Below are 57,671 nucleotides of genomic sequence, written 5' to 3'. Positions count from 1 at the left end.
TATTATGATTTTGAATTTACGTATGATGTTGGGTCAACTGAATACTCGTTACCGACGCCACCTTGCATACGTTGGAAGTGTAGGTGAGGTGCAGTAGAATTACCTGTGCTACCTGAAAGGCCAATTTGTTGTCCTTCTTTCACCTGTTGCCCTTTTTGAACATTTAAGGAATTCATGTGCATATACCATTGATAGTTATCACTGTTTTTCTCTTGGATTGTAACTTGGTTACCACCACCATAGTTACTCCAACCACTTTGGATTACAGTGCCATCAGCCAATGAATAAACGGGTGTATTTTCAGACATAGCATAGTCAACACCGTAGTGTGCGCCTCCGCCATGATAGCTACCGTATGGTTGTAATTGGCGATGCTTAGTTAACCAATTTGCTGAGTGCGTCTCGTTATTGCTCGTACTGTTAGAAGTCGTTGATTGACTTGTAGTGTTTTGTTGTGGTGCGTTTGTAGTGCTTTGTTGCGATGAATCTTGTTGTTGTGATGTGTTTTGTTGCGGTGCAGCTTGTTCTTGTTGTTGCGGTGCAGCTTGTTGTTGCGGTGTAACATCATTACTTGATGTAGCATTTTGTTTCACATCATTATGACCATTATTTTGTGTATAGCTGCTTTCATAATTGTCTGCTGATGTATGATTTTGTGTATTATCTACACTGTCATTTGAATTATTTTGAGTTGCTTGAGCAGTTTGATTCGTTCTTTCATCGTTGGCAATTTCGTTATTTTCTGGCGCTTCATTTATGTCATAACCTTCAGATTGAACTTCTGAGTGGCTTTGATTGCCAGTGTAATTATTATCATCTGAAACATTTACATCATTAGTATTTGTAACATTAGAACCTTGATCGTTCATTGGGAAATAATAATAGTGATATTGTCCTTCATTATCGATTAAATAAAAGTAATATTGCTGTTGATCAAACATAGATTGGTCCCAGTTACCATCTAATGTGTGATGATAGTTCCCATTATCATCTTGATCAATATAACCGTAATTAAAAATATCATTATAAGATTGATTACTTGTATATTGTGCGTTAGATTGATTGTTTTCTGAAGCCTGTGCTTCTCCTTGTGCAACGCCAATTGCTCCTAAAGATAACGTAGCAATTGTGGCTGTAACCATTTTTTTCATAATTAATAAATCCTCCCAAAAATTTTACTTACATCATCGTACCAAAGAATCTGTATAAAGAGAATAGTAGAAACTGTTTTTTAATTTTCTAGTAATTTATTTGAGATGTGATGTAAATTTTTTGAAAATTCCTTATATAACAATAGATAGCGCTTTCGCAAATTTAAGTTAAGCACAATCTTTAGTTAGTACAGTTACTTTCGAACAAGTACAACAGTTTACTTTTTACTTATTTTTTGTAAATTATTTTTGTTATTTTTCTAAATTATTACAAATCATCTTTTATAATTGCTTTTAAATTTAAAAACAGTGTTTTTTTGATATGGTGCATTACATGCTAATATGGAATTATTAAATAAAAGTGGGGTATGCAATATGGATGGTTTACCAAATAATTATGTAACAAAAGGGTCAAAAACTTATATTAAAATAATCGTTGCGCTTTTTATCTCTGGGTTTACAATATTTTCTATACTTTATAGCGTCCAACCCTTAATACCCCATTTTACAAAATCTTTTAATGTAAGCGAAACTATGGCTAGCTTAGCTTTATCCTCTGCAACATTAACCCTTGCGTTTGCAATGTTGTTTTTTGGCGCTATTTCGGAAGTTCTTGGACGAAAACCTATTATGATTTTTTCAGTGCTTTCTGTGTCCATACTCGCTTTAATTCAACCTTTTTTGGCAGATTTCAATACTTTTTTAATTGTACGGCTGATACAAGGTATATGTTTAGCAGGACTACCTTCTATAGCTATGGCTTATATTGGTGAAGAAATCTCACCTCACAATTTACCTGAAGCGATGGGCATTTATATAAGTGGCAACGCATTCGGAGGCGCTTTTGGTCGTATTTTCACAGGATTTATCTCTAGTATTTACGGTTATCAAGTTGGTTTAATCACTATCGGCATAATTAGTGTCATTGCTGCTATTGTATTTACTTTTTTACTACCAAACTCACAGCATTTTGAAAAACAACGATTTTCAGTAAAAGCATTATTAATAAGCTATGCCCAACATTTGAAAAATGTCAGACTATTAAAACCTTTTATGGTCGGCTTTTTATTATTAGGATGTAATATTGCAGCGTTCAATTATATTGGCTTTGTTTTAGCAGATGAACCATATCGATTACATGATAGTCTTATTAGTTTTATTTATTTACTCTTTTTAATAGGTATGATTTCTTCCATACTTAATGCAAAACTTCGCTCAAAGTTAGGCACTTTAAACGCTTTGAAATTTAGCATTTTGTTATTAATAGTTGGTATATGTATTACATTATTACCACCATTGTCATTCAAAATACTTGGTCTCGCATTTAGTGTATACGCGTTTTTTAGCGGTCATGCTATCGCAAGTGCTGTTGTTGCCGGAAGAGCTGAACATCATAAAGCACAAGCTTCTAGTTTGTATTTATTATTTTATTATATGGGGTCTTCTGTAGGTGGCACATTAGCAGGTTATTTTTACAGCCTCTTACAATGGCCTGGCGTTGTAATAATGATTACGAGTTTTATGATAATTGCATTCATTATTTCACTTACCATTAGACAAAAATAGAGAGCAAGAGAGAAATCACATTTTTAAATGGTCTCCTTATCTTGCTCCCTATCAAAGATACCTAAAAAGGTTATAAAAGCTTAATACAATTTTTATACTAGGCGTCAATTGCTTATATCCAGTTTATGGTTAAGGTATATGTGTTCATCACTTAATCTCAGTTTCCTTATTGTTTCAGTATTTTCGTTTTAAACGCTTAAATTAACTGGTCTGTTCCATTTGCACTTCAAATTTATCGAGTAGCGCGCGAGCCTCGTCTGTCGTATTCGTGCTCATCAATTGATGTCTTAATTCACTCGCGCCTCTGATGCCCCGTACGTAAATTTTAAAGAATCTACGTAATGGTTTAAACAAACGTGATTCTTCTTTTGAATATTTGTCAAATAGTTCAAGATGTAATCTCAACAAGTCTAAAAGTTCTTTGCTGGAATGTTCTCTTGGTTCTTTTTCGAACGCATATGGATTATGAAAAATACCTCGACCAATCATGACACCATCAATGCCATACTTCTCAGCTAGTTCAAGTCCTGTTTTTCTGTCTGGGATATCTCCATTAATCGTTAACAAAGTTTCCGGGGCTATTTCATCACGCAGCTTTTTAATCTCTCCAATTAGTTCCCAGTGTGCATCCACTTTACTCATCTCTTTACGCGTGCGAAGATGAATGGACAGGTTTGCAATATCTTGCTCGAAAATATGCTTCAACCACGCTCTCCACTCATCAATTTCAGAATAGCCAAGTCGCGTTTTAACACTCACTGGCAGTCCACCCGCTTTAGCTGCTTGAATAATTTCAGCTGCGATTTCAGGTCGCTGAATTAGACCTGAACCTTTACCTTTTGTTGCAACGTTCGCCACTGGACACCCCATATTTAAGTCTATTCCTTTAAAGCCCATCTCTGCCATCCCGATACTCATTTCACGGAAGTGATCTGGCTTATCTCCCCAAATATGAGCAACAATAGGTTGTTCGTCTTCAGTAAATGTTAAGCGCCCGCGCACACTGTGTACACCTTCAGGGTGGCAAAAGCTTTCTGTATTTGTAAACTCAGTGAAGAATACATCAGGTCTGCCCGCTTCACTAACAACATGACGAAAGACAACATCTGTAACATCTTCCATCGGTGCTAAAACAAAAAATGGACGCGGCAATTCACGCCAAAAATTTTCTTTCATATATATTTAAACCTTCTTATCTATTAATATCTCGAATTTTTATCCATGACGATATTACCACAAAATGTCAACTTACACAAAAGGAAGATATCTAATGAAAAGCCTATCCAGACAAATCGCACTAGCAATATATTACAATAAGATAAGAAACTCTGTTATCATTCATAAACCATATTTGACATAAAATAATATTCTATCTCGTTTGAAATTTGATAATGTTCCAAAAATTATAAGTAAAATTAAAACAGGCTAATATATCACTCTAACTTTTTCAATAAATTACTTGGAAACAACAGAATGATTTAACTTCCATTGTTCCCCTGATAGCTATATATACTACTTAACAAACCTACACATAATATGAAAGCAGCAAAAATTAGCGATGCATTGTAATCCCCTGATTCACCAATTAATATACCTGAAAGTGCTGGCGCAATCATTTGTCCTAAACTGTAAATCATTGTTAATAAAGCTACCAAGTTCACTTTATGATTACCTTGAAACATAAGTGTTTGTGCTTTAGACATGAATAATGTTGTTAACCCAAGGAATGTTGCTCCAAAGAACAGAGAACTAATTATTAAGCTCACTACATGCCCTGAAAAAACAGGTAGTATCACAGCAATGATTTGTAGTACAAATGCAAAATATATTGCTTTCGCATGCCCTACCTTATTTGCCATCATAGACCATAAAATCGTAGAAGGCACAGCACCTAAACCTACAAACATCCAACTTAACGCTGCGTAATCGGCTAATCCAGGTATTGATTTAACGATGGCTACTAAGAATGTCCCTGTGATAATATAACCAGCGCCTTCACAAAAATAGGCGATTGAAAACCCCCAAATAAATTTTTTCTTCACTTTAATTGTTTCGGTATATTCAATATTTTTTGATTTGAAATTTTTATTTTCGATATTGTGATTTTCGCGCATACCAAATATAACAAAAATCCCTATCATTAAAGAAAAAATGCCTAGTGATATCCAAGTAAGTTTCCATGTGCTCGCTGTAGTAAATAAGAAAATAAAGATACTACTTGTAAAAATACCTAAACCTACGCCACTATATAACAGACCTGAGATGCCATCTTTTTTCGCTATTCTTAAAGCTTCAAGCGTTACATTCGATGCTAAAACAAAAACTGTACCGCTTGTTATTCCAGAAACCAAACGCACAATACACCATAGTAGAAAATTATCAGAAAGTCCCATCATTAAAGTCGAAATAATATTTATAAATAAATAAATTTTCAAATCCGTAACCTTACTAAACATAACAATCCATATAGGAACAATGGCTCCTATCAAATAACCTAGATAATTAATCGTAGCTAGTAAACCAGCACTTCGGTCATCTAAACCTCTTGTTTGCTGCATAAATGGCAAAATAGGTGTATATGCAAAACGTCCAATCGCCATTACTATAAATAAACAAATCATCCCTAATAAAAGTTGCCGATAAGCATGTTGCATCTTCTCCACACCTTTCGATTGTAGTGGGTCCATTATACGCTTAAATTCCATATTTACACTTACCAAATTTCTAAAATTTATAAATCATATTGATACCCTTTTCATTTTGAAATATTAAGTATAGAATAGATTTTATTCGTATTTAGAATTTTCGGAATATTTTAACTAGGAGGGATTGATATGAAACAACAAAATACACTTTGGAAAGATTGGAGATTACATGGCATTGTATTAATTATTATGATTATTTCCGAAGTCATTGGTGCGCATAAAATACCTTTAGGCATAACTTCAATCCTTTTGTTGCCAGTTGTTTATGCAGTGTTACTCGGATTAGGGGTTTATTTCACGCCCATCATCGGTAAAAAACAAGCTAAAAATTCCGAACCAATGGTATTTATTTCAGTAGCACTACTCATAGCAAAATTTGGTGTAGAAGCAGGGCCCGCATTACCTAAAATCATTGCAGCTGGGCCTGCTTTAATATTACAGGAAGCTGGCAATTTAGCTACGATTATCATTTCATTACCATTAGCTATATTATTAGGTTTACGACGTGAGTCTATAGGGATGACTCATTCAATAGGTAGAGAACCCAATTTAGCGCTGATCACCGAAAAATATGGTATCTCTTCCCCAGAGTGGAGAGGCGTGATGTCTATGTACATATTTGGAACCATTTTTGGGGCGATATTTTTTAGTATCTTTTCTGGTATTTTGGTTTCCATTTTACCATTTAGTCCGATTGCTTTTGCCATGGCTACAGGAGTAGGAAGTGGCGTAATGACTGCAGCTGCTCTGGGGCCTTTAGTCGAAATGTATCCTGACCAAGCTAACACAATTACCGCATTTTCTGGCGTAAGTAATCTTCTGACGTCAGTGACGGGACTTTATATTGGTATTTTAATTGCTCTACCTTTAACCCGAAAATATTATAGCTTGATTATGCATGTTAAATCAAAATTCACAAAAGATAAGGAGTGACTGTGATGTCTTCAAAAATTATAAATTGGATTCTCACCTTATGTATAGTAGGAATTATTTCAATTTTTAGTAATTGGATTGGGTATAATGTCATGCCTTTGGAGGCATTACCCGGCATCCTTGCATTAATGGGTGTCGCCTTATTAGGATTGGTTTTACGTGATATCGTGCCTTTAAACATACCAAGTATTGCTTATATTGGTATAATAGGTTTAATCATTACTATACCTGGGGTTCCTGGATCTTCTCACATCGTTGAATGGACTGAACAAGTAGATTTGCTGTCATTAGCCACGCCAGTTGTTGCCTATGCAGGCGTTTCAATAGGGAATTCCTGGGCTGACTTCGCCAAGTTAGGGTGGAAAACCATTGTTATTGGTATTGTTATTTTGCTCAGTACATATATCGGTTCTGCGCTCGTAGCAGAAATTGTATTAAAAATTCAAGGTCTAGCTTAATCAACTACAAATAACCCCCAGCTTAAAATAAGTTAACTGGGGGCTTTAATATTAAAAATAACAACGTATCTAAATATAATAGATAAACACGCCAAAATTTAATAAAAATAATATGATGGCTGGTATTGCTTTTTTAATTGGGTCTTTACCTAAGAAAATCAGCGATAAGGCCCCAACAAACATAGTCACACCTAGTAATACACTAGATAGTAGTGCAATCACGTTATATAAAACGCCTATAAGCATACCAAGACCGCCTACAAATTCGAATATACCTGTAATTTGATTAAAGATAGGTGGGTAGCCGAGACGGGCAAAATCTTTTTTCATTGCGCCAGACAATATTTTAGAACCTGTCATGATAAAAAATATACCTAATATAATTTGCAATATAATCATAATGATCCCCATTTTAAAAACCCCATTTCAATTCAATTTTTAGTTGCTTCACAAGATACAAAACCAGAAATAATATAAGGTGTGACACGTTTAATATAAGTTTCAGCAGAAATATCACTAAAGTTTTGACACCATTTTTCAGAAGCGCTGTAGATACTCGCACTTAACATACTTGCTGCTAATTGACGCGTACTATCATCCTCAAAATGAATGTCAATCAATAATTTATAAAGTATACTCTCCATATGCGCTTGAACAATATTACTTATCGTTTCCGGATAACTTCTGTGACACTTCCTATTTAAAGACAATTGGAATTCTGCTACCGCTTTAAAAATATTAGCAATGGTTGTTTCGTCCAATTGACACTGTTCAAAATATTCGTAATTTAAATTAATTAATAGCTCTTCAGAAAGCGATTTATCCAATAAATCATAGATGTCACTAAAATGATAATAGAAAGTGGCTCTATTGATAAGCGCCTCTTGGGTAATATCTTTTATGGTTATGTTTTTAAAATCTTTTTCATCTGAAAGCTTAATAAAAGCTTGCATAATAGATTTTCTAGTTTTAATAACTCGCAAGTCTGATTTTGATTGTAGCATTCGACTCCCTCATTTTCTCCCAACATTAATTTATAAATGTTGGATATTCAACATTTATTACAATCTGTTGGTACTTATTATTCATATTACTACTTATTATAAGTGTATATCAATTTAATCAAACTTAGGAGGACAAAAATATGGTTAACAATATGGTATGTGATATCTATTCAGGCGTTTGTAAACCTAACGAGGAAAGTGAAATAGAAGCAATTAACCTAAACATAGATAGCCCTAACTTAACTTTATATTACGTAACTGACCCTATGTGTTCACACTGTTGGGCATTCGAACCTACTTTAAATAAATTTTTAGTACAATATGGGCATTTATTTAATTTCCAAATGGTAATGGGGGGTCTATTAGAGGAATGGGGAGATGGGCCAATCGACCCAGCTAATGGCATTTATAAACCTGCCGATGTAACACCACACTGGCAAGAGGTAGGAAAGTATTCACGTATGCCTATCGATGGTACCATTATGGAAATCGCCCCTGTGCAATCTTCATACCCAGCATCACGTTTATATAAAGCAATCCAGCAAATAGATTCACCTACTACCGCTATTGAATTCATTAGACTCGTCAGGGAAGCAGTATTTGTATTCAATCAAAATATTTCGAATCCTAAAGTACTTAAATCGATTGTACAGGATTTATATAAAAATAACGAAACGATAAACACTGCAACTATTTTAGATTTAGCAAATAGTAAAAAAGGTCAAGAACTACTTCAAGATGATTTTAACTTAGTAAGACAATTAGGTGTTAGAGGTTTCCCTACTATTGTAATAGTAAATAGTGATAATCAAGGCACTAAAATTGTAGGCGGCAGAGATTTAAATGTGTATATTAGTGCAATCGAAACATTAAACAACAATGATAAATCAGCACCAAAACCCCTACCAGACTTAGGGTTGTATTTAAAAGCACAGCATAGATTGTTTTCAAAAGAAATTGAGTTTATGTATAACATCCAACAAGGTGAAGTCGCACAATTTATCACACATCATTTAGACCCATCTACCTATGTCGCTAAAAATATGCTTGGCGAAGATTACTATGAAACCACATTAGATTAATGTGTAATATGTACCTAAAATATATGACTATTGGAACCAATCACTACCCTTTGGTTTCATAGTCACTCTATTATATGGACAACTATTTTATAAAGACTTAGTGGAATAAAATTTACTATTCAGCTATTATACTAAGTCAAATAAATTTATGATTATAATGTAAAAATCAAATTACTTTAATTATCTTTCTTTCCTTTTTAAATACTCCTTATACTTAAATGTTTCTATATTATTAGTTACGATAATATTTTTATGAAGTTGCATTTTAAGGTAACTACTCACTTCACAAACTGCATCCACTTCTAATGACTTAAAATCATTCATTTTAAGTAATAGAAAATCTAAATCTTTAACTTTATTATTCGTTTGAGAAAGTAAATTATAAATATTTCTTAAAAGACTCTGTTTATAATTCTTTTTTGAAATTGTTACTACTCTTGAATTTATAGGTTCTTGTTTCCTATTGCGTAAATAAAAAAGTATATTACCCTTGCTATATTGAATAATAACAAACATATATTAACCCCATTTTATTTTTATAAAGTCTATTAAATTTATACACATCAATCACAATTTATAAACGTATTTATTTAATTTAACTCAGTTTATTAGTTTATTAAAAAAATAACATTAATTAGCTATTGGGCATAATAAATTTGAGGCCGAAACATTATTTTTTTATGTCTCGGCCTCACTCATACTTATATTAATTTTCTGTTTGTAAACTGATGTTATTTATCTTCTTCTTTTTTTCTACGACGCTTAATAAATAATAATAATGCGCCCATACCAGCAAATAATGAACCGAATAGAGTAGCATTGTTTTCTTCATGCTCCCCTGTTTTAGGTAATTCGGATTTATTAATATTATTTTTATTAGCTACGTTATCTTTTTCTTTTTTATTAGAATTGCTAGTCGCACTTCCTGAATTATTATATTCCGCATTACTGTTTTGATCTACCTTAGAAGTTTGCCCCGTATTTGAAGATTGATTTACGCCTGATGTTTCACTTGTATTTTGTTTTTCTTCTGGGATCGCTCCTTCATTTGTACTTGTTGCTTCACCTTTATCTGATGTTTCATCTGTATCTTGCGCTTCTCCTGTATCTGGTACTTTATCTGCGCCTGGCACAACTGTATTTGTGTTTTCAGAAGTATTTCCACTTTGATCTGTAGCTTTAACTATGATGTTTTCTCCACCATTTAAGTTAATATTTGTTGGAATTTCAATCGTATAATTACCTTCTTCATCAGCTGTATCAGTCACTGTTGTGCCATCTGGAAAGGTTACTGTTACCGTTGATCCTGCTTCTGCTGTTCCTCTGATTGTCTTGTCTTCACTTGTTACTTCATTCACCGTTGGTGCCTCTGGTGCTGTCGTATCAGTAACCGTTGTTGTCGCTGACTCTGATGGGTTACCCGCTTTATCTTTCGCAGTAACTATGATATCCTCTCCACCATTTAAGTCTACATTAGATGGAATTTCAATCGTGTAGTTGCCTTCATCGTCTGCTGTACCTGTTGCTGTTGTTCCGTCTGGGAACATCACTGTTACCGTTGATCCTGGTTCAGATGTTCCGCTTACCGTTGTGTCTTCACTTGTTACTTCATTCACCGTTGGTGCCTCTGGTGCTGTCGTATCAGTAACTGTTGTTGTGACAGAATCTGATGGGTTACCCGCTTTATCTTTCGCAGTAACTATGATATCCTCTCCACCATTTAAGTCTACATTAGTTGGAATTTCAATCGTATAATTACCTTCTTCATCAGCTGTATCAGTCACTGTTGTGCCATCTGGGAAGGTTACTGTTACTGTTGATCCTGCTTCTGCTGTTCCTCTGATTGTCTTGTCTTCACTTGTTACTTCATTCACCGTTGGTGCCTCTGGTGCTGTCGTATCAGTAACCGTTGTTGTCGCTGACTCTGATGGGTTACCCGCTTTATCTTTCGCAGTAATTGTGATGTTTTCTCCACCACCTAAGTTAATATCTGTTGGAATTTCAATCGTGTAGTTGCCTTCTTCATCAGCTGTACCTGTTGCTGTTGTTCCGTCTGGGAACATCACTGTTACCGTTGATCCTGGTTCAGATGTTCCGCTTACCGTTGTGCCTTCACTTGTTACTTCATTCACTGTTGGTACCTCTGGCGCTGTCGTATCAGTAACTGTTGTTGTGACAGAATCTGAGATATTTCCATTACTATCCATAGCAGCTACTAATAATTCTTCTCCACCTGTTAATTCCACATTTTCCGGTATAGCAATTGAATACTCACTTTGCGCATTAGCTTTTCCATCTGCAGTCTTACCGTCTGGGAAGGTTATAGTTACCGTTGAACCTGGTTCTGCTGTTCCTCTAATTGTCTTGTCTTCACTTGTTACTTCGTTCACCGTTGGTGCCTCTGGTGCTGTCGCATCCACAACCGTTGTTGATGCTTAAGTTGATTTATTATCGGATTTATCTTGGGCACTGGCTTGAATTTCTTCTCCACCTGTCAAGTCCATATTTTCTGGTATATCAACTATAAAGTTACCTTGTTCGTCAGTTTCTACATCGACTGTAGCACCTCCAGGGAATGTTACGGTCACTGTTGAATTTGGTTCTGAAGTTCCAGCAATTTGAGTATCTTCACTAGAGACTTCATTTATCTTTGGTGCATCTGGCGCTGTTGTGTCTGCTACTGTTGTCATTGTCGGTGCTGAAATATTATCGTTTTTATCTGTTGCAACGACTTGTAACGCTTCACCACCATCTAAGTTAATATCTGATGGAATTTCAATTGAATAATTGCCATCTTGGTCTGCTCTACCTGTCGCAGTGCTATTATCTGGAAATGTTACAGTCACTGTTGATCCTGGTTCTGCCGTTCCACTGATTGTCTTGTCTTCACTTGTTACGTTATTTACCTTAGGCGCGTATGGCGCTGTTTCATCTTTAACAATGGTTTTCACTGGATCGGTTTCATTACCAGCGTCATCAGTGGATTTTACTTCTAACTCTTCTCCGCCTTTTAAGTCTATTTCATTAGGTATTGTAACAACATATTTCCCATCTGCGTCAGTTTCACCAGTGGCTGTTTCACCGTTAGGGAATTTAATTGTCACGGTTGTATTAGGTTCTGCTTCACCAGTGATTTGCGCATCTTCACTTGTCACGCTATTCACTATTGGCGGTGCAGGCGCTGTTTCGTCTGTTACTGTAGTTGAACTTGGTTGTGAAACATTACCTGTTGTGTCTGTTGCTGTAGCACTAATTGTTTCTTTGCCTTGTAGATTTTCGCTTTCTGGGATAGCTACTGTGAAGTTACCATCTTCATCTGCTATTGTTTCAGCAATTGCACCACTTGGAAATGTTATTTTGACTGTTGCGTTTGCTTCTACTTTACCTGTTACTTCAGTACTTACACTTGTTACGTGACTTATTTGTGGTGTATCTGGTGCTGTTTTATCTATCACATCCGTACTACCAGATTCTGAAACATTACCTGCCACATCTGTTGCTGTAGCTTCAATCGTTTCTCCACCTTTCAATCCTTCGTTTTCTGGAATAGCTACTGTGTAAACTCCATTTTGGTCTGCTGTTGTTTCAACAATTGCGCCACTCGGGAACGTTACTTTAACTGTTGCGTTTGCTTCTGCTTGCCCTGTCACTTGATTACTATTACTTGTTACATTTTCTAATGTAGGTGCATCAGGTGCTGTTTTATCTGCAACTGTTGTTGTTGCTACAATTGATTCATTACCTGCTTCATCTATTGAAACTGCTTTGAACACTTCTCCGCCCTTAAGAATGACACCACTTGGTATATCAGCTGTATAATCACCTTGATTATCAGCTTTCACTGAAATTTTACCCCCACCTGGGAAACCAATTGTCACTGTTGAGTTAGGTTCTGCTGTACCTGTTACTTGCGTATCGTTACTTGCTACTAGATTTATTACTGGTGCATCTGGCGCGGTTTCGTCTGTTACTATAATTTGGCCAGACTTTTCACTTATTTTGCTGTCTTTACTAGCTATTGCTGTTAAAACTGTGCCAGCTGGCAGTGGTTGGTTTAAAGTGATAGTTGCTGATGAACCATCGTCAGGAATTTGAACTGAGCCAATTTCATTATTATTATTGTCTCGAACAGTAACAGTAGCACCTGCTGTCCCGTTGACGTGAATTTCTGTATCATTATCATCAACTGGGTTGATTGACGGTACAGGAACTTTAGAAAGATCTATAATATTGAACGTGTTAACTTCATCGTTTTCATAGTTAGGCGAATCAATGGCAATAGTATAAGTACCTTCTGGTGATTGTGGAATTGATACATTAAACTTACCATCGGCGTTAACCGTAGCACTACCAATTACTTTCCCGTTTTCGTTAATCACTTTAGCTGTTTGTGTTGCAGCGCCTTCTTTTAGTGGAACTGAACCTGTTACGACCGTGTCTTCATTTGTAATATCAGCAGCTTGAGGTTTCCCTACTAATGGAGATGTTTTATAATTAATAACTTCATCACCATCATTTTTACCATCACCGTCTGTGTCTTCGTTTTCAGGGTCTGATAAAGCAACTTGACGTTCATATCTGTCTAACAGACCATCTTTATCATAATCTTGTAATGCTAATGTTGACGTTCCCAATGTATGATTAATAAGTTGTCCATCGCTATCAGTTAAATAACCTGCAAATGTAAAATCATCTTTTTGTTTTGTAGTTTCTCTTATTAAGTTACCTTGATCATCATATTGTGCATCCTTAGTTAATATATTATTTACACTTTGATTTAATTTAATAACAATACGCACACCTACTGTCTCCGGTAATCCATTGTTAAACTCAATTAATTTATTTAAATTATCACTTGTTATCATTCCATTACCGTTACTATCAAGTTGTATATTTGCTACTTTATCTTCTGAATGATAAGACTTATCAAAACCAGATAAACCTTTATAGTCGTAAGTATGCAATTCTACACTTTCGATGTAAGGTAATAAGTCTTTATCAATCTGATAATTATATGACCATTGCTTACTTTTCGTTTTACCGTACGTAAAGGTACCATTTTTCATAATTTGTTGGTCGATTATAAATCCACCATGTTCTCCAGGTGCGTCATCATATGTTGCTGAACCGCTACTTGCCTTAAAAACATTTTTGTCTTCATCTGAGACATTACTTTCTAATTGAACTAAATCATCATCAGCTGTAGTTAATAAATAACCGCTACTCTCGGAAGTTCTTACAATTTTATTATTGATTGAATCGCGAACAAAAATTTGGTAATTTAGTTTATTATTATCTAAATTTCCGGCTTCATTTAAAATATTTCCTACTGTATCATCTAATTCAATTTTTCCATTTGTAGCAGTATATTGAGATAAAATCTCTGCTCCTCCAAATAAACCACCATTTGCTCTAATAAAATTGACTTCCCAAGTATTAGTTAACTTGCCATTTTCGTCATGTAATCTTATAAACTCAACAGGTTTTTTCTACCACTTGGATTAGCAGTAATTTTTGTAACATGCTTAGAAATGATTGGATCCAATTTCAAGTCTATTTTATAACGATTGCCAGAATTCGCTCCTGACATATAACTATGAATATCGAACGGGATAACATTGCTATCTAACATATCTTGAGAATCTAAATGCTTTGGATCAAAAATTAATGAGGCAAATGTATAGTTGTCCATATACCCTAAAGATTTTTCAACTTCTTCATTTTGTTCTACTGCAGCGCTTAATGCAGTCGGTGTAGCCATCGAACGTAACCTCGTACGTTTTGAGGTAGCTAATGTTTTTACATTGTCTTGCTGATTTGCAAGTTGAATAACAGATGCTTTTAAAATTTCAGTATTGATTTCTTCATCTGTTGCATTTTTATAGTCTATATCTGTATCGTTTAAAATAGCTTGTGTTTCTTCATTAGGCAGTTGACTATTTAAATAATTTTTAATCGTTGCTTCTTTATTATCATTTTTTGATAATTCTTCTGTTAGCTTTGATTGTGCATTATCTTTTTTATCCGTTATTTTCTCTTCGTTTGCTTCTGTGGCATTTGCCTTTTCAATACTTTGCTTTATATTTTCTTGTGAAGCAGCTTGTTTGGAATTATTAGAGGGGTCTTTCGTTTTTTCGGTAGTATGCGCTTTTGAATCTATTTTGGCTGATGCTTCTTTATCTTCAGATGATGCTGTAGACGATGTCTTGTTTGTAATTTCTTTTTTCGGACTTTCAGATGGTGATTTTTTATTAACGTTATTATTAAATGATGTTTCGCTTTCAGATGTTTCTTTTTGAGATGCGTTGTTATTTATATCATTTTCATTCGTTGTTTCTTTCGATGTCTCATCTATATCTCTTTCTACTTGTGCTGATTGCTTTTCTTCATTATCGATTACTTTTTCTTGATTCGAATTTTTTTCATTTTTGGTTTCAGTAGCATGTGTTGTCTCTTTCGATACCTCATCTATGTCATTTTCTACTTGTGCTGGTTGTTTTTCTTCATTATCAATTACTTCTTGATTCGATTTTTCTTCATTTTTGGTTTCAATAGTTGATATTTCATTGCTAGTTGTATCTTGTTTACGTTCTAACTCTGTATTTTCAAACTTTTCTTCTGTATCTGTAGTTCGGCTTTCAGTACTATTTGTTGCTTCATTGTTATTTTCCACGCCTTTAATATCTTCGACATCCAGCGCTTCCCCTTTATCAGAATTATCAGTTTTTTCATCTGTTTTAATCGTAGCTAATTCATCTGCTTGTGCTTCGTTACTAACGCCGAATACCAATGTTGCCCCGATTAATAATGATGCAGTTCCAACTGTAAATTTTCTAATAGCGTACTTATTTAACCTATTAGGTAAAAATCCTTGATCATTTTTCATTTTTTCCCACCTCATATTAAGTTTTTACAACTTTATTGTACTTAACTAATAAATAAATGCAAGTTATTTTTAAATGTTAAGTTAATTTTAATAAAATAACATGCACTTTACAATATTTCGTTGCTTAGTTTCACGACACATTAATTTAAAGATAGTTATCTACAAAACCCATTGTACTGTCACAATACACAAGAATAATAAACATAAATACATGTAATTCACAGTATAAATGAACACTATTAACCTCAAAACAAAAGTGTTGTTTTATACCGAAGATATTATATAAACTACGGTGCACAATGTAAATACAAAAAAATTAAGTTTAAATCTTAAAAATTTTAAGAAAATTCACTTCACTTTTTAATACATATCTTTTTTTCTTTTAATATTTTGTTTACTTAGTAAATTTATGATTTTGATAATTAAATTTCATAATTTGTTCACACTCAGTTCATAAATTTTCTTTAAATTATAGTCATTAACAATCTGGAGGTTATAAAAATGAAAAAATTAATGTATAGTTCAATTTTATATACTATATTAGGTATGCTAAGTGGCTTGTTTTATCGAGAAATGTCTAAAGCAGAGAACTTTAGTGGTTATTCACAATTAAATGTAACTCATACACATTTACTAGTATTAGGTACAATCATGTTTTTAATTTTCCTAGTTATTGAAAACCAATTAAAATTAACTAAGCACCATACGCTTTTTAATTATTTTTTCTATGTGTATCATGTAGGCGTCTTAGTAACAGTTGCTATGCAATTTGTTAATGGTATTGCAGTTATGAAAGGATTCAGTGTTAGCCCTGCTATTGCTGGTATTTCAGGGGTAGGACATATCACAATCTCAATTGCTTTTATTTTATTCTTTGTATTATTAAATAAAAGTATAAATGCTAATGCTCATCAAAATAAATCATAAATAAAAGGTCGGATTCATAGTGATATGACAAAATGATTCCGACCTTTAAAAAATATTATTAAACATTGCACAATAGTAGTTATGAAACGACAAATAACATTAGTATACCAAGTAATACTAAAAATACATAAATCCATTTTTCAAAATTATGCGGCGTTGTAACATAAGATAAATACTTTCCAATCATCACTGAAATAATTAAACAAGGTATTGATAATAAAAATAGTGACAATGTTTGTGATGTCCATATACCGCCTGTGATTTGACCGATGACAACAAAAATTGCTGTTATTAAAAAGTGTGCTTGCACTGTACTTTTAAATGCTTTAATACCCCACCGCGTCATCGTTCCATAAATCACAACTGGTACGCCATGAGAATTATATAAGCTCCCTAACATACCTGAAACTATCCCAGTAATAAATGCCCAAATTTTAGATTTCAATATAATATGAGCATAGTTTTTAAAATAAAGTGTTCGTGCCAATGCATAAATACCATATAAAATTAAAAATATACCAAGCATAAATTGGACGTTACCCGCTTCAAAATGTCTTAAACACCATATGCCTATAGGGATACCAAGTAAACTTCCTATCAACATCTTACATAAAACTTTATATTTTATCGTCTTAAAATCATAAAATATATTTAAACTAGCTACGAATAAACCTGCTAATCCAATGGTTGAAATAGCTGTATGTGTGTCTAAACCTATAATCGCAAGTAATGGCATACTAATCAGTGCTTCACCAAATCCAAAATAACTTCGAACTAAGCCTCCTAAAAATATTGCTATCAAAACGAATACTATAAAAAAATCCATTTATATACTCCTTTACATTGACTTTCAACTATAATGGATATAATCCTAACGATAATTATTCATGTTATGCTTATCATCTAAGAAGTCATCTTTGTTTGCAATATGTAGAACCTATGACTTTCTTATTATATGTGGAGTGACTGTTTCACTACATTAATTGATGTTATTCTCATTGAATTGATTGTTTTTTGAAATAATTTTCTGAGTATCATGAGCGTTTATTTTAAGTAAGATATGAATTAAATATGAAATCGTCTATACAGTTCACATCTGTATTTGTATAGGTATTTGAGTTTTTATGATATTTTAGAATAATGGTTATTTGTGTTTAAAATATTTAATGGAATGAGGTTATTTATGTTTTTAGCTTGGAACGAAATCAAACGAAACAAATTAAAATTCAGTCTAATTATTGGTGTATTAATAATGATTAGTTATTTGCTTTTTTTACTTTCAGGTTTAGCAAGTGGCTTAATGAATATGAATAGAGAGGGTATTGATAAGTGGCAAGCAGATGCAATTGTACTGAACAAAGATGCAAACCAGACCGTTGAACAGTCTCTCTTTAATACAGATGACATAGAAAATACATACAAAAATCAAACAACTCTAAAACAATCTGGTGTCATTGTTTCTAACGGGAACAATGAAGAAAATGCACTATTATTTGGTGTTACAGATCACTCTTTTTTAGTACCGGATATGATTGAAGGGAAAAAATTCAACTCAGATAATGAAGTTATTGCAGATGAAACATTGAAAGATAAAGGGTTTAAAATTGGAGATAAACTATCTCTATCTCAATCAGATGAAAACTTAAAAATAGTAGGCTTTAGTGAAAGTGCAAAATACAATGCTTCTCCAGTATTATTTTCAAATAATAATACAATCCAAAAAATCAATCCTTCCCTGGATAAATCTACGACAAATGCAGTAGTTGTTAAAGATAAAAATTGGAATAATCAATCGTTAAATAACAACTTGGAAGCAATTGGAATTGAAAGCTTTGTAGAAAATTTACCTGGTTATACAGCACAAAACTTAACCTTAAACTTTATGATTTCATTTTTATTTATTATTTCAGCAACCGTTATTGGCATATTTTTATATGTAATTACATTACAAAAAACAAATTTATTTGGTGTATTAAAAGCACAAGGGTTCACAAATGGCTACTTAGCAAAAGTAGTATTATCACAAACATTCATCATTGCTATGATTGGTACGCTTATCGGGCTTATATTAACCTTAATTACAGGCGCCTTCTTACCAAGTGCTGTACCAATTAAATTTAGCGCTGTGACGCTAATAATATATGGCGTTGTACTTATCGTTGTTTCATTAATAGGTAGTCTGTTCTCTATACTAACAATAAGAAAAGTCGATCCACTGAAAGCAATCGGATAAAGTAGGAGTGTATATGAAATGTTAGAATTCAAAAATGTTACAAAGTATTTTCAAGATGGAAATCAAAAAATAGAAGCTGTTAAACCTACAACTTTAAAATTTAACAAAAACGAACTTATTGCTATTATTGGACCTTCTGGCTCTGGAAAAAGCACATTCTTAACAATGGCCGGTGCGCTTCAAACCCCGTCTTCTGGTGACATTATTATTAATAATAGAGAAGTTTCTCAAATGTCTCAAAAAGCGTTAGCAAATACAAGAATGCAAGAAATTGGTTTTATACTTCAAGCAACTAATCTTGTACCATTTCTAACCGTAAAACAACAATTCAAGTTATTAGAGAAACAGAAAAAAGATGTGTTAAGCCAAACTGATTATAATCAACTTATGTCACAATTAAACCTTGAAGCAATTGAAAATAAACTTCCAAGTGAAATCTCAGGGGGGCAAAAACAACGTGTAGCTATTGCCAAAGCCTTGTATACGAAACCCTCTATTATTTTAGCTGATGAACCAACAGCTTCCCTAGATACGGAAAATGCTATGGAAGTCATGAAAATTTTAAAAGAACAAACACTAGATAAAAATAAAACATGCATCGTGGTTACCCATGACGAACGCCTCACAACATATTGCGACAAAGTATATCATATGGAAGATGGTGCATTAAATCTCACTTAATATGAGTGGACTCGAGACATAAATACCTGTTTTCAAAATCAAAACCATCCGTATAACGGGTGGTTTATTTTTAGATATAAACCTTTATTAATGTCCTTTTTAAATTTTTATACTAAATTCATTCATACAAATTTTTATAAACTATCCGTAAGTATTTTTCATTTCTATATTCTACTCATAATTATTAGTATACTTTTTATACCTTTCAGTTTATTATTTGTTTAAAGGGAAATAAATATTATGATAGGTAATTATAAAAATGGAGGTGCAATTATGCATATCATTGGTCATCATCATATTTCAATGTATACAAAAAATGCAAAGAAAAACAAAGACTTTTATACTCAAGTATTAGGTTTAAGACTAGTTGAAAAGTCAGTTAATCAAGATAATCCTAAAATGTATCACTTATTTTTTGGAGATGAAATTGGCTCTCCTGGTACCTTGCTTAGTTTTTTTGAAATACCACTTTTAGGTAAAAACCGTCCAGGCACGGACTCAATACATCGTTTATCGTTACTTATCCCTGATGAAAATGCTTTAACATTCTTTAAAAAGAGACTCGAGTCTTTTGGTATAACTTGGGAACCGTTGATCTATTTAAATCAATCAGCGATTTCTTTTAAAGATATTGATGGGTTAGAAGTGATTTTATTAGTAAACAATAATTACAAAACGCCAAATGCTTGGAGAAAAAACCCATATACTCAAATTCCAGAACGGTATCAAATTCTCGGTATGGGGCCAGTCGAACTAAGAGTTAAAAACGCTCAAGCAACACTTAATTTTTTAAAAGAAACCCTAGCGTATACGCAAAGACAAGATATGGCCGAAACAGTTATGACTTTAGATGAAAAGGGGCTATACACTGATTTCGTAGTTGTAGAGCAGCAGGGAGAACGCGCACGTCCAGGGCAAGGTTATATACATCATATTGCGGTTAATACACCCAAAAGCAATGATCTAAATGCTGTTTATCAAACAATAAATCAGCAACCTGGAAATAACTCTGGCATTATAGATCGTTACTTTTTCGAATCATTGTATTACAGACAAAACCACATCTTATATGAATTTGCAACAGCAGATCCAGGTTTTACATTGGATACAAGTATTAAAAACTTAGGAAAGCATCTTAATTTACCCGATTTTATGGAAGATAGAAGAACAGAGATTGAAAATAATCTACACGAATTATAAAGGATGATATTATGGCACATTTAAAAATGAATGAAAATACGCCCCTAGAATTTGGTCTTTACTCATTAGGAGACCATTTATTAAATCCGCATAACGGAGAAAAAGTGAGTTATGAACAAAGAATTAATGAACTCATAGAAGCAAGTCAATTAGCTGAGCAAGCTGGTATTGATGTGTTTGGTGTTGGTGAAAGTCACCAAGAACACTTTACGACTCAAGCACATACAGTTGTCTTAGGAGCAATTGCCCAAGCAACGAACAAAATCAAAGTTTCTAGTTCTTCTACCATTATAAGTGCTACTGATCCTGTAAGAGTATTTGAAGACTTTGCTACTTTAGATTTAATTTCTCACGGACGCGCAGAAATCGTAGCAGGTCGCGCATCCCGAACTGGTATTTTTGACTTATTCGGATTAGATCTTAATAACTATGATGAACTTTATGAAGAAAAACTCAATTTACTAATGGAATTAAATAATACAGATAAAATTACTTGGTCAGGAAAATTCAGACCTGATTTGAATAACATGAAAATCTTTCCTCGTCCAATAGATGATACATTACCAATTTGGCGCGCTGTTGGTGGACCGCCGGCAAGTGCTATCAAAGCTGGTAGACAAGGCATACCGATGATGATTACAACTTTAGGAGGCCCATCAATGACCTTTAAAGATTCTATAGAACAATATCGATTGACTGCCAAAGAAAACGGTTTTGATAATTCTTCTGAATCTTTACCAGTCTCTACAGCTAGTCTCTTTTATACTGCAGACACAACGCAAGAAGCTTTGAGAGAATTCTACCCTCATTTAAACGTGGGTATGTCATTTATAAGAGGTACAGGTTACCCAAAACAACAATTTGCTAATGCACCAGATTACAGAGATGCTTTAATGGTTGGTAGCCCTCAACAAATTGTCGAAAAGATTTTATACCAACACGAATTATATAATCATCAACGATTTATGGCACAAATAGATTTTGGCGGCGTGCCTTTTGACAAAATCATGAAAAATATAGAACTCATAGGAAATGAAATCATCCCCGCTGTAAAAAAACATTTAAACTAATAGGAGGTATACTATGAACGTCGTGTTACTATCTGGTTCTACAGTTGGTTCTAAAACAAGTACTGCCATGAAATATCTGGACGAAGCCGTAACAAATCAAGATGATGCACTTAATATCCAATTATTCGATTTGAAAAATTTAGATTTATCTTTTAGCGATGGACGAAATTACTTGGACTATTCTGGAGACACATTAGAATTAACTACCGCTTTAATGCAGGCTGATGTTATTTTTATAGGTTTTCCAATCTTCCAAGCATCTATACCAGGAACATTAAAGAACGTATTTGATTTACTTCCAGTCAATGCATTTAAAGATAAAATTGTAGGTATTATAGCTACTGCGGGTTCTCCAAAACATTACTTAATTGCTGAAACACAATTAAAACCAATATTAAGTTATATGAAAGCACACGTTATGCAAACTTATGTATTTATCGAAGAACGTGATTTTTCTAATGGTACTATTGTTAATGACGACATTATATTTAGGATCAATGATTTGGCAACATCAACCTTGCGTGTTTCTAAATTATATAATCAGATTTTAGAAGAAGAAAATGATCAATACGATTTTTAATTCATAATCTACTATTTTATTTACCTATAAATTCAAAGACCCGAGACATACTTTTATGCCTCGGATCTTTTTTGTCCTATATAAATAGTCATTATTAAATTTTAGCTATTTTTTTCTGTATCTTTCTTTTTTGCTTGTCGCTTTCTTAAGATCATCATTGAACCTATAGCGCCTAGTAAAGTTCCAAAAATCCAACTATCTTTATTTTTTCCACCTGTATTAGGTAAATGAGTTAGTGAATTCATACTATGTTCTGAACTTTCATTAGTCTCATTTTTCATTATTTGCAAATGATCTGTGACTATATTTAATTGTTGCAGTCCTGTATGAAGTCTTTCATTTAATAGTGTATTATCTTTATCATTTAAATTTTGTACTTTCACATTTTTATTTATAAGGTTATGTGAGTTTGAATTTTTGATAGTATTGTCCAAATGTTTATTTACTTTAGCATGATTTTGACCCTTTATGTTTGATGATTGTATATCTAATATACCATTGCCATCTTTATCATTTATTGATGATGAAGTCACTAAATTAATTTGATCTAAACGTTTTTGTAAATCACCTTTACCTGCTGTACCATCTGGTACATTATTGAGTTTTTCTGACGCATTTGCCTTAGCTGTTTTCAATGCTTCAATTAGTTGATCTAATTCGGCTTTTTCATCCAGGTTTACTAATCCATCAGATGTGATTTCAGTTAACTTATTATCGACGGCTTTCTTAGCTTCTTCCACTGCTTCAATTGCTTGTTCTGCCTCAGATAATTGTTCAGTATCTAAGACTCCGTTACCGTCTTGGTCATTTATTTCTGGTGAAGTCACTGTACCAATTTGATCTAGACGTGTTTGTAACCCATCTTTGCCTGTTGTACCAGTTGGTACATTGTTCAATTTTGTCGAAGCTTCTGCTTTCGCTGTTTCTAATGCTTCAATTAGTTGATCTAACTCAGCTTTTTCACTTGGATTTACTAAGTTATCAGACGTGATTTCCGCTAACTTATTATCTGCTGCTTTTTTAGATTCTTCTACTACCACAATTGCTTGCTCCGCCTCAGATAATTGTTCTGTATCTAGCACTCCATTACTATCTCGGTCATTTATTTCCGGTGCTGCCACTGAATCAATTTGGTTTAAGCGTGTTTGTAGTGCGACTTTACCTGCTGTACCGTTTGGTACACTGTTTAATTTCGTTGAAGCTTCTGCCTTCGCTGTTTCTAATGCTTTGATAAGTTTATCTAACTCAGCTTTCTCATTTGGATTTACTAAGCCATCAGCTGTGATTTCCACTAGCTTATTATCGACGACTTTCTTAGCTTCTTCCACTGCTTCAATTGCTTGCTCCGCCTCAGATAATTGTTCTGTATCTAGCACTCCATTACTATCTCTATCATTTACTTCTGGCGCTGTCACTGTACCAATTTGATCTAAACGTGTTTGTAATACGTCTTTACCTGTTGTACCGTTTGGTACATTGTTTAATTTCGTTAAAGCATCTGCTTTCGCTGTTTCTAATGCTTCAATTAGTTGATCTAACTCAGCTTTTTCACTTGGATTTACTAATCTATCAGATGTGATTTCAGTTAACTTGTTATCTACAGCGCTCTTAGCTTGTTCTACTGCCTCAATTGCTTGTTCTGCTTTAGACAACTGCTCTGTATCTAGCACGCCATTGGCGTCTTGATCATTCACTTCTGGTAAACTCACTGAACCAATTTGGTCTAGGCGTGTTTGTAGTGCATCTTTGTCTGTTATACCATCTGGTACATTGTTTAATTTCGTCGAAGCTTCTACTTTAGCTGTTTCTAATGCTTCGATAAGTTGATTTAACTCAGCTTTTTCACTTGGATTTACTAATCCATCAAGTGTAACTTCAGATAACTTATTATCGACGGCTTTCTTAGCTGCTTCAATTGCTTGTTCCGCCTCTGATAATTGTTCTGTATCTAAAACTCCATTACCGTCTTGATCATTCACTTCTGGTACTGTCACTGAAACAATTTGGTCTAAACGAATCTGTAAATCTGCTTTACCTGTCGTACCGTTTGGTACAATATTCAATTTCGCTGAAGCGTCTGCCTTAGCGCTTTCTAATGCTTCGATGAGTTGATCTAACTCGGCTTTCTCATTTGGATTTACTAAGTTATCAGATGTAATCTCAGACAACTTGTTATCTGCTTCTTGTTTAGCTTGTTCCGCTGCTTCAATTGCTTGTTCCGCCTCTGATAATTGTTCTGTATCTAAAACGCCATTACTGTCTTGATCATTTACTTCTAGGATTGTCACTGTACCAATTTGATCTAAACGTGTTTGTAACTCAGCTTTACCTGTTGTACCGTTTGGTACATTATTTAATTTCGTTAAAGCATCTGCTTTCGCTGTTTCTAATGCTTCGATAAGTTGATTTAACTCAGCTTTTTCACTTGGATTTACTAATCCATCAAATGTAACTTCAGATAACTTGTTATTTACGTCTTGTTTAGCTTGTTCTACTGCCGCAATTGCTTGTTCCGCCTCAAATAATTGTTCTGTATCTAGCACTCCATTACTATCTGTATCATTTACTTCTGGCGCTGTCACTGAGTCAATTTGATCTAAACGAGTTTGTAATCCATCTTTTCCTGTTGTACCGTTTGGTACATTATTTAATTTCGTTAAAGCATCTGCTTTCGCTGTTTCTAATGCTTCAATTAGTTGATCTAACTCAGCTTTTTCACTTGGATTTACTAATCTATCAGATGTGATTTCAGTTAACTTGTTATCTACAGCGCTCTTAGCTTGTTCTACTGCCTCAATTGCTTGTTCTGCTTTAGACAACTGCTCTGTATCTAGTACTCCATTGGCGTCTTGATCATTTACTTCTGGTGCTGTCACTGAAACAATTTGGTCTAAACGAGTCTGTAAATCTGCTTTACCTGTCGTACCGTTTGGTACATTATTTAATTTTGTTGAAGCATCTCTTTTTGCCGTTTCTAATGTTTCGATTAATTTTTCTAATTCGCCTTTCTCAGTTGGATTAATCAAATTATCAGCTGTGATTTCAGATAATTTGTTATTTACGTCTTGTTTAGCTTGTTCTACTGCCGCAATTGCTTGTTCTGCCTCTGATAATTGTTCAGTATCTAAGACTCCGTTACTGTCTTGATCATTTATTTCTGGTGCAGTCACTGAAACAATTTGACCTAAGCGTGTCTGTAATCCATCTTTTCCTGTTGTATCGTCTGGTACACTGTTCAATTTCGTCGAAGCTTCTGCTTTTGCCCTTTCTAATGCCTCAATTAATTTATCTAATCCGGCTTTCTCGCTCGGATTAATCAAATTATCGGCTGTGATTTCAGATAACTTATTGTCTGCATCTTGCTTAGCTTGTTCCGCTGCTTCAATTGCTTGTGCTGCCTCTGATAATTGCTCTGTATCTAAAACGCCATTACTATCTCGGTCATTTACTTCTGGTGAAGTCACTGTACCAATTTGATCTAAACGTGTTTGTAATCCATCTTTTCCTGTTGTACCGTCTGGTACACTGTTCAATTTCGCTGAAGCTTCTGCTTTTGCCGTTTCTAACGTTTCGATGAGTTGATCTAATTCGTCTTTCTCGCTCGGATTAATTAATCCATCCGATGTGATTTCAGATAACTTATTATCTACAGCGTTCTTAGCTTGTTCCATTGCTTCAATTGCTTCTTCTGCCTCTGATAATTGGTCTGTATCTAGTACACCATTACCATCTTGGTCATTTACTTTTGGTAAAGTTACTGTACCAATTTGGTCTAGGCGTGTTTGTAGTGCATCTTTTCCTGTTGTACCATCTGGTACATTGTTTAATTTCGTTGAAGCTTCTGCCTTAGCTGTTTCTAACGCTCCGATAAGTTGATCTAACTCGGCTTTCTCACTTGGATTTACTAATCCATCAGATTTAACTTCAGATAACTTATTATCGACGGCTTTCTTAGCTTGTTCTACTGCCGCAATTGCTTGTTCCGCCTCAGATAACTGCTCTGTATCTAGCACGCCATTGCCGTCTTGATCATTTACTTCTGGGATTGTCACTGAACCGATTTGGTCTAAACGACTTTGTAATTCATCTTTACCTGTTGTACTATCAGGTACATTATTCAGTTTTTCTGATGCGTTTGTTTTTGCTGTTTCTAATGCTTCGACAAGTTGATCTAATTCTAATTTCTCACCTGAATTTACTAAGTCATCAGACATGATTTCTGTCAACTTGTTAGCTGCGATTTTCTTAGCTTCTTCCGCAGCTTGAATTGCTTGTTCTGCCCCTAATAATTGTTCTGTGTCTAACACGCCATTGCTATCTCGATCATTTACTTCTGGCGCTGTCACTGAGTCAATTTGTTTTAAGCGTGTTTGTAACTCATCTTTGCCTGTCGTACCGTTTGGTACACTGTTCAATTTCGCTGAAGCTTCTGCTTTCGCTGTTTCTAACACTTCAATTAATTTCTCTAACTCAGCTTTTTCTTCTGGATTAATTAATCCGTCCGATGTGATTTCAGTTAACTTATTATCGACGACTTTCTTAGCTTCTTCCACTGCTTCAATTGCTTCTTCTGCCTCTGATAATTGTTCAGTGTCCAAGACTCCATTACTATCTTGGTCATTTACTTTTGGTAAAGTTACTGTACCAATTTGATCTAAGCGAGTTTGTAACCCATCTTTTCCTGTTGTACCGTTTGGTACGCTATTCAATTTCGCCGAAGCATCTACTTTCGCTGTTTCTAATGTTTTGATTAATTTTTCTAACTCAGCTTTTTCATTTGGATTTACTAATCCATCCGATGTGATTTCTGCTAACTTATTATCGACAGCTTGTTTAGCTTGTTCCACTCCTACAATTGCTTGTTCCGTCTCTGATAATTGTTCTGTATCTAAAACGCCATTACCGTCTTGATCATTCACTTCTGGTAAAGTCACTGAACCAATTTGATCAAAACGTGTTTGTAGTGTATCTTTGCCTGTCGTACCGTTTGGTACACTGCTCAATTTCGTCGAAGCATCTGCCTTAGCTGTTTTTAATGCTTCGATGAGTTGTTCTAACTCGACTTTTTCGCTTGGGTTAACCAAATTATCAGATGTGATTTCTGCTAACTTATTATTGACGGCTTTTTTAGCTTCTTCTACTCTCGCAATTGCTTGTTCTGCCTCAGATAACTGCTCGGTATCTAAGACGCCGTTACTGTCTTGATCATTTACTTTTGGTAATGTCACTGTGTCAATTTGATCTAAACGTGTTTGTAATCCGTCTTTACCTGTTGTACCGTCTGGTACATTGTTTAATTTCGTCGAAGCTTCTGCTTTCGCTGTTTCTAATGCTTCGATAAGTTTATCTAATTCAGTTTTTTCACTTGGATTTACTAAGTTATCAGACGTGATTTCAGATAACTTATTATCTGCTGCTTTTTTAGCTTCTTCCACTGCTTCAATTGCTCGTTCCGCCTCAGATAACTGCTCTGTATCTAGCACGCCATTACTATCTTGATCATTTATTTCCGGCGCTGTCACCGAGTCAATTTGATCTAAACGTGTTTGTAACTCAGCTTTTCCTGTTGTACCAGTTGGTACGTTGTTTAATTTTGTTGAAGCTTCTGCTTTTGCCGTTTCTAACGTTTCGATGAGTTGATCTAATTCGGCTTTCTCGCTCGGATTAATTAATCCGTCCGATGTGATTTCAGATAACTTATTATCTACAGCGTTCTTAGCTTGTTCTACTGTCGTAATTGCTGCCTCTGCTTCTGACAATTGTTCTGTGTCTAAAACGCCATTACTATCCTGGTCATTTACTTCTGGTGAAGTCACTGTACCAATTTGATCTAAACGTGTTTGTAATCCATCTTTGCCTGTTGTACCGTTTGGTACATTATTTAATTTCGTTAAAGCATCTGCTTTCGCTGTTTCTAACACTTCGATAAGTTGATCTAACTCAGCTTTTTCACTTGGATTTACTAAGTTATCAGACGTAATCTCAGACAACTTGTTAGCTGCTGCTTTTTTAGCTTCTTCTACTGCCGTAATTGCTTCTTCTGCTTTAGACAACTGCTCTGTATCTAAAACTCCATTGGCGTCTTGATCATTTACTTCTGGTGCTGTTACTGAACCAACTTGTTTTATGCGTGTTTGTAATTCATCTTTTCCTGTTGTACCGTCTGGTACACTGTTCAATTTCGCTGAAGCTTCTGCTTTTGCCGTTTCTAATGCCTCAATTAATTCCTCTAATTCAGCTTTTTCACTTGGATTTACTAATCCATCAGATGTGATTTCAGTTAACTTATTATCGACGGCTTTCTTAGCTTCTTCCACTGCTTCAATTGCTTGTTCCGCCTCAGATAACTGCTCTGTATCTAGCACGCCATTACTATCCTGGTCATTTACTTCCGGTGAAGTCACTGTACCAATTTGATCTAAACGTGTTTGTAATTCATCTTTTCCTGTTGTACCGTCTGGTACACTGTTCAATTTCGCTGAAGCTTCTGCTTTAGCTATTTCTAATGCTTCGACAAGTTGATCTAATTCGGCTTTCTCGCTCAGATTAATCAAATTATCGGCTGTGATTTCAGATAACTTATTATCGACGGCTTTCTTAGCTTTTTCCATTGCTTCAATTGCTTGTTCTGCCTCTGATAATTGGTCTGTATCTAGTACACCATTACCATCTTGGTCATTTACTTTTGGTAAAGTCACTGTACCAATTTGATCTAGACGTGTTTGTAAATCTGCTTTGCCTGTTGTACCGTTTGGTACACTATTTAATTTCACAGAAGCATCTATCTTAGCGCTTTCTAATAATTCAATTAATTTATCTAATTCGGCTTTCTCATTTGAATTTACTAAACCATCCGCTGTGATTTCAGATAACTTATTATCGACGGCTTTCTTAGCTCGTTCTGCTGCCGTAATTACTTCTTCTGCTTTAGACAACTGCTCTGTATCTAAAACTCCATTGGCGTCTTGATCATTTACTTCTGGTAAAGTCACTGAGTCAATTTGATCTAAACGTGTTTGTAATCCGTCTTTACCTGTTGTACCGTCTGGTACATTATTGAGTTTTTCTGACGCATTTATTTTAGCTATTTCTAATGTTTCAATTAATTTCTCTAATTCAGCTTTTTCACTTGGATTTACTAACCCATCCTCTGTGATTTCAGATAACTTATTATCGACGGCTTTCTTAGCTCGTTCTACTGCCGTAATTGCTTCTTCTGCTTTAGACAACTGCTCTGTATCTAGCACTCCATTGCTATCTTGATCATTTACTTCTGGTAAAGTCACTGGACCAATTTGATCTAAACGTGTTTGTAACCCATCTTTTCCTGTTGTACCGTCTGGTACACTATTCAATTTCGCTGCAGCTTCTGCTTTCGCTGTTTCTAATGCTTCAATTAGTTGATCTAACTCAGCTTTTTCACTTGGATTTACTAAGTTATCAGACGTGATTTCCGCTAACTTATTATCGACGGCTTTTTTAGCTTGTTCTACTGCCGCAATTGTTTGTTCCGCCTCAGACAGTTGTTCAGTATCTAGAACGCCATTACCATCTTGGTCATTTACTTCTGGTGCTGTTACTGTACCAATTTGATCTAAACGTTTTTGTAACTCAGCTTTACCTGTTGTACCGTTTGGTACATTATTTAATTTCGTTAAAGCATCTGCTTTCGCTGTTTCTAACACTTCGATAAGTTGATCTAACTCAGCTTTTTCACTTGGATTTACTAAGTTATCAGACGTAATCTCAGACAACTTGTTAGCTGCTGCTTTTTTAGCTTCTTCTACTGCCGTAATTGCTTCTTCTGCTTTAGACAACTGCTCTGTATCTAAAACTCCATTGGCGTCTTGATCATTTACTTCTGGTGCTGTTACTGAACCAACTTGGTTTATGCGTGTTTGTAATTCATCTTTGCCTGTTGTACCGTCTGGTACACTGTTCAATTTCGCTGAAGCTTCTGCTTTCGCTGTTTCTAATGCCTCAATTAATTCCTCTAATTCGGCTTTTTCGTTTGGATTTACTAATCCATCAGATGTGACTTCTATCAATTTGTTAGCTGCTGCTTGCTTAGCTTGTTCTACTGCCACAATTGATTGTTCTGCCTCTGATAATTGTTCTGTATCTTTAACCCCATTACCATCTTGATCATTCACTTCTGGTGCTGTCACTGTACCAATTTGATCTAAACGTGTTTGTAGTGCATCTTTACCTGTTGTACCGTCTGGTACATTATTCAGTTTTTCTAACGCATTTGTTTTTGCCGTTTCTAATGCTTCAATTAAGCCGTCTAATTCGGCTTTTTCATCCGGATTAATTAATCCGTCCGCTGTAATTTCAGTTAACTTGTTATCTGCAGCTTGCCTAGCTTGCTCTGCTGCTTCAATTGCTTGTGCTGCCTCTGATAATTGCTCTGTATCTAAAACGCCGTTACTATCTCTATCATTTACTTCTGGTGAAGTTACTGTGTCAATTCGACCTAAGCGTGTTTGTAACTCACCTTTACCTGTCATATTATTTGGTACGTTGTTGATTTTCTCTGCAGCTGTGCTTTTAACTATCTGTAAATCATTATTTAATTTATCTACTAGGGCTTTCTCACTTGGTGTAATTAACCTATCTTTTGTTACTTCTTCCAGTTTTTGATTTACATCACGTTTAGCTTGTTCTGCTGCTTGGACAGCTTGACTGGCTTGTGACAGTTGTTCTGTATCAAGAACTCCATTACTATCTACATCATTTACTTCTGGTAATGTCACTGTGTCAATTTTTTCTAATTTTTTCTGAAGTTTAATTTTATCTTTAATACCCTCTGGTAAGTTATTTACTTTTTCACTAGCTGTAGTCTTAGCCACTTTTAGTGCTTTATTTAAGCGGTCTATTTCGTTCTTCTCGTTTGGATTTATCAAACCATCTCTTGTTACTTCTACCAGCTTTTGGTCTACTGTTTGTTTTGCTTGTTCAGCCTTTTGGACAGCTTGTGCCGCTTCTGATAATTGAATATCATCTGCTACACCATTACTATCTAAATCATTCACTTTAGGTGAATTTACTGTGCCGATTTGGTCTAACCTACCTTGTAACTGATTTTTACCCGCTGTGCCGCTTAACACGCCATTTAATTTAGTTATAGCTATTTGTTTTGCTTCTTCTAGGGCGTGGTTTGCTTCATCTACTTTTCGTTTCTCTGCAGGACTTACAGCTCCATCTGCTAATACTTTTGACAATTGTTGCTCAGCATATTGTTTTGCTTGTTCCGCTGTTTGTATTGCTTCTTCAGCCTTTTTTTTCTTAGATTTAGTTAAAGCTTTATTAATCCTTGTAGCTACATCATCGATATCGACAGACTGGTTTGTTATATTCACGCCTCTAAGCACATGAGGATCTATTGTATCACTAAGTATATATCCAAATAGTTTATCTTTCTTAACATCTATATAATGGTTAGCATCAAACGATATATAGAATTTAACTGTACCACCAGACCCGCCACCAGTATTTGGGTTACCGTTAGAACCACTATGTGGACGTGTATATGAATAGTAACCTAAATGGTCTTGTTCTAACATCACTCTTTGTCTACCTTCATATTCAGCAAAAACTTTTTTAATTTTTTTATTTAAACTTTCATTTGGCCTTATAGCATAATTTTCAAATCGGTAAGTACCTCGACCTTTTTCTTTAGATAAAACCATAGTCGCAATGAGCACATCACCATCGTCATAAAAAATATCATCTTGAACTATACCAAAATGATTTTTCGTCACGTCAGATTGGTTCGTAAATGTATAAACAGCGCGATAATCGTCATTATTTCTGTTCAAAGTCAAGTCTTTCATTTTATACAATAATTGATTGATATTATTGGCTTGGTATGCGTTAAGCTTTTTATTAGTAGCTATTCCATAATTACCGTTAAAAATAGCATCGTAAGAAAATTTATTGTTTTTAAGTACGGTTTGCCTAATGATATTTCTTAAAAATAACTTTCTTTCTTCTTCAGTTAACTCATTTCTATTTTTTTCAACCTCTCTTATAGCTGTTGTAATAAAATCACCTGCTTGTACAGAGGTGTAATTCAACTTAGGATTGTAGCCTATTTTTCGTATATTGTTAAAGTATAATAATCTATCCAAACTTCTAGCAACTCGTGATTTGGGTTTGTTTGGATATTGTTGTTTTATATTTTCTTTATTTGTTTTAATATTTTTATTTATAGTTGTTTCTTCAGCGTTTTTAAAACTCATAACTTTTGCACTTGAATTTGTAAAATTCACATTTTGTTTACTGGTATTTTCCCCTGTATTATTACGATCATTAGTTTCAATGTCGCTTTTTATTGAGACGTTAGGCTTTACGGCTGATGTTTTTTCTATTTCGTTATCGTTTGACAATATATTATTTTCTTTATCATTTAATAATTTGTTTGTTTGTTTAAAATTACTTTCAGATGAACTTTTAATTTGTTTTTCTGTTTGAACATCATCACCTGTTTTATTTTCTTGTGGTTTTATATCATTTTGATGTTGGTTTTGTTCAATTTGAGGCTTATTATGTACAATATTTGGGTCTTCTATATTTACTTTTTGGTCTTCTGCATCTTCTTTGTTAGGAATGTTATGAGGTACATTTTTAGATAAATTATTATTCGATTCCTGGCTAATCGATGCGCTCTCACTTTCATTATGTGTTTGACTATTAATAAGAGTGTTTTTCTCCTCATTTTTATCTGGGTTAACTTGTTTATCTATGTTATCTATATCATTTAATGCTGACTTATCTTCACTTTCCAACATGTCTGCTTGTGCTTCTCCACTTTGGCTAAAAATCAATATACTGCCTAAAAGTATTGAAGCAGTTCCAATATTGAATTTCCGTATAGAATATCTGTTGTTTCTTCTTGCAATGTATTCTTTAAATATTCTCATAGGTATTTAATACTCCTTTTAATTAGTAAATTACCATCGCGTTTAATTCAATAGAACGCAATAAAAATTTCTAAAACAATTATAATTTGTTATTTTAATAGCTCATACTACTCGAATTATCTTAGTAAAAAAGTAAAGTATTTTAGTAAAATTTCGCTACTTTAATACGATATAAAATTGGACATAAAAAAGCGCATATAACACCAAATTAAACTTTTGGTTTCATATACGCTCAAATAAATAATTAAATTTTTCATAATGCTATAAGGTAGGTAAAAGTAGATTAACTTATAAGTTAACTTAATTTATTAACTATTAATCCTTTTATTGGTTCAAAAATTGTCATTTCTTTCTTATCCAATAATGCTTCTGTTAACTGTACTTCTGTGATTTGGTTGGTATCATACCATTTAATAAAAAATGTGCGTGTCGTTAAATTGAGTACTGTTTGGTATAAAGTATAATGTAGACCCTCGTCTTCATCTCTGACAGCACCTTTAGGTATACTCATTATCTCTAATAATTTAAACGCATTTAATATATCATTTTCTGAGCTGTTATCTTCTTCTAGGTAGTTTTTTAAATACGCGATACGGACAAAACGTTCAGCTGAAGTATAACCACCTGGTAAACCAAATGTCCCGCCCTCATTTCCTAGCGATTTTAAAGCGATGTTTGCAAATTTTTCTTCTTTAGGTTTTTGAGGTGAAATGTTTATGTAATTCTTCAAATTTTCATAATGCCAATTTAAATCTGGATTATTAGTTAATACAGCTACTGGGTTAGCGTTGATTACTATGCGTCCTTCATTAAAGGTTAGCTCCACTGTTTTGCCAGTATCATCAGAAATATGATAATGAAGTGGAGGAACTTCTGATATGTCATTTAATGTATGTGCTACCACATTAACTGATTTTGCATTTTCTATTAGATCTTCAATATTTTGGTTGTATCCTAAAATCCAATTAATCACTTCATTTTGAGCAATATTCATATAACCTTCTTTAATCTCGCTTGCATAAGAAGCATAACCTCTAAAATATTGAACCGACGCACCGACTCCATGTTCATTAACGCCATCTCCAAATAAAAATCCTTCCATATCACTGCCTGAACCTACGAACCCATATAATGTCTCACCTTTATAATCAACACGTGATTCCCAATAATAATGACGTGGTTGTACTGCTGGGTTACCTTTTAATTGATAAACAAAATCCATGGTGCGAGCTAATATAGCTTGATTATTTTTTGAAAAAAATGAAAAACCTGTACACATCTGTAATTGCTCCTTTATTTAAATATACTTAAATATGATGAAATCATATTTTAACGTTAACTAAGATTTTAATTAAATTTAATTTATATTAATAGCAATTCGCTTACATAATAAAAGAGACAGCTCGCATAGAAATAAACGCTTATCATGTATATTCAACAACTTTATTATTTTCTAATGATTTATGTACATCTATAATACGCTGATTTAAAGAACCTTTGTAAGGTAAGTTAGGCTTATATAAATGATTAATAAAAGGGCCGTCGATAAGCACATCTATATTTTTTAAAAATTCAATTCTTAAAGTTTGATCATTTGCTAAATATTCAAATAAAAATCCAGTCCATACCCATAATGTTTTACTATCACCAAAATGTTTTCGAAATGCTTGCGCACAAGTAAGTGTGACATCTAAATTACAAAATGGCTCGCCACCTAAAATACTCAATCCTTCTATATAATCTGGCTCACAATTTTTCAAAATTTCATTTAAAGTTTCATTGTTAAATCGTTCTCCATATTTAAAGTTTTGCGCTGCTTTATTGTAACAATTTAAACATGCGAATGGACATCCTGAAACATACAAACTACATCTAACGCCTTCGCCGTCTACGAAACTTTGTCTTTCTATTTTTGCTATATAACCTTGGCCTTGTGTAATATTTAAAATCGTCATATCGACCGGTCTTTCATATGTTTGACCCTTGCGCACATTTCTTTATGTCTTCCTTCAATCGTAGGACGTTGCACTGGATTGCCTAAATAACCACATGTTCTTTTTACTACATCTACTGTTTTAGGATCATTATTACCACAATCTGGACATTGATATCCAGTTTTAGTAGTTTTAAAATCACCTTTGAAATCACATAAACGACAATGATCTATAGGAATATTTGTACCTAAATAGCTAATTTTATCGTATGAGTAATCCCATACTGCTTCTAGTGCTTTTATATTGTGTGTTAATTTTGGGTATTCACAATAATGTATATAACCTCCACTAGCATAAAAAGGATAATCTTTTTCAAAATCAATTTTCTCAAAAGGTGTTATATCTTTTCGAACATCATAGTGGAATGAATTTTGATAATATCCTTTACTTGTAATATCTGCTATATTTCCAAATTTTTCCCTATCTAATCTACAAAAACGGTCTGTTAACGATTCACTTGGCGTACTGTATATGCTAAACCAAATATCATATATTTCAGTCCATTTGAGTTGATAGACTTTCATCGCTTTTAATATATCTAATGTAAAAGCTTTTCCTTTAGATGTTTTTTCCCAATTAGCGCCATAAAATACAATAGCTGCTTCATACAAACCAATATAGCCTATTGAAAGCGTTGCGCGTTTACCTTTAAATAAGGACATCACACTATCTTTATCGGTCAAACGATGTTTAAAGGCGCCATTTTTATATAATATGGGTGCATTGTCTGGAGTTGCTTGTTCTAAACGTTCAATCCTATAAACTAGTGCATCGTGCATCACTTGCATGCGTTCATGAAATAATTTCCAAAAAGATTCCATATTACCTTTTGACTCTAAAGCGATTCTAGGTATGTTAAGCGTCACTACCCCCAAATTACATCTACCATTATTCTCTCCTTCACCATCTTCATTTTTCCAAAGTGGTAAAAATGAACGACAGCCCATTGGTGCTTTAAAATCACCTAATATTTCTACCGTTTTATCGTAATTTAATATATCCGGATACATTCTTTTTGTAGAACATTCTAATGCTAATTGTTTAATATCGTAATTCGGATCGTCTTTACTATAATTAATGCCTTTTTTAATAGAAAATACTAACTTAGGAAAAATGGCAGTAATTCGATCTTTACCGAGCCCTTTAATACGTGTTTGTAATATCGCTCGTTGAATCTTTCGACTATATCGATCTGTGCCTAATCCAAAACCGAGCGTGACAAATGGCGTTTGGCCATTTGAAGTGTAAAGTGTATTAATCTCGTACTCCAAACTTTCAATAGCATCATTGATATCTTGTGTAATTTGATAATCAATATACGTTTCTATATGCTCTTTTTCGACAAATTGCGCTGCTAATTTACGATGTTTTATTTCATTATATTTAGCGTAGCAGCTTAATAGTTCATCCACTCTATCAATTGTGCAGCCACCGTATTGGCTACTAGAGACATTCGCAATAATTTGCACCAACTGCGCTGAAGCAGTTTGAATCGATTTTGGTGAGGTCACAGAAGCATTTCCTATTTGAAAACCATTTTTCAACATACTTTCAGCATCAATTAAGCAGCAATTTGTAAGTGGTTGAAATGGATGGTAATCCAAATCATGGAAATGTATATCCCCATTTGTATGTGCTTCTGCTACATGTTTTGGTAATAAATAGTCTAAGGCGTATGACTTCGAAACAACACCTGCTGTTAAATCTCTCATAGTAGAAAATGTAGCACTATCTTTATTTGCATTTTCATTTATCACTGTAGGATCTTTTGTAATAAGATTTGTTAAATCCTGTTCAATTTTATTCATCCTGCCCCTCTTTTCTATATATTGTATTCACTTTATAATCTAAGACACAATATATAGTGTTTCAATTCAAAAGAAGTCAATTAACAAATCCGTCACAACTTTGTTAAGAATTTTCGAACATTAATTTTTATTTAAAAAAATTATACATTGATCATATTAGTTATCTATTATTAATATCATAAAAAACCTGAAACATTAACTTGTCCCAGGTTCTTTGACTAATAACATGAAAATAATAATAAATTCAAATATTAATCTAGAATAATAATTTGGAAGCATAGATGACAACAACTACAGTAATGGAACTTAATAAAGTAGATAAAAAGACAAGTTCTGCTGCTAATTCTGGGTAATTATCATATTCTTGGGCAATAACAGAACTATTTACTGATGTTGGCATTGCAGAAGCAATAAATAGTGTTTGTGCAATAATGCCTTCTATACCCATAATTTTAATAATTATAAATGCTATTATAGGACCAACTACTAATCTCACAAATATAAAAACATAGGTCGATGACCATTTGAGACTGAAATTGATATTAGCGATCTGTGCACCAAGCATAATTAAAGCAATTGCAATCATTGCATCAGCCACGTAATTAGCTGGTGTCCAAATAAATTCCGGTACGGGCACATCAGCATAATTTAAAATAATTGCAAATAGTAAAGCGTAAAGCACTGGCATTTTGAAATAGCCTAACATAGCTTTGAGTTTACCAATTTGGGCAGACTGAATCGCAAATATACCGTAAGAAAAGGTGAAAATATTTTGTAATGACAGTACGATTACTTGTACTGACATTGCCAATGGATCCCCTTTGAACACTAAATCGTTAACTGGCACCCCATAATTGCCAGAGTTAAAAAATAATACACTATTCGTTAGTGTTGTAGCTTCACCTTTATCTCTCTTTTTAAATAAAGTTAAAATTTTACCAACTAAAAAAAGAATAAGTATGTATATAATGAAAAAAGCTACTATATATAATAATAAATGTATTTCAAAATTCGTCTTGTAAAACTTAACAAAAATAAATCCCGGTACAAACACATATATATTCAATTTTGCTAATGTTTTTAAATCTAGAGTGAATTTTTTCTGTAAGACAAATCCCAGTATAATCATTATAAAAATAGGTAGCAACACAGTTTGCAATATGTATAACATTTCACTCATGGTAGAACACTCCCCTTTAAGAAAAATTATACATGAGTCGTATCTATTTTTGTTAAAAATGCATCAAATGTTTTATTTATAAATGGGCGCTGCCATTTAATAGTACTAAGCGTTTATACATTACTATTAAAATTAGGAGCGAAATAGAAATCAGAAAATTAAAATATGACTTCCTACTTTTGCTCCTATAATGATACCTAAATTTTTAAAGTTTCGTGTATAAATTAATTTATACACTTATCATTTAATAACTTCTTATAGTTTACGATTATAACCTTGAAAATTATTTTATTTGCCGTTATTACTATCTTCTTTTTCGTTTTTATTTTCATTACTTATGTTATTTTCACCTTTATTCTCTTGTTCTCTTTTGTTTCTTTTCTTTTCTTCCATAATTGACATAACTATAAACCCAATGACCAATAATGGTGTAAGGATACCAATCATCATCATCATTTAACTCACCCCATTTTATTAATTTCACTTTTAATTTTTATACTAATACTTTATTACCAATTTACACGTTTTTAGAAACTTCCTCAATAGAACAATCAACCTATTTTTTATCTATGAAAAATAGCACTTCAAAGTTTTACTTTTAATAGCTACTTTAGATGAAGCATATCAAACACTGTCCTACCTCTTAAAAATTTAATTATTTACGCTTAAATGCACTACCTATTTTCTTTTCTAAAAAATAGTTGCTTTTCATGCTGTCTCTTCTCCTCCTATTGTTTTTAAACTTTTATTTATATATTATAAAAGTAAAGTAGCATAAAAGAATTTTTATAAATGATTATAACAACATAAAGCAAAACGAGATAATTCAGAGCAAAATAGATATTTGGAAAACCTTATGCATTAGTAAAAATATATTGTTCACTAATTTTTCGATATTTTCATTACTATTATGAGTTAAAATCCAATATATTATAAATAAATATATATAATATCCATTTTTTTACTTTAGTATTATAATTTTTCATAGTTTTGCGATATTAATTGACTATTCTACTAATGAAGCAGTAATATTTTAATAATAAAATTCTATTCAAGACTATTCACAAAAATGTCTCTTAGCATGATAGGTAATAAGTGCAACACTATAAATGCAAAGGGTCATCTTTGTTTAATGTAAATTAAACCTAATTAAATTTTGCGTTTATCAACCTTTGGGAGTGGAACAAATGAATTACAATCAAATCATCTACGCTGAATATGACAAATTAGACCATTTAAATACGCCTAATTTTTCAAATTTATATTTAGTTATTTCAGGTGTTTTACATTTCCAAAAGTTAGATTCAGATTATGTATTTCAACGTGGTAATGTTTTTGTTGTTTATGATTTTGAGGAAAACTTAATCATTCACAGAACAGGAATTCTTGCTTGTATTTCAATAAATAATTTAAGTTATAATCGTTTTTCATTAGTAAATAGAGAAGACCTAATAAATAAATCTCAGAGGTCTAAACTTATAACTGAAACTTATATAGAGACTTTGAAAGCCATTCTTAAAAATGATTCATTTAACAGTGACATTGGCGTTATTAAATTAATTAATTATTTCAGCCCTACAAAAACACGTTTACATACCAACTTATCCTACTCAAATAAATTAATTAAAAATGTTGTTGAATATATTAATCAAAATTACAAACAGCCCTTAACACTTGATATATTAGCTAAAAAATTTTTTGTGAATAACAGTTATCTATCTAGGGAATTTTCAAAAAAGATGAATATTTCTTTAATAAAATATATTAAAAAGGTAAAAATTTATAGTCTTTCTAGAGAATTACTAGATAATGGAAACGGAGAATCAACATGGCATAATTATGGCTTTCGTTCATATAATACATATTTAAGAGACTTTAAAAAGGTGATGAAAATGACACCAAAAGATTTCATCAAACAACACACTTATAAAAATGAAAATACTAGTATTGAACATCATCATTTATATAATCAACTACAGCTTCTTTTAGATGATATTAAACCTACATAATATGCCATTTAAATAACAAAACCAAGCTTTCCTTTAAAAGGATCACTTGGTTTTGTTGGTTAATATTTATATTTATTATCGTCATCTGAATCTGTATATTTATCTTTAATTTCTTGTTGTTCGTTCTCTTTTTGATCTTCAGACAACACATATGAATTATTATGCTCATTTACTTGCGAGCCATCTTTAATATAAGGGTTAGCATCACCTTCTGCATCTCTCGTATAGATAGGATCTCTCGGTTTTCTCACGAGCAACATAATACCTGAAACTAGCCATAATATGGCATTAATCCAATTACCAGCAAATGAAATAACGCCTACAATGATTAGTAAGATACCTGCCGCCTTTGCTTTTTTGCCAATTAACACCGCACCAATGATCGCGATAATTAATAAAATAATTGATAACACAAGTCCTGCTGTTACCAGTCCACTAAGCATATTGATAACCGCTTCTCCATTTTCGTATGTGATGGTACTGTCGCTTTCCATCATCGACTGTATCATGGCATCTTTCATTGACCCGTTTCCAAATAATGGTAGGAAAATCGCAAGCACAATCACGCCAAGTAATTGGAGCCCGATACCAATCCAAGCAAGCACGCGTTCAACAGTTCTTTTCATCATGTTACACTCCTTGTCATCAGTTTATGATTTTTTCCAATTAGTACACTTTTCAAATTATATAATTCAGTATACTAATCATTAATATACAAGTCCATGTATAACACAAACAATTTCCCAGGTAATTATTTACTTTTTCTAAAAGCATCATCAATACGTTCTAACTGATTTACAAAATGTTCTATTTCCTCAAGTGTAAATCGGTTACCTAAACGTTTTTTCACTTCCTCTGTCATTGTTTCAGTAGCTCGTTTCAAAAACATTTCACCTTCAATACTTAACTGTACTAATTTAATTCTTTTATTATTCGAATGTGCTCTTTGCACATAACCCATTTCTTCAAGTTTACCAATACGTTTTGAAGCAGCTGTTTTAAATATATTTTGTAAAGATGCTAGCTCATTTATCGTAACTTGTCCTTCTGTTTGGATAATTCTCATCGCTTCTATTTGTTCTCTTGAAAGTAAGTTAGTCAAGCTAGAGTCGTTTACCATTTCAACAATTTCTTTATTTAAATACAACATGACGGTTTGAAATTTACGAATTGCATGCTCAATCGATTGATCTACGTTATCCATAACATTACACCCCTATATCATATTATTTGAATTTAATAGAAAATGGTAATTTATCTCGTCTATTAAACCATATTAAAACTAAATATTGTAATAACATCATTACGATAATAAGGGTAATGAGCAATGCTACGACAAATCCAAAGTCAAAGTGACCAGCGTTTGTAAATATAGCTTCCCTATAACCTTGAATAGCGTAAGACATTGGTGAGAATGGGTGAATCCATCTGTAGAATGTACTTGAAAGTTCAATTGGGAACATACCTTCACTTGCACTTAACTGTAAGATTAAAAGAATCATGGATATAAATAATCCTATTCTATCTAAGAACAACATCAATAATGAAGTTATAGTGATTGCGGCAACCCCCCATAACAACCCAACTAATATAAACTTCCATACATTACCAACTGTCATATTAAAGACAAATAGTACCCAACTACTCATAAATAATGCAGCTAGTGCACCTTGGACAATATATAAGGCAAATTTACCTAAAACTTGTCTTGTTGCGGATGTATCTTTACTAATTGTTTTACGTAATGGATAAATCGCACTAAATGATAATGCAACAACAAATAAACTTACACTCGCCATATAAGGAACAATCGTTGCCCCATATTGATCGGCGTTAGTGGGATTATTTTCTTTTACTTTAGTAACATCGTTAAGTGCTTTTTCATTTTCTGATTCAAATGATACGTTACTTTGCTGACTAACAGCATCATCAATTTGCGCTTTCAATTGATTATTATTTTCTTGAAGTTGTTGTAAGCCATCCGTTACTTGTTGATTACCTGTCAATAATTCTTGAGCTGGTTGTCCAATCATTGGCAACAATTGTTGAATGCCATCGGTCACCTGTTGGTTACCATCAATTAATTGGTTTTCCGCATCTGACATTTGTCCTAAAGCATCTGATGTATCTTGGTAACCTGATTGTGAATCCTTAGCAGTAGCAAATAATTCATTCAAATAATTTGACCTAATATTATCTTTGATTGTTGTAGTGACAGTATTGATCGCTGAGTTTGCAACTTGGCTACCTGTATAACTAGAACCTGGATTTACTTTAGTTTCTAGGTTAATTTTTTTTGGATTTTCATCTAATATTGTCGTTGCATTAGCTGAAGCATTTTTTGGCACAATAATTGTGCCGACGCTTTCGCCACGATTCAACTGTTTATCCGCTTCTTTTTCAGAAACAACTTGGAATTTAAAATTGTTATTATCCTTAAGTTTATCTACTAAATCATCACCAATAGTAATATCTTTGTTATTGAGTGTAGCTTTTTCATCGTGGTTTACTACAGAAATTTTAAGGTTTTCTGTCTTGTCATATGGGTCCCACATTGATCCTACAAACAAAGCCACATAAAGTAATGAAATCAGCGATATTGCAATTAAAGAAATTAGCAACATTTTGTTTCTAAATATAAATCTAAATTCATTTAACATCTTTTTCAACTACCTTTCTATTTATATTCCCCACACGCCATTGCTAGTTTTAATTATTTTACTGAAACATCGATCCAAACGTATTTTAATGCATAGTATGCTATCGTTCATAACTAGCAAACACTTTCAAAATCAATTAGTACACCCCTTGTACATTTTTGTATCATACGCTTATTCAAAAAAATTGTCAAACAAATTTTTGGTTATATTAAACAAAAATAATTTCAGAAAATTCAGTTATTGTGGTTAATTTTATATTTTTTTAATGCTATGATACTTATTATCACTTTATTTAGGGAGGGAAAGGACAATGTGGAGTGAACCTATTATTTCAGCAACTGCATTATTTGCTCTGATTGCATTTGGGGAAATTATTTCAACATTGACAAAAGCTAGAGTCCCAATGCTTTTAACATCTATGGTCAGCTTTTTATTATTAAAATGGGCAGGTATATTCCCTGAAAATATTCTTGATTCGGCTATTTTACCTTCATTAGGTGCATTAGCCATAGCGCCTGCCATTATGCATATGGGTACCATGATGCCTTTATCAACTTTAAAGACACAGTGGAAGGCTGTTATTATTTCACTATTTGGCATTTTGGGTTCAACAGCTATGATTTTGATCATCGTTACCTTAGTTTATGATTTTCGCATTGCTGCTTCAGGTGTAGGCCCTATTTCGGGCGGTATTGTTGCACTACTAATAACAATAGATAAATTAAATGAACTAAATTTGAGTTATCTTATTGTTTTACCTGCACTTGTCCAAGGGCTACAAGGTGTCATTGGCTTACCTTTAAGTTCTATTATTATGAAACGATATGGCGCACATTTCTTAGAAAAAAATGCTAAACATTTGCAACCAAGTTCACAAGAAGAGGTTGAGATCCAAACATCAACCGTACATACTTTACATGATAAATATCCTATTTTACGAAATAATACGCTGAGATTATTTATTATGTTTGTGCTTGCTAGTTTAGCTTTTATCATCGGAGAATTTACACCAATTCATTTTACGCTTATCAGCTTATTTTTTGGTATTATTGGCTTAAAATTAGGGTTATTTGAACAAGCAGAATTAGAAAAAAATAAATCATTCACTTTAATCCTTGTAATTATTATGTTAATTGTCATAGGTTCGATGGGAGATATAACACCTCAAGACTTGTGGCATCATCTGCCAGCTATTTTACTCATTTTACTGATAGGTACATTTGGCATTTTAATCGGTGGCGCAGTTGCTGCTAAATTAATCGGTTGGCGCTATACAAAAGCTCTGCCGGTAGCTTTAACGGCATTATATGGCTTCCCCGGAGATTACATGCTATGTGAAGAAGTCAGTCGAAGTTTAACAAAGAATCAAAAGGAACACGACGCACTTTTCAAAGAATTACTAAGTCCTATGTTAATAGGTGGATTTACATCAGTAACAGTAGCGTCAGTTGTTTTAACAGGTATATTAATGAATTTTATTAAATGATAAGGGAGGCATTTTAAATGCTTATAAAAAATATCAATCTTATAGATGGAACTGGTAACGAATTACAAAAGGAAGTGGATGTGCTTATTGAAGACAATCAATTTAAGACTATTGGTAAAAATTTAGAAAACTCAAACCATGAAATTATAGATGGTCGTAACAAATATTTATTACCAGGAATGATAGATAGTCATGTCCATATTATGGAAGAAATGAGGCCATTAGATGAAAAATTAACTACTCCTTTTTCATATACATTTTATAGAGCAATAGATCACCTTAGACGTACAGTAAATTGTGGTATCACTACAGTCCGTGATGCCTTAGGAGCTGATCAAGGTATTAAAGAAGCAGTACAAGATGGTTTAATATTAGGACCTCGCATGCAAATTAGCATTAATGCACTAACAATTACTGGCGGCCATGGAGACAAATTAACGAAGTCTGGTATTACTATGCCTAGTTTTATTGAAGATTACCCTGGTTTACCTACTGGCATATGTGATGGAGTGGAAGAAGTACGTAAAAAAGTAAGAGAAATGCTACGCGCTGGTGCAGATGTAATCAAAGTACATGCAACAGGTGGTGTAACAAGCCCTACAGATCATCCAGACTTTACTCAATTTTCAATTGAAGAGCTTAAAGTAATGGTTGAAGAAGCCCAATTCAGAGGTAACCGTAAAGTAATGGCACACGCACAAGGCTTACAAGGTGTGAAAAACTGTATTGCCGCAGGAATTCATTCCATAGAACATGGCATTTATCTTGATGATGAAGCAATTGAAAGTATGAAAAATCAAGGTATATTCCTTGTACCAACTTTGCTAGCGCCAGTTTCTGTAATTGAATTTGCAGATGAACTGGGCATGTCTGAGGCCTCTATTCAAAAATCAAAAGAAGTCCTAGATGCACATACTTCTAGTTTTACTAAAGCTGTTAATGCAGGTGTAAAAATTGCAATGGGTACGGACGCTGGTGTATTTAAGCACGGAACGAATTTACGTGAACTAGCATTAATGGTTGAACACGGTATGACACCGATGCAAGCTATTGTAGCTTCAACTAAAGTTTCAGCAGAATGCCTTGGTTATGATGATGAAATAGGAACAGTAGAAGCAGGGAAAAAAGCAGATTTTATTATAGTAGATGATAACCCATTAAATAATATTGGATTACTTAAAAATCCAAATAACATAAAAATCGTAAGTATTGATGGCAAGATTGTTAAAAACTACGACGAAAATTAATCTTTTATATTCGGTTTTAAAGATAAATATCGTAAAAATAGAAAATTAAGTAATAAAATTAAAAATCAATACCCCGCCGTGCATCATAAAAATGGATACTCGGCGGGGTATTTAAATTAATAATTTTTAAAATTACCCTTTGACTTGTGCAGTTGTTTGATTTGAGTGATGTGATTCTCCAATTTTTTCAATTTCTTCAAGTGTGCGTCCCTTTGATTCCGGTACAAATTTTTTCACAAACAATACACCAAGAATACAGATAACGCCAAATATTGCGAAGACTAACTGTTGTGAGAAATATGCTGTCATAATTGGGAAAAGTAATCCAACTAAAAATGACCCAACCCAGTTTAATGACGAAGCTGTACCTGAAGCAAAACCTCTAATTGCTAATGGGAATATCTCTCCTACAATGACCCATGTTAATGGCGCCCAAGTAAATGAATAGAACGCTACGTAAATACTTAAAAATACTACAATCAATAACGGGTTGGCATTAGGTAAAACCATATGGATGATTGCCGGTAAAATAAATGACAATCCCATTACAGTGCCACCTAACATTAATAATGTTCTTCTATTAAATTTATCTGCTATCCAAATGAATAATAATGATCCAAGCACAAGAATGATACCTTGAATAATAGGCCACATAAGTGCTGAACTTGCTGATCCTCCAGTTGCTTCTTCTACAATTAATGGAATGTAATAAAATATTGCATTTGCACCTTGAAATTGTTGAAAGGCTGCAACGCCAAGCCCTGCAATCACAAGATATTTATACTTTCCATTAAATAAAGTGGCAAGTGAATGCTTAACTTCGTTGTTTCGTTCTTTTTGAATAATATTTTCAATTTCTTTTAGTTCGTTTTCAATATTATTATTATTTCTCAAATTACTTAATACTAATTTTGCTTCTTTAAATTTATTATTTTTTATTAAAAACCTTGGAGATTCCGGTAATTTCAATACACCTAAAAATAAAATTAATGCAGGTATTGCGGCAGCACTAAGCATCAATCTCCATCCAATCTCGACTGGTAAATCTCTTAAAAAGTAATCAACAATATAAGATAATAACATACCTGAAACTATCATCGTTTGATTCATACCAGATAGTTGACCGCGATATTTTGCTGGTGCCATTTCAGACATATAAGCTGGTACTAATGCTGAAGCTGCACCCACAGCTAAACCAAGTATTACTCTTGATATAATTAAAAAATAATTACCTTCATGAGGCGCAATACCCGATAATATGGAGCCTACGATGAATATCATAGCTGAAATTAAAATCATCTTTCTTCGCCCTAGTTTATCTGATAATCTCCCTGCTAAAATGCCACCAAATATAGCACCTAACATAACTGATGATGTAATTAATCCAATAATAAAACCACTATTGATACCCCAATCTTCTCTTAAAAATGGTAAAGCTCCTGTCATAACACCAATATCATATCCAAATAAAATACCCCCAAATGCACCAAAGAAATAGATAAAACGATTTGAAACTTTACTGTTTACTTTCATCCCATTCACCCTCTTTTTTGTTCGAACACCAATTTTAACTTTGTGATGCGTTGCAATAGATAATTTAATTAATCAATACATATTCTGTATCAAACATATTTAATAGCATTTCAATTTGTTCTGTATTTAATTTCAATGATAATACGGTATGATGGCCGCCGCCTTCTTTTATCCACTGTTTCACACCTTGTTTCAACGATGGTTTCACTTCCCATAAAACTCTAGCGACTGGTAAATAAGGCGCGGGTTCTTTTAATGATTTTGCCTCTATTTCATTTATAATAAATTTGAAAGACGTTCCTAAATCTAGCATTGTGACAACTACACCTTGGCCTTGTTTACCATCAAACACTAATCTTGCTGGGTCATGCTTATCCCCAATTCCTAAAGGATTCACGATAATTTTAGGTTTATTTTCAGAAAGTGTAGGGTCTACCTCTAACATATGTGATCCAAGAATATGAGATTGATTACTTCTCAAATCATAAATATAATCTTCCATAAATCCTGTTGCTTCGTTTTGTGCAACTATTTTTAATAATCTATCGAGTGCAGCCGTTTTCCAATCTCCTTCACCAGCAAAACCATAACCTTGTTCATTTAATCTTTGTACAGCTAGACCAGGTAATTGTTTCATCCCATGTAAATCTTCAAAATTAGTAGTAAATGCAGTGTAATCACCATCATCTAAGAATCTTTTTATCGCAACCTCGTATTTAATTTGCTCTATAACAGAATCATTAAATGCTTCTTCGCTATAATCCCTATAATCAAATTCGTACAAATCTTGATAAACCTTAAACAATTGATTAACTTCTGAATCTGTAACGCTACGGATATATTCAACTAGATCTCCAATACCATAATAGTCAACTGTCCAGCCATATTGAATTTGCGCTTCGATTTTATCTCCTTCAGTAACAGCAACATTTCGCATATTGTCACCAAATCTCGCTACTTTTAAATTAAAGCTTTCATTATAAGCATTAGCAACAAACATCCAATCCTTTAATTGTTGTTGAACTTCTGAATCTCTCCAATGACCAAAAATAATTTCATTGTTTTTATTTAATCGACGATTGATATACCCATATTCCCTGTCTCCATGTGCAGATTGATGTAAATTCATGTAATCCATATCTATTTTTTCCCAGGAAATATTTTCATTATATTGCGTTGCGAGATGTAACAACGGCTTTTGTAATAGTTTTGTACCCCTTATCCACATTTTTGCTGGAGAGAATGTATGCATCCATGTAATAACACCTAAAACGTCATCTCTATAATTTGCTTCTTTCATAATTTCAGTAATCACATCAGATGAAATAGCTAATTTAGTTTGTAATTCGATTTCAAATGGTAAATCTCCTTCTGAATTCAATCCATCTGTTATATTCTGCGCATTTTCTTGGACTTGGGATAATGCTTCATCACCATATAGTTCTTGAGAACCAACCACGAACCAGAATTTTTTTGAATTATTCATTATATTTCCTCCTTATTTTTGACCATAATATGCATTCGCACCATGTTTTCTTTCAAAATGCTTATCAAGTATTTCTTGCGGTAATGTTTGGGCAAAAGGGTTTAATTGTCGTGTAAATATATTCATTTTGCATATTTCTTCTAATACTACTGCATTCATGACTGCGGATTGACAATCGTCTCCCCAAACAAACGGCGCATGACCACGTAATAATACTGCAGGTACTTCATGTGGATTGATATGCTTTTCTTTAAATGTTTCAATGATCACGTTTCCAGTTTCATATTCATAATTTTTATTTATTTCTTCAGGTGTTAAAAATCTTGCACATGGTATTGCGCCATAAAATGTATCAGCATGTGTCGTCCCCATTGCGGGTACTTCTAATCCAGATTGTGACCAAGTTGTTGCCCAAGGAGAATGTGTATGAACCACACTCCCAATATCATCAAATTTTTTATAAATTACTGCATGTGTTGGCATATCAGATGAGGGTTTCAGTTTTCCTTCCACCACCTCACAATTCAAATTACAAACAACCATATCTTCAGGTTCCATCTCATCATAATTAACACCACTTGGTTTAATTACAAATAATTGTGACGCTTTATCAAAAGCACTAACATTTCCCCATGTATATTTGATTAGCCCTCTTTGAGGCAATTCGAGATTAGCTTTATAAACTTCAGATTTTAATGTTTCTAGCATATGCTTTACCTCCTAAATGTTTAGAGAACAAACGCTCTATTGGTAATCCAAGTTTCATTTTCTCTACATAGTTATTAAAGTGATCTACTTCTTGTTTAACTGGCGATAACGTTTCTTCTTCAATATTTACAAAAACTACTTCATTTAAAAATTGTTCTAATGTTTGCATTGTTTCAAGCGATGTAAAATAAGAAAGTATAGCTATTCCCCAAGCTCCTCCTTCACTAGCTGTATTCATAACTGTGATATCGTTATCCAGTGCTGAAGATAATACCTGTTGCGCAACGCCTTTCGTTTTAAAAATGCCCCCGTGAGCGATTAACTTTTCTAACTCTATTGATTCATTTTTTTTCAACATATCCATGCCAATTTTCAAAGTACTGAAAGCACTGTATAAATGCATTTTCATGAAATTAGCTAAATTGAAATTGTAATTTGGTTCCCTTACAAAAAGTGGATATCCTTGTTCGACATTTGTAATATTTTCTCCTGAAACATAGTTATAAGATAATAATCCACCAATATTATCATCGCTATTTAGAGAACTTCGGAATATTTGTCCGTACAACTCATCAGATGAAAAATCTACTCCCATTACTTTTAAAACTTCGCTAAACAGATTCATCCAATCGTTAATATCAGAAGTGCAATTATTTGTATGAATCATTGCCACTTCATTACCATTAGGTGTCGTCACTATATCAATTTCAGGATATTTATCTTTCAATTCTTGTGATAAAACCACCATTGAGAATGCGCTTGTGCCAGCAGACACATTACCTGTATTTGTAGCAACTGTATTTGTAGCTACCATACCTGTGCCTGCATCACCTTCAGGCGGACACATGATACATCCAGATTCAAGCTTATTAGAAGCATCTAAAAGTTTAGCGCCTTCTTTGGTCAAACATCCACCACTTTCTCCGGACACGCTTACTTTTGGTAATATTTTTTCAATCGGTTTATTAAAACCATGTTCTTGAAATAATTGATTGGTTACATTGATCAAATCAGGTCTATAATTTTTCTGATTAATGTCGATAGGAAACATCCCTGAAGCATCTCCAATGCCAAGTACTTTTTCCCCTGTTAAATACCAATGTACATATCCAGCTAATGTAGTAATATATTCCACTTGGCGCACGTGTCTTTCATTATCTAAAACACCTTGAAAAATATGTGCAATGCTCCATCTTTCTGGAATATTAAATTGAAATTTTTCGCTCAATATAGCAGCTGCTTCACTTGTGTTTCCATTTCTCCAAGTTCTGAAAGGCACCAGCAGATCTTCATTTTTGTCAAAAGCTAAATACCCATGCATCATACCACTAATACCTATGGCATTTACTTTAGTTAGCGTAAGATTATATTGCTGTTTTAAATTTTGTGTCATATCTTCGTAACTTTTCTGCAAGCCTATCCAAATATCATTAATTGAATACGTCCAATAACCGTTTATAAACTGATTTTCCCATTCAAAACTTCCTGTCGCTACTGTGTTTAAATTTTTGTCTATAGCAATGGTTTTTATTCTAGTAGATCCCAACTCTATGCCAATGGAAATATCTTCACTTGATAAATTCATATTCAAATTGTTCAATTTCTCACACCCCTTTGCAACCGTTTTCAAATATATCCTATAATATTTGTCCGTACATGTCAATATATTTTAAATTGTGTACGGACAATGACAATTAAAAAACTCAAATCAATATATGATTGATTTGAGTTTCTAAATTTTTTTAACTGAATTCCGTTCGATAATATATGTGTCGAGGAGTATGGAGTCTGATTTTTCATTATTTTCTATAGCGTTTATTATCCACTTTGCCGCTTTCACACCTAATAATTCTTGCGGATGCGACGTACTCGTTAAATTCATCTCACTCAACCTACTAAGGACTGAATTATCTTCTCCGACTACAGATATATCTCTTGGAACACGTATATTTTTTCCTTTTAATCGCTGGATGATATCGTAAGCAATTTCGTCATTATAGCAAACTAAAGCGGATATATTAATTTTCCGTTCAAAAATGTGCTGAACAATCTGTTCAATAACTTGTATTTTATTTTCTGTATCAAATGTATAAATATGTTCACCTTTAAAAAGTATCGTATTGGCTTCAAATGCATCAAAGTAACCTTTCATTCTCAATTTCCCTTGATTATCATCAATTTTCGTAATCAATGCAATATTTTCATGTCCATGATCAATTAAATATTGTGTTGCTAAATAACCTGATTTAATATCATCAATCGCAATAAAAGGTAAATTTAATTCGTCATATTTGGCATTTATCATTAAAATAGGAATATCTCTTTGTTTAAATAATGAATAGTAAGACAAATTGGGATTATAAACGTTACTCTTAGTCGGTTCTATAATAAGTCCGGAAACACCTTGGTTTAACATCATATCCAAGCATTTCTTCTCTTCGTCATGATTATTATTAGTACTCGCTAATATTAATGAGTAACCTTGTTTCTTCAATTCATTTTCTAAACCCCTAATTATACTAGGGAATATATAATCTGAAACATATGTCACGATTACGCCTATTTTTTTGGAAGCTTTACTTTGGTTGGAATTCAAAAAATTATAACTGACATATGAACCTGAACCTTTTTTCTTTTTTATAAAACCATCTTGAACAAGCATATTCATTGCTTGTCTTACAGTATACCTACTTACATTAAACTTACTTTGGAACTGTTTTTCAGTAGGTAAAAGCATACCTGCATGGTAACTTTTATTAATTATTTTTTCTTTTATTTCATCCGCTACAATTTGATATTTTGGCTTATTCATAGTTAAAAATCTCCTAATATTACCATATTGTTATAACAATGCATATTATAGCATACGCCATATTTTCTTACTGAACACAGCTTTGAATTGATAATTATGTATATTGAGGTGCTATTATTTTAATCAAATTATTGTATGATCAATTTCACGCTGTAAGTATCAATTATTCACCAATATTCAAAAAGATAAAAAGGAGGTGTAACATGCACACCTCCCTAACGTATTTAAGATTCATTTAAATCGTTTGTTACTATTTGTATTTATTAACAAGTTCTTTTGGTAAATGACAATAATCGTTTGGGAATCTTGATAATCTATCTTGGTTTTCTTCTGCACTTCTCACGTAATTTGTTAGTGGTAATACCTCTGTTGCAATAAGGTGATGGTCTTCAATCGTGTCTATATAAGCTTGCGCTTCCTTTAAATGTTTAGCATCTTCACTGTATAATCCAGTTCTATATTTTAAACCAATATCTTGACCTTGTTGATTGACACTGTATGGATCAATAATTTCAAAAAGATATCCCATTAAATCTGAAACAGATACCTTTTCAGGATCGAAACCAGTTTTAATTACTTCTACATAGCCATCATATTCACCATCGAGTGTGTCTGTAATACCATTTGCTCTACCCCCTTCTGTTTGAACCACGCCCGGGAGCGTCTTAACAAATGCTTGCACACCCCATAAACATCCACCTGCTAAATATACTGTTTCCATACTCATCTCTCCTGTTTAATTCTATTTTTTTCTGTCTGTTATTGAAAGTATAGTAACCATAGTTACACAATGCAACGTTTCATATTTTTTAGATGATTGATTTTAACTTAAAAAGGGAACATTAAATAGATGATAAGGAGGTATTATATGCCTAAGGTTAAAGAAAGATTATTAGAAGATATCGAGGAAAAACCTTCGCGAACTGATAGTGACTTTAATTCTGAGGAAGAACTGCAAGAAAATGCTTTTGAAAGATTAGGTAAAGATGTTGTTATTATAGAGATATTAGCAATTATGAATATCGTTTTTGCAGTCAGTACAATTAGTTTGATTGTGGCACTCATCTTTACTAATAAAAATAAATAACTTATGTTTATGCTCTTTTCAGCTATCATCTTTTGAAGATGCTATGCTTGGAAAGAGCATTTTTTTATATTGGTTATATGAGCGCACCTTTAAAGCATTTATATAAATATTTGATTTTGCAAAATTTTTAAATTGAATATTGTCCTTTTTTTGTTACAATATAGTGAGGATAATTTCGTCATTTTATAAAAATAATCAATCAATGTTAATTTAATCATATTTATTATGAACTACTGTCGCACGAATACCGTCAAACTAATAATTTTATATAAAAACTATAATAGAAAGATATAGATTAGAGGAGATCGAATTATGGATTATAGAGTATTATTGTATTATAAATATACAACAATTGAAGACCCTGAAACTTTCGCTACAGAACATTTAGATTTCTGTAAAGACTTAGAGCTTAAAGGACGTATCTTAGTATCGACTGAAGGTATTAATGGTACTGTTTCTGGAACAATTGAAGCAACAGATAAATATATGGATGCATTAAAATCAGATTCAAGATTTGAAGGCATTACTTTCAAAATCGATGAAGCTGATGGCCACGCATTTAAAAAAATGCATGTTCGTCCTAGAAAAGAAATCGTTGCGTTAGATTTAAATGAAGATATCAACCCTAAAGAACTTACAGGTAATTACTTATCACCTGAAGAATTCAGAGAAGCATTGTTTGATGATGAAACAGTGGTTATCGATGCGCGTAATGATTATGAATATGATTTAGGTCATTTCCGTGGCGCTATTCGCCCTAATATAACACGTTTTAGAGACTTACCAGACTGGATTAAAGAGAATAAAGATCAATTTATGGATAAAAAAATTGTTACCTATTGTACAGGCGGTATTCGTTGTGAAAAATTCTCTGGTTACTTACTAAGAGAAGGTTTTGAAAATGTAAGCCAACTTGAAGGTGGTATTGCTACTTACGGTAAAGACCCAGAAACAAAAGGCGAATATTGGGATGGCAAAATGTACGTATTTGATGAACGTATTAGTGTAGACGTCAACCAAGTTGAAAAAACAGTTGTAGGTAAAGAATGGTTTGACGGCACGCCTTGCGAACGCTATATCAATTGTTCAAACCCTGAATGTAACCGCCAAATCCTGGTGTCCGAAGAAAATGAAGCACGTTATTTAGGCGCTTGTTGTCATGAATGCGCTGAGCATGAAAGTAATCGTTATGTTAAAAAACATAATATCAGCGATGAAGAAAAAGCAAAACGTTTAGAAAACTTTAAACAACTTGTATAGTTTCTTATTACTTAAGTATAAAATAGAAAATTAATTTTTATAGTAGATTATGATTACACCTTAACGAAGATAAACAAACTTGGAAGCCAAAGCCCATTTTCAAACTAATGGTTTGTTACTAAAGTAACTTTTAAAAATCATGTTTTCTAAAAGGCTTCGTTCCAAATATCTACTAGTGATATTATAGTAACGGCCAAGACATAATTTTTGTCTTGGCCTTATTTCATTTCTATATATTTATAAGTTATGCTTATCAATTCTAATCACAAACCTATATTTTACTTATAATAAATATATGCTAACTTAATAGTAAATCAACAATTAATGATTATTAATATGTATATTACTTAGAGATAGAAGGTTGCTTATGTTTATTTTTATACTTTTAGAAGTTATATTACCTATTTTACTTCTAATATTATTAGGTTTTTTGCTTCAAATGAAATTTTCATTTGAACTCAAACATTTTTCCGCTTTAATAACATACTGTTTAATGCCTGCATCAGTATTTGTGAATATTTATCAAATTCAAATTGATATTGCTCTATTATTAAATATCCTATACTATATTATTATTTTCAGTGTTGTCTTAATTTTAATTGGAAATGTATTGTCTAAGATTTTGCGTTTAAATAAAGGGGAAAGTGCAGCGTTAAAAAACAGCATTTCTTTAATGAATTCTGGGAATTATGGTCTACCAGTCAGTCAACTTATATTTAGTCAAAATCCAATCGGTGTTTCTGTACAAATTTTCACTTTAGTATTCCAAAATTTATTAACTTATTCATACGGCATGTACAATTTGCTATCAGCAAGCAAATCAATGGCTGACATCACTCGTGGATTTTTGCGTCTTCCTGTGTTTCATGCACTTTTATTAGGCGTAATTTGCCAGGTTTTCACCATTGACCTACCGCATACGCTTTTAATACCACTTAATCAACTTTCGGATGGATTTGTAGCTATTGCGCTTATTTTATTAGGCGCACAACTTGCTAGAATTAAAATTAACTTTTTCCATCGTGTTATCACGTGGTCACTGATTGGTCGTTTATTGTTGAGTCCATTAGTTTCTTTAGCGGTTATTTACTTATTAGGGTTAGATGGTGTGGTAGCCCAATCACTCTTTATAGCTAGTTCTTTCCCTACTTCAAGAAATACTTCTACAATCGCCATGGAATACCAAATAGAGCCTGAATTACATGCACAAATTGTATTATTTTCGACATTATTTAGTGTTTTCACAGTGACCATTGTCATCTTTTTATCACGTATCTTATTTTAAAAAGTAGACGCGGAACGAGACAAACCTTATCTTCTTTACTTTCAACTATTTTCAATACGATATTAAAAGCCGAGACGTTATAATAAGTCTCGGCTACTATTTATATATTAATATCCAATTTTAAAAATATGTTTGTTTTCCATAGAACTTTTAAAGTTTAATAAAATGATTTTATTGACATGTGCATATTTTATACGATACCTACGTAATCTTTTACTATTGTAATTTCATGAAGCCATTACCTAATACATCTCTCACATCATGAATGACTAAGAAAGCATGCTCATCATGACTATTTACAATTTTTTTAATTCTGGCTAACTGGTTTTGAGATACTACAACATAAAGCACGTTAGTTTCTCTTTGTTCATAGCCACCTACCCCATTCAATAATGTGGAGCCACGTCCAGTTTCCGCATTAATTTGTTTACTAATATCCGCGTTAAAATCCGAGATAACAGTAATTGCTTTTTTCGGATTAAATCCTTCTATGACAAAGGACATACTTTTTTCAACAATAAATAACATCACAATTGTATACAGTACATTTTGAATTGGTAATACAAATAAAAATGATAATACAATTAATGAATCAAGAATAAATAAAGCTTGTGATGTCTTTATCTCACTATACTTATTAATGATTTTTGCAATAACTGATGTGCCCCCTAGCGTACTACGTGCAGATATAACAAAGCCTGTACCTATACCAATCAACACTCCTGAAAAAATAGTATTAATAAAATCAGATTCCAAATTTAATTTTAAAGGTTCCGTAATTCCTAAAAATAGTGAACTCGCCACTACTGTAACTAGGGTATAAACTGCGGTTGTCTTACTTAAATATTTCCAACCGACAATGATTAGTATCATGTTAATAATAAGTGTTGTTAAAGCTGGTGATAAGCCTAAAGTATATTTTAAATTAAGTGAGATACCTACTGTGCCGCCCTCGCCTAAATTTGAAGCTAAAACAAATGTATTTACACCTATCGCAATAATAAATGTGCCCAGTAGACAGAAGCAAATATTTTTTAAATGGATTTTATATAACATTGCGCCAACACCTCTTTCTATAAACTTAATTAATGTTTAAAACTGTCTTTTTTTAAATATAAGTGTGCTATAACCGACAACACAAAAAGAGAGCGGAACAGAAATCACATTTTCTAAAAAGATTTCGTTGCCCCGCCCCAACAAAGGTGACTAAAATAAAGTACCAAATCTTTTCTTATGGAATAGCAATCTTCATAAACGAATGACTTGTACCAAGAACCAAGCATAGTATTACAGTAAAATAAGAAATACAAATACTTTAGAAAGCCTATTTTTAAAGCTACATACTAAATGTATTTTTATTTCAATGATCTATTGCCAATATCATAAATCACCTTAGGATCGTTATTTATATCCCAATTTCGATTGTTTCTGTTAAATTTTACAACACAAGCATATATAATAATAAAAATGTGTATTTCTTTCAATACATTCGGGTTGATTTTTTATATTTATGAAGTAATTGTACTTTGTTTAATACAATCAGTTGATCATTGATATAAATATCCCCTTTCCTTTCTGGTACATCATATGGTTTTAAATAAAATTTTTCACACAAAAAACCCCTAGATTCTAATATTAAGAACCTAGGGGTTTTGCTTTACCTTAAAATCAAATACTTTTGATTACTGACTTATATTAAGCAGTTACCCATTGTG

42 protein-coding genes are annotated in these 57,671 nt (G+C 33.1%); 16 read left to right on the top strand and 26 right to left on the bottom strand.

Annotation, left to right across the window (positions count from 1 at the left end):
* Positions 1-2: 2 nt before the first annotated feature.
* Complete coding sequence (locus KA894_RS08220; RefSeq protein ID WP_096823740.1) at positions 3-1,151, bottom strand: M23 family metallopeptidase; 1,149 nt, start codon at positions 1,149-1,151, stop codon at positions 3-5.
* 375 nt (positions 1,152-1,526) lie between these two features.
* Between KA894_RS08220 and KA894_RS08215 the strand changes: the two genes are divergently transcribed.
* On the top strand, positions 1,527-2,717 hold the full coding sequence (locus KA894_RS08215; RefSeq protein WP_096808214.1) for an MFS transporter: 1,191 nt from the start codon (positions 1,527-1,529) through the stop codon (positions 2,715-2,717).
* Between the two features lie 201 nt (positions 2,718-2,918).
* Here the strand turns inward: KA894_RS08215 and KA894_RS08210 are convergent, their stop codons facing one another.
* Positions 2,919-3,893: a tRNA dihydrouridine synthase gene (locus KA894_RS08210; protein WP_119488163.1), complete on the bottom strand. Its 975-nt coding sequence runs from the start codon at positions 3,891-3,893 to the stop codon at positions 2,919-2,921.
* A 302-nt stretch (positions 3,894-4,195) separates the two neighbouring features.
* Positions 4,196-5,371: a YbfB/YjiJ family MFS transporter gene (locus tag KA894_RS08205; RefSeq protein ID WP_103373446.1), complete on the bottom strand. Its 1,176-nt coding sequence runs from the start codon at positions 5,369-5,371 to the stop codon at positions 4,196-4,198.
* Positions 5,372-5,551: 180 nt separating this feature from the next.
* On the opposite strand from KA894_RS08205, the gene KA894_RS08200 reads away from it, so the two are divergent.
* Together KA894_RS08200 and KA894_RS08195 are read left to right on the top strand one after the other, a co-directional pair.
* Positions 5,552-6,355: a DUF3100 domain-containing protein gene (locus KA894_RS08200; protein WP_103373447.1), complete on the top strand. Its 804-nt coding sequence runs from the start codon at positions 5,552-5,554 to the stop codon at positions 6,353-6,355.
* Positions 6,356-6,360: 5 nt separating this feature from the next.
* Positions 6,361-6,813 (top strand): hypothetical protein, encoded by a 453-nt coding sequence (locus tag KA894_RS08195; RefSeq protein ID WP_103373448.1) that lies wholly within the window; start codon positions 6,361-6,363, stop codon positions 6,811-6,813.
* Between the two features lie 69 nt (positions 6,814-6,882).
* Here KA894_RS08195 and KA894_RS08190 read toward each other — a convergent pair whose 3' ends face one another.
* Positions 6,883-7,224, bottom strand: a complete 342-nt coding sequence (locus KA894_RS08190) for a DoxX family protein (RefSeq protein ID WP_103373449.1) — start codon at positions 7,222-7,224, stop codon at positions 6,883-6,885.
* A 20-nt stretch (positions 7,225-7,244) separates the two neighbouring features.
* Positions 7,245-7,817: a TetR/AcrR family transcriptional regulator gene (locus KA894_RS08185; protein WP_103373450.1), complete on the bottom strand. Its 573-nt coding sequence runs from the start codon at positions 7,815-7,817 to the stop codon at positions 7,245-7,247.
* Positions 7,818-7,957: 140 nt separating this feature from the next.
* Here KA894_RS08185 and KA894_RS08180 point away from each other — a divergent pair, with 140 nt between their 5' ends.
* Complete coding sequence (locus KA894_RS08180; RefSeq protein ID WP_119488162.1) at positions 7,958-8,899, top strand: DsbA family protein; 942 nt, start codon at positions 7,958-7,960, stop codon at positions 8,897-8,899.
* Between the two features lie 180 nt (positions 8,900-9,079).
* Here the strand turns inward: KA894_RS08180 and KA894_RS08175 are convergent, their stop codons facing one another.
* From KA894_RS08175 to KA894_RS14705, 4 genes are all read right to left on the bottom strand, one after another.
* A complete protein-coding gene (locus KA894_RS08175) occupies positions 9,080-9,415 on the bottom strand; it encodes a hypothetical protein (protein ID WP_103373452.1) in 336 nt (111 codons plus the stop codon).
* A 215-nt stretch (positions 9,416-9,630) separates the two neighbouring features.
* Positions 9,631-11,319, bottom strand: coding sequence for an Ig-like domain-containing protein (locus KA894_RS08170; RefSeq protein ID WP_348634105.1), 1,689 nt, complete (start codon positions 11,317-11,319; stop codon positions 9,631-9,633).
* 15 nt (positions 11,320-11,334) lie between these two features.
* A complete protein-coding gene (locus KA894_RS08165; RefSeq protein WP_210133879.1) occupies positions 11,335-13,965 on the bottom strand; it encodes an Ig-like domain-containing protein in 2,631 nt (876 codons plus the stop codon).
* Between the two features lie 401 nt (positions 13,966-14,366).
* Positions 14,367-15,785 carry a YSIRK-type signal peptide-containing protein gene (locus tag KA894_RS14705; protein WP_245337202.1) on the bottom strand — a complete coding sequence of 473 codons (1,419 nt, stop codon included), beginning with the start codon at positions 15,783-15,785 and terminating at the stop codon, positions 14,367-14,369.
* A gap of 501 nt (positions 15,786-16,286) precedes the next feature.
* Here KA894_RS14705 and KA894_RS08155 point away from each other — a divergent pair.
* A complete protein-coding gene (locus KA894_RS08155) occupies positions 16,287-16,712 on the top strand; it encodes a DUF2871 domain-containing protein (RefSeq protein WP_119487845.1) in 426 nt (141 codons plus the stop codon).
* Between the two features lie 79 nt (positions 16,713-16,791).
* On the opposite strand, the gene KA894_RS08150 is transcribed toward KA894_RS08155, so the two are convergent.
* On the bottom strand, positions 16,792-17,538 hold the full coding sequence (locus tag KA894_RS08150; protein ID WP_096808203.1) for a sulfite exporter TauE/SafE family protein: 747 nt from the start codon (positions 17,536-17,538) through the stop codon (positions 16,792-16,794).
* 357 nt (positions 17,539-17,895) lie between these two features.
* On the opposite strand from KA894_RS08150, the gene KA894_RS08145 reads away from it, so the two are divergent.
* The 5 genes from KA894_RS08145 to KA894_RS08125 all read left to right on the top strand — a co-directional run bounded on the left by KA894_RS08145 (position 17,896) and on the right by KA894_RS08125 (position 22,476).
* Positions 17,896-18,945, top strand: coding sequence for an ABC transporter permease (locus KA894_RS08145; protein ID WP_107644355.1), 1,050 nt, complete (start codon positions 17,896-17,898; stop codon positions 18,943-18,945).
* Positions 18,946-18,963: 18 nt separating this feature from the next.
* Entirely contained in the window at positions 18,964-19,626 is a 663-nt protein-coding gene (locus tag KA894_RS08140; RefSeq protein ID WP_103373727.1) for an ABC transporter ATP-binding protein, read from the top strand.
* A 273-nt stretch (positions 19,627-19,899) separates the two neighbouring features.
* The gene (locus KA894_RS08135; protein WP_096808200.1) at positions 19,900-20,826 is read left to right on the top strand and encodes a VOC family protein; all 927 of its coding nucleotides are present in this window, start codon (positions 19,900-19,902) and stop codon (positions 20,824-20,826) included.
* Positions 20,827-20,837: 11 nt separating this feature from the next.
* Positions 20,838-21,896 carry an LLM class flavin-dependent oxidoreductase gene (locus KA894_RS08130; RefSeq protein WP_096808199.1) on the top strand — a complete coding sequence of 353 codons (1,059 nt, stop codon included), beginning with the start codon at positions 20,838-20,840 and terminating at the stop codon, positions 21,894-21,896.
* Between the two features lie 13 nt (positions 21,897-21,909).
* A complete protein-coding gene (locus tag KA894_RS08125; protein ID WP_119487844.1) occupies positions 21,910-22,476 on the top strand; it encodes an NADPH-dependent FMN reductase in 567 nt (188 codons plus the stop codon).
* Between the two features lie 101 nt (positions 22,477-22,577).
* Here KA894_RS08125 and KA894_RS08120 read toward each other — a convergent pair whose 3' ends face one another.
* The 6 genes from KA894_RS08120 to KA894_RS08095 all read right to left on the bottom strand — a co-directional run bounded on the left by KA894_RS08120 (position 22,578) and on the right by KA894_RS08095 (position 38,839).
* Positions 22,578-33,401 (bottom strand): GA-like domain-containing protein, encoded by a 10,824-nt coding sequence (locus tag KA894_RS08120; protein WP_210133877.1) that lies wholly within the window; start codon positions 33,399-33,401, stop codon positions 22,578-22,580.
* Between the two features lie 295 nt (positions 33,402-33,696).
* A complete protein-coding gene (locus KA894_RS08115; protein WP_096808196.1) occupies positions 33,697-34,680 on the bottom strand; it encodes a choloylglycine hydrolase family protein in 984 nt (327 codons plus the stop codon).
* 145 nt (positions 34,681-34,825) lie between these two features.
* Positions 34,826-35,356, bottom strand: coding sequence for an anaerobic ribonucleoside-triphosphate reductase activating protein (gene nrdG, locus KA894_RS08110; RefSeq protein ID WP_119487842.1), 531 nt, complete (start codon positions 35,354-35,356; stop codon positions 34,826-34,828).
* Complete coding sequence (gene nrdD, locus KA894_RS08105; protein WP_103373609.1) at positions 35,353-37,203, bottom strand: anaerobic ribonucleoside-triphosphate reductase; 1,851 nt, start codon at positions 37,201-37,203, stop codon at positions 35,353-35,355. The genes nrdG and nrdD overlap by 4 nt, the downstream gene beginning before the upstream one ends.
* Positions 37,204-37,459: 256 nt before the next feature.
* Positions 37,460-38,383, bottom strand: a complete 924-nt coding sequence (locus tag KA894_RS08100) for an AEC family transporter (RefSeq protein WP_115359553.1) — start codon at positions 38,381-38,383, stop codon at positions 37,460-37,462.
* 288 nt (positions 38,384-38,671) lie between these two features.
* Positions 38,672-38,839: a hypothetical protein gene (locus KA894_RS08095; RefSeq protein ID WP_157772535.1), complete on the bottom strand. Its 168-nt coding sequence runs from the start codon at positions 38,837-38,839 to the stop codon at positions 38,672-38,674.
* Between the two features lie 731 nt (positions 38,840-39,570).
* Between KA894_RS08095 and KA894_RS08090 the strand changes: the two genes are divergently transcribed.
* The gene (locus KA894_RS08090) at positions 39,571-40,392 is read left to right on the top strand and encodes a helix-turn-helix domain-containing protein (RefSeq protein WP_119487840.1); all 822 of its coding nucleotides are present in this window, start codon (positions 39,571-39,573) and stop codon (positions 40,390-40,392) included.
* A gap of 59 nt (positions 40,393-40,451) precedes the next feature.
* Here KA894_RS08090 and KA894_RS08085 read toward each other — a convergent pair whose 3' ends face one another.
* The 3 genes from KA894_RS08085 to KA894_RS08075 all read right to left on the bottom strand — a co-directional run bounded on the left by KA894_RS08085 (position 40,452) and on the right by KA894_RS08075 (position 43,052).
* Positions 40,452-41,021, bottom strand: coding sequence for a DUF4064 domain-containing protein (locus KA894_RS08085; protein WP_119487839.1), 570 nt, complete (start codon positions 41,019-41,021; stop codon positions 40,452-40,454).
* 122 nt (positions 41,022-41,143) lie between these two features.
* On the bottom strand, positions 41,144-41,596 hold the full coding sequence (locus KA894_RS08080; protein WP_103373075.1) for a MarR family winged helix-turn-helix transcriptional regulator: 453 nt from the start codon (positions 41,594-41,596) through the stop codon (positions 41,144-41,146).
* 22 nt (positions 41,597-41,618) lie between these two features.
* A complete protein-coding gene (locus KA894_RS08075) occupies positions 41,619-43,052 on the bottom strand; it encodes a YhgE/Pip domain-containing protein (protein WP_119487838.1) in 1,434 nt (477 codons plus the stop codon).
* A 310-nt stretch (positions 43,053-43,362) separates the two neighbouring features.
* On the opposite strand from KA894_RS08075, the gene KA894_RS08070 reads away from it, so the two are divergent.
* Together KA894_RS08070 and KA894_RS08065 are read left to right on the top strand one after the other, a co-directional pair.
* Entirely contained in the window at positions 43,363-44,538 is a 1,176-nt protein-coding gene (locus KA894_RS08070; RefSeq protein ID WP_210133874.1) for a hypothetical protein, read from the top strand.
* Between the two features lie 17 nt (positions 44,539-44,555).
* Positions 44,556-45,785, top strand: coding sequence for a metal-dependent hydrolase family protein (locus KA894_RS08065; RefSeq protein ID WP_096808187.1), 1,230 nt, complete (start codon positions 44,556-44,558; stop codon positions 45,783-45,785).
* A 132-nt stretch (positions 45,786-45,917) separates the two neighbouring features.
* On the opposite strand, the gene KA894_RS08060 is transcribed toward KA894_RS08065, so the two are convergent.
* From KA894_RS08060 to KA894_RS08035, 6 genes are all read right to left on the bottom strand, one after another.
* The gene (locus KA894_RS08060) at positions 45,918-47,318 is read right to left on the bottom strand and encodes a sugar porter family MFS transporter (protein WP_096808186.1); all 1,401 of its coding nucleotides are present in this window, start codon (positions 47,316-47,318) and stop codon (positions 45,918-45,920) included.
* 64 nt (positions 47,319-47,382) lie between these two features.
* The gene (gene araA / locus KA894_RS08055; protein WP_096808185.1) at positions 47,383-48,804 is read right to left on the bottom strand and encodes an L-arabinose isomerase; all 1,422 of its coding nucleotides are present in this window, start codon (positions 48,802-48,804) and stop codon (positions 47,383-47,385) included.
* A 12-nt stretch (positions 48,805-48,816) separates the two neighbouring features.
* Positions 48,817-49,512: an L-ribulose-5-phosphate 4-epimerase gene (locus KA894_RS08050; RefSeq protein ID WP_096808184.1), complete on the bottom strand. Its 696-nt coding sequence runs from the start codon at positions 49,510-49,512 to the stop codon at positions 48,817-48,819.
* Positions 49,490-51,097: a xylulokinase gene (locus tag KA894_RS08045; protein WP_096811187.1), complete on the bottom strand. Its 1,608-nt coding sequence runs from the start codon at positions 51,095-51,097 to the stop codon at positions 49,490-49,492. Before KA894_RS08045 ends, KA894_RS08050 begins: the two co-directional genes overlap by 23 nt.
* Before the next feature lie 147 nt (positions 51,098-51,244).
* Positions 51,245-52,324: a GntR family transcriptional regulator gene (locus KA894_RS08040; RefSeq protein WP_115341817.1), complete on the bottom strand. Its 1,080-nt coding sequence runs from the start codon at positions 52,322-52,324 to the stop codon at positions 51,245-51,247.
* A gap of 250 nt (positions 52,325-52,574) precedes the next feature.
* Positions 52,575-53,045, bottom strand: a complete 471-nt coding sequence (locus KA894_RS08035) for a peptide-methionine (S)-S-oxide reductase (protein ID WP_096808182.1) — start codon at positions 53,043-53,045, stop codon at positions 52,575-52,577.
* Between the two features lie 147 nt (positions 53,046-53,192).
* Here KA894_RS08035 and KA894_RS08030 point away from each other — a divergent pair, with 147 nt between their 5' ends.
* The 3 genes from KA894_RS08030 (at position 53,193) to KA894_RS08020 (ending at position 55,956) form a co-directional block, all read left to right on the top strand.
* Positions 53,193-53,411 (top strand): hypothetical protein, encoded by a 219-nt coding sequence (locus KA894_RS08030; protein WP_096808181.1) that lies wholly within the window; start codon positions 53,193-53,195, stop codon positions 53,409-53,411.
* A gap of 312 nt (positions 53,412-53,723) precedes the next feature.
* Positions 53,724-54,671 carry an oxygen-dependent tRNA uridine(34) hydroxylase TrhO gene (gene trhO / locus KA894_RS08025; RefSeq protein ID WP_107644351.1) on the top strand — a complete coding sequence of 316 codons (948 nt, stop codon included), beginning with the start codon at positions 53,724-53,726 and terminating at the stop codon, positions 54,669-54,671.
* Between the two features lie 367 nt (positions 54,672-55,038).
* Entirely contained in the window at positions 55,039-55,956 is a 918-nt protein-coding gene (locus KA894_RS08020; protein WP_115359552.1) for an AEC family transporter, read from the top strand.
* A gap of 216 nt (positions 55,957-56,172) precedes the next feature.
* Here the strand turns inward: KA894_RS08020 and KA894_RS08015 are convergent, their stop codons facing one another.
* The gene (locus tag KA894_RS08015) at positions 56,173-57,012 is read right to left on the bottom strand and encodes a YitT family protein (RefSeq protein ID WP_103373385.1); all 840 of its coding nucleotides are present in this window, start codon (positions 57,010-57,012) and stop codon (positions 56,173-56,175) included.
* Between the last annotated feature and the right edge of the window lie 659 nt (positions 57,013-57,671).

This window comes from Staphylococcus sp. GDY8P131P, assembly GCF_017891975.1.
Classification (GTDB): domain Bacteria; phylum Bacillota; class Bacilli; order Staphylococcales; family Staphylococcaceae; genus Staphylococcus; species Staphylococcus nepalensis.
Note: the sequence above shows the minus strand (reverse complement) of the source record. Positions and strands in the feature narration are given on the sequence as shown.

Coding starts and splice junctions, on each gene's coding strand:
- KA894_RS08130 (WP_096808199.1), top strand. CDS start 20,838: ATGGCACATTTAAAAATGAATGAAAATACGCCCCTAGAATTTGGTCTT.
- KA894_RS08145 (WP_107644355.1), top strand. CDS start 17,896: ATGTTTTTAGCTTGGAACGAAATCAAACGAAACAAATTAAAATTCAGT.
- KA894_RS08125 (WP_119487844.1), top strand. CDS start 21,910: ATGAACGTCGTGTTACTATCTGGTTCTACAGTTGGTTCTAAAACAAGT.
- KA894_RS08045 (WP_096811187.1), bottom strand. CDS start 51,097: ATGAATTTATCAAGTGAAGATATTTCCATTGGCATAGAGTTGGGATCT.
- KA894_RS08065 (WP_096808187.1), top strand. CDS start 44,556: ATGCTTATAAAAAATATCAATCTTATAGATGGAACTGGTAACGAATTA.
- KA894_RS08190 (WP_103373449.1), bottom strand. CDS start 7,224: ATGGGGATCATTATGATTATATTGCAAATTATATTAGGTATATTTTTT.
- KA894_RS08020 (WP_115359552.1), top strand. CDS start 55,039: ATGTTTATTTTTATACTTTTAGAAGTTATATTACCTATTTTACTTCTA.
- KA894_RS08085 (WP_119487839.1), bottom strand. CDS start 41,021: ATGATGAAAAGAACTGTTGAACGCGTGCTTGCTTGGATTGGTATCGGG.
- KA894_RS08075 (WP_119487838.1), bottom strand. CDS start 43,052: ATGTTAAATGAATTTAGATTTATATTTAGAAACAAAATGTTGCTAATT.
- KA894_RS08030 (WP_096808181.1), top strand. CDS start 53,193: ATGCCTAAGGTTAAAGAAAGATTATTAGAAGATATCGAGGAAAAACCT.
- KA894_RS08015 (WP_103373385.1), bottom strand. CDS start 57,012: ATGTTATATAAAATCCATTTAAAAAATATTTGCTTCTGTCTACTGGGC.
- KA894_RS08215 (WP_096808214.1), top strand. CDS start 1,527: ATGGATGGTTTACCAAATAATTATGTAACAAAAGGGTCAAAAACTTAT.
- KA894_RS08200 (WP_103373447.1), top strand. CDS start 5,552: ATGAAACAACAAAATACACTTTGGAAAGATTGGAGATTACATGGCATT.
- KA894_RS08165 (WP_210133879.1), bottom strand. CDS start 13,965: ATGAAAAATGGTACCTTTACGTACGGTAAAACGAAAAGTAAGCAATGG.
- KA894_RS08035 (WP_096808182.1), bottom strand. CDS start 53,045: ATGGAAACAGTATATTTAGCAGGTGGATGTTTATGGGGTGTGCAAGCA.
- nrdD (WP_103373609.1), bottom strand. CDS start 37,203: ATGAATAAAATTGAACAGGATTTAACAAATCTTATTACAAAAGATCCT.
- KA894_RS08155 (WP_119487845.1), top strand. CDS start 16,287: ATGAAAAAATTAATGTATAGTTCAATTTTATATACTATATTAGGTATG.
- KA894_RS08040 (WP_115341817.1), bottom strand. CDS start 52,324: ATGAATAAGCCAAAATATCAAATTGTAGCGGATGAAATAAAAGAAAAA.
- KA894_RS08115 (WP_096808196.1), bottom strand. CDS start 34,680: ATGTGTACAGGTTTTTCATTTTTTTCAAAAAATAATCAAGCTATATTA.
- KA894_RS08095 (WP_157772535.1), bottom strand. CDS start 38,839: ATGATGATGATGATTGGTATCCTTACACCATTATTGGTCATTGGGTTT.
- KA894_RS08195 (WP_103373448.1), top strand. CDS start 6,361: ATGTCTTCAAAAATTATAAATTGGATTCTCACCTTATGTATAGTAGGA.
- KA894_RS08090 (WP_119487840.1), top strand. CDS start 39,571: ATGAATTACAATCAAATCATCTACGCTGAATATGACAAATTAGACCAT.
- KA894_RS08080 (WP_103373075.1), bottom strand. CDS start 41,596: ATGGATAACGTAGATCAATCGATTGAGCATGCAATTCGTAAATTTCAA.
- KA894_RS08175 (WP_103373452.1), bottom strand. CDS start 9,415: ATGTTTGTTATTATTCAATATAGCAAGGGTAATATACTTTTTTATTTA.
- nrdG (WP_119487842.1), bottom strand. CDS start 35,356: ATGACGATTTTAAATATTACACAAGGCCAAGGTTATATAGCAAAAATA.
- KA894_RS08185 (WP_103373450.1), bottom strand. CDS start 7,817: ATGCTACAATCAAAATCAGACTTGCGAGTTATTAAAACTAGAAAATCT.
- KA894_RS08070 (WP_210133874.1), top strand. CDS start 43,363: ATGTGGAGTGAACCTATTATTTCAGCAACTGCATTATTTGCTCTGATT.
- KA894_RS08210 (WP_119488163.1), bottom strand. CDS start 3,893: ATGAAAGAAAATTTTTGGCGTGAATTGCCGCGTCCATTTTTTGTTTTA.
- KA894_RS08205 (WP_103373446.1), bottom strand. CDS start 5,371: ATGCAACATGCTTATCGGCAACTTTTATTAGGGATGATTTGTTTATTT.
- trhO (WP_107644351.1), top strand. CDS start 53,724: ATGGATTATAGAGTATTATTGTATTATAAATATACAACAATTGAAGAC.
- KA894_RS08220 (WP_096823740.1), bottom strand. CDS start 1,151: ATGAAAAAAATGGTTACAGCCACAATTGCTACGTTATCTTTAGGAGCA.
- KA894_RS08100 (WP_115359553.1), bottom strand. CDS start 38,383: ATGAGTGAAATGTTATACATATTGCAAACTGTGTTGCTACCTATTTTT.
- KA894_RS08050 (WP_096808184.1), bottom strand. CDS start 49,512: ATGCTAGAAACATTAAAATCTGAAGTTTATAAAGCTAATCTCGAATTG.
- KA894_RS08120 (WP_210133877.1), bottom strand. CDS start 33,401: ATGAGAATATTTAAAGAATACATTGCAAGAAGAAACAACAGATATTCT.
- KA894_RS08060 (WP_096808186.1), bottom strand. CDS start 47,318: ATGAAAGTAAACAGTAAAGTTTCAAATCGTTTTATCTATTTCTTTGGT.
- KA894_RS08135 (WP_096808200.1), top strand. CDS start 19,900: ATGCATATCATTGGTCATCATCATATTTCAATGTATACAAAAAATGCA.
- KA894_RS14705 (WP_245337202.1), bottom strand. CDS start 15,785: ATGAAAAATGATCAAGGATTTTTACCTAATAGGTTAAATAAGTACGCT.
- KA894_RS08150 (WP_096808203.1), bottom strand. CDS start 17,538: ATGGATTTTTTTATAGTATTCGTTTTGATAGCAATATTTTTAGGAGGC.
- KA894_RS08180 (WP_119488162.1), top strand. CDS start 7,958: ATGGTTAACAATATGGTATGTGATATCTATTCAGGCGTTTGTAAACCT.
- araA (WP_096808185.1), bottom strand. CDS start 48,804: ATGAATAATTCAAAAAAATTCTGGTTCGTGGTTGGTTCTCAAGAACTA.
- KA894_RS08140 (WP_103373727.1), top strand. CDS start 18,964: ATGTTAGAATTCAAAAATGTTACAAAGTATTTTCAAGATGGAAATCAA.